The organism is Nocardioides sp. BGA-UO-ETr-FS32, assembly GCF_059567905.1.
The window spans coordinates 1-57,671 of sequence record NZ_JCAQOX010000005.1 but is presented as its reverse complement, the minus strand read 5'-3'; the positions used below and the strand labels follow the sequence as shown (position 1 = coordinate 57,671).

Sequence of the window (57,671 nt, the reverse complement as noted above, 5' to 3'; positions counted from 1 at the left end):
ACCGCTGATTCCCTCGCGACGATGGACATCACGCCCGCGAGTTGTTGAGGTCCCATGACGGCGGTCCTGGAGTTGACCCAGGAGAAGAGGAAACGCGGTCCGAAGGCTCGGCCAGCCATGCCGTAGTTACCCGCTCCGTAGGAGACTCCTATGTTGATGGTGAGATGCGGGACTCGACTATTGGTCACCGCGTTGATCATCTTGGCGCCGTCCTTGATGATCCCGGCTTGCTCGTAGGTCTTGCCGACCATGTATCCCGTGGTGTTCTGGAGGAACAGCAGTGGGGTGTCGATCTGGTTGGCGAGTTGAATGAACTGAGTCGCCTTCTCGGCCTCCTCGTTGAGAAGCACGCCTCTCGCGTTGGCCAGCACACCCAACGGGTATCCGTGGATGGACGCCCATCCCGTGACAAGCGAGGTGCCATAGAGCGGCTTGAACTCATCGAACCTGGAGCCGTCGACGGTCCGGGCGAGGACATCGCGTGGGTCGAACGGCACCTTGGGGTCCGAGGAGGGGATGCCGAGGAGCTGTTCGACCGGGTAGAGGGGCTCGTCGGGCGGCTCGCTAGGACTCGAGCCCAGCCTGCGCCAGTTCAGACGGCGCACGATCTCGCGACCGATGCGGATCGCGTCGAGTTCATCCTCGGCCAGATAGTCGGCGAGTCCGGAGGTCCGGGCATGCATCTCCGCGCCCCCGAGCGACTCGTCGTCCGACTCCTCGCCGGTGGCCATCTTCACCAGGGGCGGTCCCCCGAGGAAGACCTTGGATCTCCCGCGGACCATCACCACGTAGTCGGACATGCCCGGCATGTAGGCACCGCCAGCTGTCGCGTTGCCGAAGACGAGCGCGATCGTGGGTAGCCCGGCGGCGGAGTGATCCGTCAGGTCCCGGAACATCCGCCCGCCTGGAATGGCCACTTCGGCCTGCGTCGGCAGGTCGGCTCCGCCCGACTCCACGAGCGTGATGACCGGCAGCCGGTTCTCCTTCGCGATCTCCATGGCGCGGAAGACCTTCTTGAAGCTATGGGGGTTCAGGGTCCCTCCGCGCACGGTGGGGTCGTGGGCGATGAGCATGACCTCGACGTCCTCGATGACGCCGATGCCGGTGACCACGCTGGCGCCCACCGTGAACTCGGTGCCCCACGCCGCAAAGGGCATCAGCTCCAGGAACGGCGAGTCCTCATCCAACAGCCATTCGATGCGTTCGCGCGCGAGCATCTTCCCGCGAGCGCGTAGGCGCGCGACGGACTTCTCGCCTCCGCCGAGGAGTGTCGCCGAGCGAACCTCTGCGACCTCGTCGAGGCTCAACCGCATCTGGTCCAAGTTTTGCTGAAACTCGATGGAGGAGGTGTCTACTCGATCGGGCAGTACCTGCACGGTTCTCCCTTACTTCTCAGTACGTGTTCGGTCGAATGGGTCTGGTGAGATGCTCGACGAGCGGCCATCGGCAAGAACCCCAGTGAGAAGGATCCCCATGACGTCGTCCACCACGCGCTCCAAAGGGAACTCACCGCTGGGCTGGTACCACTGTGGAACCGAGTTGAGGCCTGCGAAAATGAACTTGACTACGGGACGCACAGGGACGTCCCGGAAATCTCCCGAGGCGATGCCCGACCTCAGGATGGAGGCGAGAACGTCCTCATACCGTCGTCGAGCCGCCGCCAGGTTCGCGGGCGCCGTCTTGGACATGAGCACGTCGCTGTTGTCGGCGAGAGCCTGGCCCTCTACGGTCGTGCAGACACGACTGACGTGTGTGTGCATGAACTCCCGCAGCCGTTCGGCAGGTTCGCCTTCGCTCACCTCGGCTGGTTGGGAGTCGACCGCAGCGATCAAGAGCTCGGCGAGCAGGTCGCTCTTGGACGATACGTAGTAGTACAGGCTGGCCTTCGACAACCCGACCTTGTCGCCGATCCTCTGCAGGCTCGCGTCGTGATAGCCGCGGATCGCGAACTCCTCGGCCGCCGCCTCGAGAATCTCCAAACGCCGCCGGGTCTGACGCAGTTCCCTGCGTCTCTTGGCCGGCGGTTCTGCGCCGGCCGCGTACTCCGGGGCCTCCGACGCGTGTGCATCGGCCTGCTCAGACATCGATCTCCATGAACAGGAGCGCCTCGCCCATGGCTTTGCCCTGAGCGTCCACCCGAAGCGAGGTCGTTCCTCCGCCGCCCAATGCGGAGGTCAGGATGAAATTGAGCGCCCCCAAGTTCGGCAGCTCGTACCGCTTCACCTCGCCGAGGCAGACTCCAGCGAAGTGATGGGCAACCCGTTCTGCGGTTACCTCCTTGACGAGCAAGGGGTAGTCCGAGCGGTCACGTGCAATGAGTCCTATGTTGACGGAGTCGCCTTTGTCCCCGGACCGTGCGTGCGCCACATCGATGAGTCTCATACGCCATCTCTCACAATCACTTGAGGGTCCACCACACTCTTGGGGACCAGGGTCGGCCAGTAGGCCATCACACGGCTCGGCCTCATCCGTCCCCCGGCCAGCAGACCGGTGAAGCCGGGCGGGCCCATCACCAGAGGGGCGATCTCGGCTGCGAACCTGCTCACGGTGTCTGCGTCGTCTGCCCAGATCGAGACCCGCAGGACGACCTCGGACTGGTCCGAGCCCGCCGGCGGAACTACCCGGCCGTGAACGGAGTTGTATCCGACGAGATCGGTGCGGATCGCTCGGAGGGGCAGGCCAAGGTCTTTCAGTCGGGTCCGCAGAACTGAGTCCGCCAGTTCAGCCTTGGCGATCGCGTCAGGCCACGCATACGTGATCATCGCGGCGCCCTGGAACCCGTCCGAGTAGGCCATGGACACCTTCAACGAGTCGGTCGGGGGCCGGCCCCGCGCGCCTGTGACTTCGACTCGGTCCGGGCCGACCTCCTGCACCTGAAGGGCGGTGAAGTCGGCCGTCACCTCGGGCGACAGGTACGTTGCTGGGTCACCGAGCTCGTACAGCAGTTGCTCGGTCACGGTAGCGGTGGTCACCGCGCCCCCGGTCCCCGGGTGCTTGGTGACGACGAAGGTGCCGTCGGCGCTCACCTCGACGATGGGGTACCCGACATGCGCGAGATCGTCCATGGTGCGCCATCCACCCTGGAAATTGCCGCCGCTGGCCTGGGCGCCACACTCGATCGTGTGCCCGGCCACCGTGCCCGCCGCAAGCAGGTTCCAGTCATCCCACTGCCAGCCGAACTCATGCACGAGCGGACCCAGAACCAATCCGGGATCCGTGCAGCGTCCGGTGATCACGACGTTCGCTCCATCGGCCAGAGCGCGTGCGATCGGTTCAGCGCCTAGATAGGCGTTGGCACTGGCGATGCGTTCTCTTACCTCGTCAAAGGACGTGCCGGTGTCCAGGTTCTGCAACGGCACGCCTTCACTCTCCAGGTCGTCCAGCTGCGCCATGATGTCATCGCCGGTGACGACGCCGACCCGCAGCCCGCTGATCCCTTTGCTCGCTGCGACATCGAGCAGAGCCTGGGCACAACCCTGGGGGTTGACTCCCCCGGCATTGGCAACCACCTTGATGTCTCGTTCTAGGCACTCCTGCATGATCTCCGACATGAGATCGACGAAATCCCGCGCGTACCCGGCATCGGGGTCACGCTCGTACTGCTTGCGCAGGACAGACATGGTGATCTCGGCCAGGTAGTCCAAGGTCAGGTAGTCGATGTCACCACCGCGTACCTGGGCCACTGGCGCAGCGGGACTGTCACCCCAGAAGGCCTGTCCGTTCGCAATCCTTACCGTGTTCAACTCAGCACTCCTTCTCGTCGACTGCTCTCCGGCTCAGGGTTGTGCAGGGTGTCGTAGAGCAGCATTCGAAGGGTGGTCACGATGTCGTCGACGCTGCACCCCCGCGATACGTCCGCAAATGGCCTCGCGAGGCCTTGCAGGAAGGCCCGTGCCCGTGCGCCGCCCAGTTGCTCCGCCACTTTGTAGGCAATGTTGGCCGAGTCGAGACTGGGGAAGACAAGAACATTGGCCGCGCCAGCCAGTGCGCCGCTCGCGTGCTTGCGCTCCGCCACAGCCGTGGAGACGGCTGCGTCGAACTGCAGTTCTCCGTCGACGGCCTCCTCGGGAAACCTCCGTCGGAAGAGAGTGACGGCGTCGCGGATGCGCTGGACGTGGGGGGACCCGGAACTGCCCCGCGTGGAGAAGGACAGAAAACCGATACGCGGCTCGGTCCTCATCAAGGCTCGCCAGGATCGGGCCGTGGCGGCCGCGATGTCGGCGAGCTGATCGACGGTGGGCATAGGGGTCACCACAGCATCCGCGAAGGCGAGCGTGCCTCCAGATCCGACGTCCGGTCGCTGAGTGTCGAGAAAGATCGCTCCACTGACGGTGGATCGTTCCGGCGCCAGCCCGATGCACGAGAGACCGGCACGGAGCATGTCCGCACTGGTGGTACGCGTTCCTCCGATGGCTGCGTCCATCCATCCGCACCGGACCAGCGTCGCACCCCAGGCAGCGGGGTTCGACAGCGTCGCGCTGCGAAGGTCGGTCGCCGGGCCCACCTGACGCTCGAAGTCGCGCACCAACTGTTCACGGACGGCGGGGTCGCTGACATCGAGCGTGTCGATTGCACCCACGTCGATGCCCTGGTCCCGGGAAGCACGCTGGATCTCCGACCGCTTCCCGAGGAGCACCGGTCGGCAGAGGCCGGTTTGCGTCGCGAGGGCCGCTGCTCGCAGCATCCGTGGCTCGTCACCTTCGATGAAGGCCACTCGCGACGACGACGAGACGTTCTCGATGTCTCTCCACGCGCCGGTACTCGTACCCGCGCTCGGAGCAAGTTCAGGCCGTGGGACCATAGCCTTTGAGGTCCATGGACTTCGTGTAGGCGTCCTGCAAGATGAACTTCTTCACCTTGCCGGCCGGCGTCAGCGGGTACTCGGTGACGAACTCGACGTATCGAGGAACCTTGAAGCTGGCAAGTTTTCCCCGACAGTAGTCGATGAGTTCGGCCTCCGTCGCCTCGTGATCTGCCTTCAACTGGACGACCGCGAGCCCGACCTCGCCGTACTTCTCGTCCGGGACGCCGACGAGATAGGCGTCCTGAACGGCCGGGTGGGTGCGCATGAATGCCTCGACCTCCGCGGGGGCGACGTTCTCGCCTCCCACGATGTACAAGTCCTTGAGGCGTCCGGTGACGTAGTAGAACCCATCCTCGTCGCACCTGACCATGTCGCCTGTGTGCAGCCAGCCGTCCTCGTCGAGAACCTGAGCGGTCTGTTCGGGCATCTTGTAGTAGCCCTGCATGACGTTGGGGCCCCGGGTGAGCAGCTCGCCGTCGACACCCGGGCCCACCTCTTCTCCAGTGTCCGGGCCGATGATCTTCGCCTCGCAACCTTTCGGGCGGCCCACCGATCCCACTCGCTGTTCGAAGGGGTCTTCCTTGCGCGAGATCGTGATCAGTGGGGAGCTCTCGGTCATGCCCAGACCGATGATGATCGTCATCCCGAAGGCCTTCTCGACAGACCGGCTGACCTCGACCGGGCACGGCGCGCCCGCCATGAACGCCATCTTCATGCTGCTGTAGTCGTACTCCTGGAGGCTGGGATCGTGCAACAGGGCGATGTAGATGGTCGGAACCCCACCGGTGTGCGTGCACTTCTCCTCGGCCAGGATGCGGAGGGCCAGTGCGGGCACGAACCTGTCCATGGAGATGAGGGTCGATCCCCGTTGAAGTGCACTCAGCAGGCCCAGGACACAACCACCATTGTGGAAGAACGGGATGGGAATGAGGTACCTGCTGTCATCGTCGAGCTCCAGAGACTCACTGAAGTGCAAGGAGTTCGTCAGGAGGTTGGCGTGTGACAAGAGGCACCCCTTCGGGTCCCCTGTGGTGCCGGAGGTGTACATGATCATCAGCGCGTCGTCGGGCTTGACGTCCGCCGTGATCCTGAACAGGTCCTCGTCGGTCATCGCTTGCCCGCCATCCACCAGGGCTTGGAGACTCCGGGCTCCCGGCAGGCCCGGTTCCTCCCCGACACACACCACGTCGCGCAGCATGGGGAACCGGTCGAACCTGTGTGCACCGCTGCTTTCCAACTCAGGGGCAAGGTTCCTCAGAGCCTGCTCGTAGTCGAGGTTGAGGAACCGGGGGGTGTACACCAGGACCGCCGCGTCCGACTGGCGCAGCAGGTATTCGAACTCGGCCTCCCGGTAGAAGGAGTTCGCCGGGACGAGAACGGCGCCGAGCATCGCGGTCGCATGCTGGAACAGGACCCACTCGGGTCCGTTCGGGAGCCACAGGGCTACGTGATCTCCGTGGCCGACACCTCGCGCGTTCAACCCCTTGGCGATGGCCAATGCCTGTTGGTAGAGCTCCTCGTAGGTCAGCCTCGTCACGCGCGTGCCGTCGTCCTGATAGCAGACGAGTGCTTCCTGCTCGGGATTGTGAACCCGCGCAACCGCCAGCCGGTCCGCCAGCGTTTCCCCGCCTGGCTCGTAGGTCGCAATGGGCAAGGCACTTTTCCTTCCGTAGTGGAGCTTTCGACGTCGGTTCCGATCCGACCGAGGGTGAGGCTGCAGCTCTTTCGAACGCTGGTCGATGAACCTACCGTCGGTCAGATCGCGAGGTCAACCCCCGGGGCGGTGAGTCGCCACGGGTGGTGAGTTCCCTCTCGTGGGGCCACGACCGCCTCGTGACCGAAGTCGCCGCTCCCGCGGCCGTACTCCTCGTCGAGGGGCGTGTTGCAGCAGCCCGGCGGCTCCGGCGTAGTCGGGAACCGCGTGCTCAGGAATGCGCCTCGGCAAGGGGCGGTCGTGCGGACCCGGGGGCGGCGGACGTAGACGCGCTTGTGCAGCCCTTACGCGGTCCTCGCTCCGAGGTAGACGGCCGTGGTGACGCGGAGCACGAGCTTGTCGTCCTGGTTGCCGAGTGCGCCTGCGAAGGTGACGCGGCCGCGATGCTTGTCGGGCTCGAAACGTACATCGTCGATCACGGTGTGCCCCGTGAGGACGTCCCCGGGGCGAACCGGGCGAAGGAACGCCACGTCACTCATGGTGGCGCCGGCGATGACGCGCCACGGCTGCGTGCGGCTGTCCACCCACAACCGTTGGTAGATCGAGAGGGTGTGCAGCCCGCTGGCGATGAGGCCGCCGAACTGGCTCTCGGCTGCCGCGCGCGCGGGATCGAGGTGGAAGAACTGCGGGTCCCACTGCGTCGCGAAGGCGATGATCTCGCTCTCGCAGACCGTGTGGGAGCCGAGCTGGATCACCTGGCCGGGCGTGAGATCCTCGGCGTGCACGATGTGGCTGTTGTCGTCGGCGGTCGCACCGACGTCCCGGCTCACAGTCCACCGATCCGGGCGACAGAACTCGCGGTGCCTGCGCGGATCATCGAGCTGCCATCCGCATGGACCCGTCGATACGGACGACCTCGCCGTTGAGCATGCGGTTCTCGATGATGTGGCAGACCAGGTCGGCGAACTCCATCGGGTCGCCCAGCCGCGCCGGGAACGGCACCTGCTGGGCGAGCGACTCGCGTGCCGCGTGGGGTAGTACCTCGAGCATCGGGGTGAGGAAGAGCCCGGGCGCGATGGCCATGACGCGGATCCCGTGGGTCGCGAGCTCGCGCGCCATGGGCAGCGTCATGCCGACGACGCCCGCCTTGGAGGCGGAGTACGCCGCTTGGCCGATCTGGCCGTCGTACGCCGCCCCGGAGGCGGTGTTGACGATCACTCCGCGCTCACCGTCAGGGCCGGCCTCGCCCTCGCTGAGCGCCTTGGCTGCCAGCCTGGCGACGTTGAAGGTGCCGGCGAGGTTGACCTGCAACACCTTGAGGAACACGTCGAGCGAGTGCGGCTCGCCCTTGGAGAGGACCTTGGCCGCTCCCGTGATCCCGGCGCAGCTGACGGCTCCGGCGAAGCCGCCCAGCTCCACCGCAGTGTCCACAGCGGCCTGGACCTGGGCCGAGTCGGTGACGTCGGTCGGCGCGAAGATGGCGCCTGCGGGCGCCTCGCCCTTCAGGTCGGCAGCGACTACGTTGGCGCCGCGCTCGAGAAGCGCCCGGGTGGTTGCCCGGCCCAGTCCAGAGGTGCCGCCGGAGACGAGGAAGGTGCGGTCGATGAAGTCCATGATCAGGACATCCTCGCCAGTTCGGCCGCCGCTCGGCGCATCTCGGCGACGGCCTGGTCCTCGTGGGTGGGTAGCGCCGCGGCGAGCTCGTGGACCCGTCGCCAGCGCTCGAGCGTCGAACCGTCACTACGCCCCGCCGCAGCCACAGCCGACCACGTGTCGGCGCATCGCAGCAGCGCGGTGCCGGCCGAGGCCACCTCAGCGCAGTCGGTGAGCCGCGCCACGTCGAAGCAGAACGCCGCCTGCAACCGGCGGAACAGGCCACCCCCGGTCCCGGCCTTCTCCACAAAGGCGTGGAGCGCGCGGAGCGTGCCATCGATTTCTGGTTCCGACATGACCGCCGGCCACCGGTCGACATCCTCGGCGAATGCCGCAACTCCACTGACTCCGGCGGCAGCAACAGCATCCGGCGGCAGCGCCGATGTGTCCGGGATGATCGCGGTCGCCGCTGCTTCCATGTTCTCGACCGAGGCCACGAGGGCCGAAGCCGCGGTCGGGCGCAGATCGGGCAGGATCTGGGGCCAGTTCACGAAGTACGTCGTGTGCCTCGTGGGCACGGGAAACGACCGCGACGCACGCGCCCGCGCAAGAGCGTCGTAGGGAACTTCTTGCACCTCGGCTCGGTCGTTGTCCACCACGAACGCCGTCTCGGTGTCGTCGTCGTAGCCGATCACCACGATGTCGTGCCGGCCCATTTGCAGGCGGACATTGAGGTAGGGCAGCTCGGCGATGTCGGCCCACAACAGGACGGGGCGGCCGTGCTGGAGTTCGCGGCGGACCCAGTACCAACCGATCCCGGGATCGTCGGTCCGACGCACCTCGACCTCTGCACCTAGCCTCGTAGGAAGGTCTATCTCGAATCCATCACTGCGTCCGACGAGGTAGACCGGCGGGGTGAGCCCGGACATCCGGAGATAGGTGAAGCCGAGGCCACCGGCCATCCCGAAGACCAGACCTTCGCTCGGCACCTCCGCCCAGCCCAGACCAGCCCACTCCACCAGATCCCTCAACGCTCCGGATCCGCAGTGCCCTGCCACCCGGTGCGGATAGTCCAGCAGGATCCGGCTCGGTTCTTGTGCGAGGTTGTTCTGAGTCGTCATGTCATCTCCTCCGGGCGGTTCTGGCGCTACTCGACCCGCGCGGCCGCCTGGCGGCGGAGCTCTGACCGGGCGAGCCCGTTCTTGTGGACCTCGTCCGGCCCGTCGGCGAATCGGAGCGTCCGAATCGAGGCGAACATCGAAGCGAGGGGGAAGTCCTGCGACAGGCCACCGGCCCCATGGACCTGGATCGCCTTGTCGAGGATCCACTCGACCGTGGCCGGGGTGGCCACCTTGATGGCTTGGATCTCGGCGTGGGAGCTCTTGACGCCGGCAGTGTCCATGAGCCACGCGGTCTTGAGCACCAGCAGCCGCAGCTGCTCCACCCGCACGCGCGCCTCGGCGATCCAGTCGCGGACCGTACCCTGTTCCGACAGCGGCTTGCCGAAGGCGACGCGGTCGTCCGCGCGGGCGCACATCAGCTCGATCGCGCGCTCGGCGACACCGACCGACCGCATGCAGTGGTGGATCCGGCCGGGCCCCAGGCGCTTCTGAGCGATCGTGAACCCATCGCCCTCATTGCCCACCAGGTTCCCGGCCGGCACTCTGACGTCGTCGAACGAGAGCTCGGCATGGCCGCCGTGCTGGTGGTCGTCGTAGCCCAGGACGGTCAGGCCCCGGTGGATGCCGAAGCCGGGTGTGTCCCGCTCGACGAGGATCATGGACTGCTGCCGGTGCCGCTCGGCGTCCGGGTCGGTCTTGCCCATCACGATGAAAATCTTTGCGTTGGGGTTCATCGCGCCCGTGATCCACCACTTCCGACCGTTGATCACGTAGTGGTCGCCGTCCCGGACAATGCTGGTCGCGATGTTGGTGGCGTCGGAGGAGGCGACCGAGGGCTCCGTCATCGCGAACGACGATCGGATCTCGCCGGCGAGCAGCGGCATCAGCCAGCGCTCCTTCTGCTCCTGGTTGGCACACATCGACAGAAGCTCCATGTTGCCGGTGTCCGGAGCGGCACAGTTCATCGCCGCCGGTGCTAGGTGTGGGCTGCGACCCGAGATCTCGGCCAGCACGGCGTACTGCACATTGGTGAGCCCGGCACCTTCGTCCCCGGGAAGGAACAGGTTCCACAATCCTCGCCTGCGGGCCTCGGCGCGCAGCTCGACCATGACCGGTGCCGAGTCCCACGCCCACCGGTTCTCGGCCTCCTCCAGCTGCTCGTCGAACACGGCCTCGGCCGGATATACGTGCGTCCGCATGAAATCCAGCAGCTCGTTCTGCAGCTCCTCCGTGCGCGAATCAAGCCCGAAATCCATCAGTTCTTCTCCTTGTGTGCGTTGGGGCCTGCGTCCATGAATGGCTCATTTTGCGAATTCTTGCGAGGCCATTTCATGTGTGAGGTCCTCCCGCAACGTAGAGGACCTGTCCTGACACAAAGCCGGCTCGCTCGCTGACGAAGAAGGACACGGCGTTCGCGATGTCGTCGGGCTGGCCCACACGGCCGACAGGGATCTCCTGGGCTGCGGCGGTCTTGAAGTCCTCGAACGGCATGCCGATCCGAGCCGCTGTCGCAGCGGTCATGTCGGTCTGGATGAACCCGGGCGCGATGGCGTTGGCAGTGACACCGAACTTCCCCAGTTCGAGGGCCAGGGTCTTGGTGAACCCCTGGATGCCCGCCTTGGCGGCGGAGTAGTTGACCTGCCCTCGGTTGCCCAGGGCGGATGTGCTGGACAGGTTGACGATGCGTCCCCAGCCGGCCTGGGTCATGAACCCCTGGGCGGCGCGAGCCATGAGGAACGAGCCGCGGAGATGCACGTTGGTCACGGCGTCCCACTCCTCAACGGTCATACGGAAGAGCAGGTTGTCGCGGATGATGCCGGCGTTGTTGACCAGGACGGTCGGCTCACCCAGGTGGGCGACGATCTGCTCGACGCCGTCCTGGACGGCTTTCTCGTCGCTGACGTCGACGCGGACCGCCAAGCCGCGACCGCCTGCCGCCTCTATCTCATCGACGACGGCCTGGCACGCCGACTGGTCGAGGTCGGCCACCGCGACAGCGAGTCCATCGGAGGCCAACCGGCGGGCGATGCTCGCTCCAATACCGCGAGCCGCACCGGTCACGATCGCTATCCGGTTCATGGTGGTGGCTGTGGTCATATGGCACCTTCTGTGACGTTGACGTTGACGGTGACGACGAAGATCTTCGAAGCACGGCTCGGACCGCGCCACGATGAGCAGCTGGAGCGAAGGGCGTCGGCTCTAGCGACGGTATCGTCCATCTCACGGGCGCCCGAGTGCTCGGCTGGCAAGCTCCAAGTACGGTTCCACCGCGTCCCCGGGCGAGTCGTGCGCCTGTCCAGGGTCGCCCGCGGCACGCATCCGGTGGTCGATGCCTGCGGAGACGACGGCGATCTTGTAGTAGGCCAACGCCATGTGGAAGTCCCAGTGGGCGAGGGTGACGCCGCCTGCGGCTTCGTACTGCGCAGCAAGGCTGGGCACGTCCGGCAGCCGCGGGCTCGACCATGCACCCGGGGCGCCGAGAATGAGGTCGAATCCCGGGTCGCGGTAGGCGCACATCATCGCCACGTCGGCGATCGGGTCGCCGAGGGTGGACAGCTCCCAGTCCACGACAGCCGCGACCCGCACCCGGTCGGCAGGGGAGTTGGCGCCCAGGTCCACAATGGTGTTGTCGATGCGGTAGTCGCCGTGAACGATGCTGGCGGCGTTCTGTTCGGGTACCGCGGCGGCGAGCCGACGGCCCACGTCACCTGCCAGCGCGTTCAGCCGATCGACTCCCACGATCTCCCACTGTCCGGACCAGCGCTTGAGTTGACGCTGAGCGTAGCCGCCTGGTCGACCGAGCCCTGACAGTCCCACGGCGTCGTAGTCGACGCGGTGCAGGGCGGCGAGCGTCTGCACCAAGTAATCGGCGACAGCGGAGACCGTCGCGTCGTCCAGTTCGTCCAACTGCTCGCGGGTCTGCACACACAGTCCCGGGACGAACTCCGCGATCGCGAAGGGTGCGCCGATGACGGACTCGTCCTCACACAGGGCCACCGTCGGCGCCACTGGGACGTCGGTATGCAGCAGGCTCGACGTGACGCGATACTCCCTCGCCATGTCATGAGCCGACGGCGTCCGGCCGGCGCGAGGTGGAGTGCGCATCACCCAGCGCCGGTTGCCATCGGTGAGAAAGTACGTCAGGTTGGAGCGTCCGCCGGTGATCAAACGGGCACTGAGTGGACCGGCCACCGGCTCACCGGCTCCCTCGATGATCCGCGCAATGGAAGCGAGCTCGGCACTCCTCAGGACCGTCGAAGTCGCACTCACGCGGCCCCCCGCTCTGCCGGCTCGCCGACCCAGCCGCCGTGCGGAGACACGCGCTCGCGGCGTCCGAGCGGGCAATGGAACGGGTCGAGCTCATCCGCGCTGCTCGGCGGTGCGGGGAGCCGCAGATCAACCATCTACTGACTCTTCCCAGCGTCTGATGCGTCGAACGGCAGATCGACCAGGTCCGCGAGCCGGCGCCGGTGCTCCCCCGGATGTCCGAATGCGAGCTGGTCGGTCTTCGCGCGCTTGAGGTAGAGGTGCACGGGATGCTCCCAGGTCATGCCGATGCCGCCGTGCAGCTGCAGCGCCTCCTCGGCAGCGGTGACGGCGAGATTGCCGCAGTAGGACGCGGCGATGGCGGTCGCTACCTCGCAATCGCTGTCGTCGGCCGCCAACGCGGCAGCGGCATAGCGGGCCACGGCCGTGCCCGACTCCACCCCGACATAAAGATCGGCGAGCCGGTGCTTGAGTGCCTGGAAGCTGCCGACCTGCCGTCCGAACTGGCGACGTTCGCGCAGGTAGTCGACCGTGCCGGCCAGACACCACGACGCGACACCGACCTGCTCCGATGCCAGCATCGCGGCACCCGCACGGAGCGCTGCGCGCACGCTGTCGGCGGCATCGCCCCGCACCCGTGTGCCCGGCGCCGCGTCGAGGCTGACGTCGGCGAGCTGCCGTGACATGTCCAAGGAGGCGACCGCCTGCACCGTCGCTGCGGCGACAGGCACGGCGTAGATCGCCAGCCCGTCGGGCTCCTCGACCGGGGCCAGCAGCACATCCGCTTCCAGCGCTCCGGCGACACTCGACACGGTTCCGGTGAGCGCCCCGTTGGTCGCGACCAGAGCGGGCAGCGGGCCCTCGGGCGCGGTGGTGAAGGGCACTGCGAGTGCCGCTGTGGTCGCACCGGCCGCCAGGTCGGCCACCACCTCGTGGCCCGACCCCGCGACGGCGATGGTCGCGACCACGGCGCTGGTGAGGAAGGGGACCGGTGCCACCGCCCGGCCCAGCTCTTCACAGACGACGGCGACGGCGCGCGCCGACGCACCGACGCCGCCCTCGGCCTCCGGTATGAGCAGCCCGGCGAGTCCGAGGTCCTGGGTGATCGCCTTCCACAGGGGATCGACGACCGTTCGGTCGCCGTCGTACATGGCGATCACTGCCGACGGATCCAGGCGGTCCTCGAGCAGGTCACGGATCGTACGCCGCAGGTCGTCCTCGACATCGGTGTACAGCAGGTTCAACTCGGTCACTTCACCAACTCCTTGAACGGGACATCGCGGTCGACGCGGGGCTCTGGCGGCAGTCCCAAAACGCGTTCGGCAACGATGTTGAGCAGGATCTCCGACGTGCCGCCCTCGATGGAGTTTCCCTTCGCTCGTAGGTAGCGGTACCCGGGACCGCGGCCGAGGAAGTCGACCTCGAGCGGCCGTCGCAACGTCCAGTCGTCGTACCGCAGGCCTACCTCGCCGAGCAGCTCGAGTTCCAGGCCGCTGAGCTGCTGAGCGAGCCGTGCGAAGGTCAGCTTCATCGCCGCGCCCTCCGGGCCGGGCTGACCCACTGCCAGTTTCTGGCGCAGTCGCTGGCCGGTCAGTCGAGCCGCCTCCGACTCGACCCAGAGCTCCATCAATCGGGCGTGCAGGTCGGGCCGCCGGCCGGGGTTGGCCCGCCAAGCCGCCGCGACGACTCCGACCATGCCGCTCTCTCGCGGCACGGGTCCCCCGCCGATGGCGAGGCGCTCGTTGTTGAGCGTGGCGTTGGCGACCTTCCATCCCTCGCCGACGGCGCCGAGACGCTGGGAGTCGGGGATCCGGACGCCGGTGAGGAACACCTCGTTGAACTCGGCTTCCCCGGTGATCTGGCGAAGCGGGCGCACCTCGATCCCGGGGTCGGTCATGTCGCAGATGAAGTAGGTCAGGCCCGCGTGCTTGGGCACGTCGGGATCGGTGCGTGCGAGCAGGATGGCGAGTTGGGCGTTCTGTGCTGACGAGGTCCACACCTTCTGGCCGTCGACCACCCAGTGGTCGCCGTCACGAACGGCTCTCGTGGCAACGGCCGCCAGGTCCGACCCGGCGCCGGGCTCACTGAACAGCTGGCACCAGATCTGCTCCCCGGTCCACAGCGGACGCAGGAACGTGTCGAGCTGGTCCTCGGTTCCGTAGGCCATCAGGGTCGGCGCTGCCATGCCGAGCCCGATCACGTTGATCCGCGGATGGTTGTCGGGGGCGCCCGCCTCGGCGAACCTGGCGTCCACCTGCTGCTGCAAGTCCGGCGCGAGGCCGAGTCCACCGCGACCTATCGGGAAATGGACCCACGCGAGGCCCGCGTCGAAGCGAGCGCGCAGGAACTCGACGCGGTCGGTGGTCACGGGGTCGTGCTCGGCCAAGAAGGTCGTGACCTTCTCGGACAGCTTGTCCGCGACATCGGTCTGGGTGTTCATCGCTCCTCCGGGTCATCAAGGTGGGAGTTCGGGACGTGGTAGGAAGGCACCGTCGTATCCGTGCACCGCTCGAGACGCTGCTGGGCGGCCAAGAGCTTGAGGTGGGCGTCGGTCTCCAGCACGGCAAGCATGGCGTTGAAGACGTCCAGGCTGGACAGAGCGAAGCCGCGGCGGGTCCACGGGATCTCCGCCGCGACCTCCGCCGCGGTGCGGCAGCCACCGGCGACCAGGTCCTCGCACACACGCAGCCGCTCGTCGTGGTGGGCCAGCAGTTCGTCGATGCGCTGGTGCGTACTGGTCGCTGCGGGCCCGTGCGCCGGTAGCAGCATCATGTCCGGCAGTGCGCGCACCTTGGCCAGCGAGCTCAGAAAGTCGCTCAACGGCAGCGGCGACGGCACGGGCTCGAAGCCGATCGACGGCGTGATGGTCGGCAGCACGTGATCGCCGGAGAACAGCAGGCCGGAGGCGGCATCGGCGAAGACGTAGTGACCGCGGGTGTGCCCCGGCGTGGCGAGGGCCGTTAGCGTGCGGCCACCGACGGCGATCTCACCATCGCCGTCCAGCCACTCGTCGGGTCCGTCCCACAGTCGGGTTTCGACGCTGTGGCCGGCCGATTCGGTGCGCCATCCTTCGGCCAACTTGGGCGCACCAGCCTCGATCAGCCGCCGATACTGCGAATCAACGACGCTCTTTCCCGAGTTGAAGTAGTCGATGGCGTCGCGGTCGCCGATGCCAAGCGACACGTGGGTGCCGAACTCCCGCCGTATGGTGACGGCTTGCGTGTAGTGGTCGCGGTGGGCGTGAGTGACGAGAAAGCGGGTGATGTCGCCGACCTCGTGGCCCAGTCCGTGCAGGCCCTCGTCGAGTGCGCGCCTGGACTCCTCCAGTGCCCAGCCGGCATCCACGCACACCGGACCGTCGGGAGTGCGGATGAGATAGACGTTGACCGCCCGGAGGGCGTCGTTGGGCAGTGGCAGCGGAATGCGGAAGACCTCCTCGGCAACCTGCTCTGCGGTCGGCTCGGTCCATGCTGGGGGGATACTCATGCGAGATCTCCCACTTCAGCTGTGCGGAGGCGGTATAACGGCGAACGCCTCATGCCTGCCAAATCTCGCGAGCGTCGACGAGTTGCGGGGTCTTTGCGTCGACCTCAGGGACTATCTCGATCTCGGCGCGCAACTTGATCTCGTCACGCAGGGTGCGCAGCAGGTCCCCCTGCTGTTCGTCGGAGAGGGGTTCGACGATCTCGAGCGTCAGCGTGTCCTGCCCCGCCACGCGTCTGATCACCAAACGTCCGACGCCCAGACCATGACGTTCCAGGGCAGCGCGGACATGGTGCTCGTAGACGAACATCCCCCTGACCTTCACACCGGGACCCACGCGGCCGAGGACGCCTGCGATGCGCGCCGACGTGCGGCCGCACTCGCACATCTCGGTACTGACGACCCGAGTCAGGTCTCCCGTGGTCAGCCGCAGGAAGGGGTAGGTGGGCGAGAAGGTCGTCACAGCCACCTGGCCGATCTCCCCTTCCGGAACCGTTTCGCCGGTGGCCGGGTCCAAGACCTCGATCACCTTGTCCTCGGTGAGGTGCATGCCGGCGCGGGCCTCGCACTCTCCGGCGAGATATCCGAGATCAGCGGTCCCGTAGAGTTGGGACACACGTCCTCCGCGCGACTCCAGCACCGCGCGCTCGTCCTCGGTGAGCTTCTCCGCTGCGACGCAGGCCGTCGTGAAGTGCCAGTCGGCACGTTCGACCAGCATCCGCAGGAACGACGGGGTACCCATATAGCCGGTGACGGGTAGGTCCTTGAGCAACCTGGCCTGCTGTTCAGTGTTGCCCGTGCCCGCCGGGACGACCACGCAGCCGAGCGACAGAGCACCCGATTCGAAGGCGTGGCCGGCCGGCGTGAGGTGGTAGGCGAACGTGTTCAGCACGATGTCACCGCGCGCGAACCCGCCCGCTCTCAGGCCCCGAGCGAAGCCGCCGATGTCGGTGGTGCCGAGCTGCGCGTCGTAGATGGGACCTGGCGACATGAAGACCCGCGAACTCGACGTCAGGTCTCCGATGAAGAACCCGCCGAAGGGCGGGTCCTCCGCCTGCAAGGCCACCAGATCGCTCTTCGCGACCGGCGTCAACCGGGTCAACACGTCCGGTGCGCCGAAGTCGGTCGGCGATACGTTCGACCCTTGCAGCCGCCGCCGCCACGCCGGCGACGCATCCCACAGGTTGGGCAGCAGCGCGGAGATCCGCCGCTGCTGGGCCTCGCTGCGCTCCTCCGGGCGACGGGTCTCGTCGGGATCGTGGACCGTTGAGAGGTCGTTCATCCCAGCCACCTCTTCCGGCGCCGATATGTCTTCACGTCTCGGTAGCTCTTGCGTTCGCCGACCCCGCTCAGGCCGAGGTAGAACTCCGCGACGTCCTGGTTCTGCCGGAGCTTGTCCGCAGGCCCTTCAAGCACGATCCGGCCGTCCTCGAGCACGTATCCATGATGGGCGATCTGCAGGGCGGCCTCGGCGTTCTGCTCGACGAGGACGACCGTCACCCCTTCTTCCCTGTTCAGCCGTTCCACGATCTCGAAGATCTCCGAGACCAGCACCGGCGCGAGCCCGAGGCTCGGCTCGTCGAGCAACATGACGCGAGGGTGCGCCATCAGCGCACGGCCGATGGCGAGCATCTGCTGCTCGCCTCCCGAAAGGAAGCCCGCCCGCTGGCTGCGGCGGTCGGCCAACCGAGGGAAGTAGGTGTAGATCATCTCCAGTTCGCTCCGGCTGCTGCGCATGGAACCCGCGGTGTATCCGCCCGCAAGCAGGTTCGCCTCGACACTCAGGTGCTCGAAGACACGACGTCCCTCGAGCACCTGCACGATGCCTTGACGCACGATGTAGTCGGGCGATCGTTCTCGAAGCGAGTTGTCCCCCCAGGTGATCCGGCCGCGGACCACCTCTCCGCGTTCGTGAGCAAGGAGGCCTGAGATCGCTCGCAGCGTCGTCGTCTTCCCCGCACCGTTGTTGCCCAGCAACGCCACGATCTGACCCGCCGGGACGGTGAGGGACACCCCCTTCAGAACGAGGGCGACACGGTTGTACACGACTTCGACGCCATCCAGCTTCAGCATCCTCAGGCCTCCTGTGCTCGCGTTACGTCAGCTGACGTCGGGCTCGTTGGTCACGGGGGGGCCGGTGACGCAGTCGCCAACCCGGTCCCAACTGCCGTCGCGGATCTCATAGATGTTCACGGCCCTATTGCCCGAGTGGTCCTTCTCGCTCATCGTGATCGGGCACGTGACGCCGTATCCCTCGTAGCCGTCGATGGACTCCAGCGCCTGCTTCATCACCTCGCCGGTCACCTCGCCGTCGTCGCCGACGATCTCGAGAGCCTGACGGATGCCCTCCTCGATCACCGTCGCGATGTAAAGGCCGTTGCCGTACAAGGAGTTCTCCTCGAGCACGGGGTTGGGGTCGGAGCCGCTCTCCTCCCAGTAGTCGCGCAGCATCTGCACGGCCTCAGGTTCGTCGGAGGGCAGCGTGGACATGGACGCGCCGAACTTGCCTTCCATGCACTCCGCTCCGGCGCCGTTGATCTCGTTCTGGGTGATGGCCCAGTGCCAGGCGCCAACCGGCAGGTCCGGAGCCTGGTCGCAGAGACCCTTGAGCAGCAGCACCGCCTGACCGAAGATGGCGGCGTGCAGCACGACGTCGGCGTCGAGAGCGACGGCGCCACGCACCTGGGCGTCGACGTCGGCGGCGGCGGCGGGGATGACCACCTCACCGGCGAACTCGGCGCCGAGGCTCTCGGTCGCGTTCTTCACTCCCTCGCAGTACTCACGGCCCGGCGGAGGCTCCCAGGCAACGCATCCGATGCTGATGTCGCTGCCCAGCTCGTCGACCCGCTGTTGCACTGTTGCCGTCGCCTGGTGTGCGTAGAGTGGACCGGCAGGGAAGGCGTAGGGGAACGCCTCGCCGTCGACCGTGTCGAGGTTTCCCTGGCCGGGGAACATGATCGGGATCTTGGACTGCTCCGACACCGGCGTCAGGGCGTCACTCAGGGCTGTGCCCTCGACCGCCACCATGACTGCGCCGGACTGCTGGAAACGGGCGAACGCCTCAAGTGCTGGGGGCACCTCGTACTTGGTCTCGATCTCCTCGATCTTCACCTTCCGGCCATTGATGCCGCCGTTGGCGTTGACCATCTCGAACCAGTCGTTCACCGCCTCGCCGACGCCCTCCCCCACGTTGGCGATCGCGCCCACGCGAGCTCCGGCGACACCGATCACGATGTCTTCACCCGAGCTTCCCTCGCTGCCCTCGCCGCCGCCGTCGTCCCCACACGCGGTGGCGAACAAGGCCAGCCCGAGTGCGAGCGAAACACCCTTCGTCATTCTTCGCTTCACAGCTTCTCCAATCATCGGTTCGATCGATAGTCCGAGACGTGTTCACACGCAGGCCGCCCATCAGTACGAGAAGGGCCACATTCGGAAGTAGTCCTTGACATTTCGGAACAACCCGTAGAGCCCACGAGGCTCGAGGACCAGGAAGAGCAGGATGGCGACACCGAAGAGCATGGTGAGCAGGTGCACCTCCACGCTCGCCGAGAGCTCGATGCCCACGGCCGGCAACAGGTCACGCAGCCAGATCGGCAGCATCGTGATGAAGGCGGCGCCGAGAATCGAACCCGGGATCGAGCCGAGGCCCCCGACGAGGATCATCGCCAGATACTGCACCGACAGCGCGAGGGTGAAGACCTCGGTCGAGACCAGGCCGGCGTTGTAGCCGTACAGCACCCCGGACAGTCCGGCGATGGCCGAGGAGATGAAGAAGGCCAGCAGCTTGTAGCGCAGCGGGGACACCGCGGAGCCGGCGGCCGCGATGTCCTGGTCACGGACCGCGATCATCGCGCGCCCGGAGCGCGATCGCATGAGATTCTCCACGAACATGACCACCAGTGCCAGGGCGATGAAGACCAGCAGGTACTTGCCCGTCGGCGTCGTGGTGTCGAGGGGCCCGACCTGGATGGGCTCGAAGATCACGATGCCTTGGAACCCGCCGGTGATCCAGGTCCAGGACGACAGGATCCACTGCACGATGTATTGGGCCGCCAGCGTCGCAATGGCCAGGTAGAGGCCCTTCACCCGCAGCGAGGCGAGCCCGAAGATCAGCGAGAACACGCCCGCGGCCACCATCGCCGTCGGAATGGCTACCCAGAACGGCGCATCCGCGCGTGAGACGAGCAGCCCGCTGGTGTAGGCGCCTACGGCGGCGAAGGCAGCGTGACCGAGCGATATCTGGCCCGCGTAGCCCACCAGCACGTTCAGACCGGTGGCGCCCACGGCAGCGATCCCGACCAGCGTCAAGACGACGAGCCAGTACGGCGAGGCGACCAGGGGAACGACCACGAAGGTGACTGCCAGGACCGCCAGGATCCAGACCCTTCGATACGGCGTTCCGTAGACAGCGATCTCCTCGGCGTACTTCTCGTGAAAACGACCGGTCTCCATGGCGATGAGTGCCACTGTCAAACCCTTTCGATCTCGGGCCTGCCGAACAGGCCGTAGGGACGAACGAACAGCACGAGAAGCAGCATGATCAGCGGCGCCACGGTGCTGAATCCAGCACCCAGGTCGTCATTGAGGTAGCCCGCGGAGAAACTTTCGACCAGGCCGACAACGATCCCGCCAATGACGGCGCCGACGATCGACTCAAGGCCACCGAGGATGACCACGGGGAAGATCAGCGCACCGAGCACGACCAGTCGGCTGTCCACACCCAGCAGTGAACCCCACACGTAACCGGCGAGTGCCGCGATCCCCCCGGCCATCGCCCAGGACACGGCATTGACCAGGCGGATGTTGATGCCCAGCGATTGGGCGGCAACCCGATCGTCGGAGACCGCCTGCATCGCGAGTCCGAGACGGCTGCGAGAGAAGAAGAAGCCGAACGCGCCAAGCAGCACCAGCACCATGATCGCGGACCAGAACGTGATCGTGGGAATGGAGATGCCGAACCATTCGTAGCGTCGCTGGTCGATCAAGCTCGGGATCGAGCGGAGACCGTCGCCCCAGATCATCGGCACCAGCCCGCGGATGATGGACCCCAGGGCGATGGTGGCCATCACCAGCGCGAGCATGGACTCGTTCTGCAGCGGTCGCAGCGCGAACCGTTCGATTCCTGCGCCCACCACCATCATCACCACGACGGTTGCCGGAACTCCCAACCAGAACGGAACGCCAACATCGGTGAGCAGCCACGACACCACGAACGCACCCAGGACGACCACCTCGCCCTGCGAGAAGTTGATGACTCCGCTGCCCTTGACGACCACGACGAAACCCAACGCAAGCAGCGCATAGAGCATCCCGGTGAACACGCCCGAGAACGTCAACTGCATGAACTCGCTCATCAGGCCCGCACCCCCTGCACGGATTCGACCGGGACATCGACCAACGTGAGCTGGGTATTGATGCGCGCCTTGCGGCCGTCACGGTACGTGACCTCGGCGTCGACATCGACCTCTGTGCGATCGGAGTAGAGCCCGTCGATGATGAAGGCGTAGTTCTGCTCCACCTGGGCGCGACGCACCTTTCGAGTACGCGTCATCTCAGCGTCGTCGGCATCAAGCTCCTTGTGGAGGATGGCCAATCGGGGCACCCGCATGAAGGTCGGCATCTCAGAGTTCACCCGCGCGGTCTCCTCCCGGATCAGCTCGATGACCTCCGGGCGCTGGGAGAGGTCGGTATAGGTCGTGTAAGGGATCCGTTGGTTCTCGGCCCACTTGCCGACCACTTCCCCGTCGATGTTGATCAACAGAACAGGGAAGTCACGCGCGTCGCCGAAACAGACTGCTTCTCGCACGTACGAGGAGAACTTCACCTTGTTCTCGATGAAGGTGGGGCTGAAACGCTCGTTCGAGGTCAACGTGGCCACGTTCTTGGAGCGGTCGACGACGACCAGGTGACCGTCGTCGTCCAGGTAGCCCTCATCACCCGAGCGCAGCACATCGCCGATGAATGCCTCGTCCGTGGCCGCCTGGTTCTTGTAGTAGCCCACGAAGACGCTCGCGGATCGGTGCGCGATCTCACGATTCTCCGTGATGACGATCTCGACGCCAGGTACCGGACGGCCCATCGTCTCGGGCTTCATCTTGTCCCAGTGAGTCGTGGTGATGCCGACCTCCGTCTGGCCGTAGACCTGCTTCAACGGGATGCCGAGGGAGTGGAAGTACTTCATGACATCGATGCCGAGCGCGGCGCCTCCGGAGTAGATCCGCTCCGCGCGGAGCAGACCCAGATGGTCCCGCAGCGGACGGAACACCAAGAACTCAGCCACGGCGAGCTGGATTCGAGTCCACCCGCCCGCCTTGTGTCCGCGGTACTCGCGTTCGGCGCGTCGCTGCCCCACCTTCATCCCCCAGTGGTAGATAGAGCGCTTCAACCAGGTGGCCTCCCCGATCCGGACCTCGATCCACGAGAGATAGTCCTCCCACATACGTGGTGAGCCGAGCAGCTGATGTGGCCCTATCTCTCGGATGTCGTTGCGCAGCGTTTCCGGCCCTTCGGCGAAGTTGAGCCGGTAACCCTCCATGATGTGGCCCGCGGTGGAGAAGTAGCGTTCGCCCGCCCACGCCAGCGGCAGGAACACCAGCCGTTCGTACTCAGGCTTCATCGGCTCTGCGAGGAAGAAGTTCTTCACGCCTGCGATGACATTGAGATGGGTCATCATCGCGCCCTTCGGCTCTCCCGTGGTCCCCGAGGTGTACATCAGGATCGCGATGTCGGAGTTCTTGCCACGCTCCACGCTCTCGCGATACTCGTGCGGATTCGCCTCGGCCCGTCGAGCACCCATGGCGAGAACCTCGTCGAAGGAGATCGCCACCTTGGAGTCATAGAGCGACATTCCCCGCCCATCGCAGTAGATGATGCGCCGGAGTCCAGGCAGCTCATGCTGCATCTCGAAGAGCTTGTCGGCCTGCTCCTGGTCGCGCACCACCACCACCGGACACTCCGCGTGCCCCACGATGAAGCCCACTTCCTCCGGAGATGACTCCGGATAGAGGACCACGCCGGCACCCTGCAGCGACTGAACAGCGAGGTCGGTGATCAGGTGCTGCGGCCAGTTGTCGCCGATGATCGCCACGTTCTCACCCGGTTCCAGGCCGAGTTCCAGCATGCCAAGAGCCAGGTGCTCGATGCGCTCGCCGTACTGTCGCCAGGTCATGGGCTTCCAGATGCCGCGATCCTTCACTCGGAGCGCGACGGCGTCCGGGGTGTCGACGAGACGCTGCAACAGCAGTTGCGGCATGGTCTGCTCGGGGTAGGTCACCGTCTCGGTCATCGGCCGGTCGCCTCCCCCGTCACGGCCCCAGCGGGCGCACCGATGTAGGCGGCGATCACCGCCGGGTCGGCCCTCACCTGCTCCGGCGGTCCTTGAGCGATGAACCGCCCGAAGTCGAGCACGGAGACCCGATCCGAAATGTCCATCACCACTCCCATGTCGTGCTCGATCAGGATCACGCTGATCGCCGATTCCTGACGCAGCTCGAGGATGTAGCGCGCCATGTCTTCCTTCTCCTCGACGTTCATGCCGGCCATCGGCTCGTCGAGGATCAACAGGCGAGGCTCCTGGGCGAGAGCGCGACCCAGATCGACACGCTTCTGCAGTCCGTAGGGCAGGAGGCCCACCGGCGTGTTCCGGATGTGGGGCATGTCGAGGAAGTCGACGATGTCTTCCACGGCCGCGCGCTGTCGCAGCTCCTCGCGCCTACTACGGCCATAGAAGATGCCGTTCGACAGAGCCCCGCCCTTGAGGTGGCGGTGCCTGCCCAGCATGAGGTTGTCGATGACGCTGAGGCCCTGGAAGAGTTCGATGTGTTGGAAGGTGCGCGCGACCCCGAGACCAGCGACGCGATGCGCGGGCAGCCCCGTGGTCTCTCGACCGAACAGAGAGATGTTTCCCTCCTGGGGCCGGTAGAAGCCGGTGACGCAGTTGACGAGCGAGCTCTTCCCGGCGCCGTTCGGCCCGATGAGCGCGGTGATCTCCCCGGCGGCCGCGCTCATCGACACATGCGAGAGAACAGTGAGCCCGCCGAAGTGAAGTGTCACTCCGGTGATCTCGAGCGTACTTTCCCGACTCGGGTCCACAATCAACTCCCAGGCTGTTTTTTGACTAATGAGTCAGTGATCGCAAGTATCGTGGCGGTCGTCACATTGCGCAAGGGTCTGGCGCCGATCACCGTGTGAGAGACGAACTGATCCGAAGCGTGCCGATGCTCCGGGGCCGGGCGCGTCCCTTCTAGCTCGCGGCAGACCTCGTCGGCGCGATCGATCGACTTCATCGACGAGCTAGAGATCGCTGTCGCCTCGTACAGCGACTGGTCCAGTCCACCCCTGGGCGCGCGGCGACAGTCGTACCGGCACCACCGCTCGTGCCCGTGGGTTCAGGGGCGACGCTGCCAGAATTACGCCCACATACCGGCCGATGCTCCCCACTTGGGCGAGCGACGCAGTTGCTGCGCGACGATCTTGCGCTGGACCTGGGTGGTGCCCCCGCCGATCATGAAGAGGCGCGCATCGCGGTACAGCCGTTCCACTTCGTACTCGCGGCAGTACCCGTAGCCACCGTGGATCTGGACGGCGTTGCTGGTCACCTCGTTCGCCAACCGGCCGGCGACGAGCTTGCCGATCGATCCTTCGGCGATCGACGGCCTGCCGGCGTCGGAGAGGGCGGCCGCGTGCCGGTACAGCAATCGACATTCCAGGAGTGCGGCGCCCATGTCAGCCAACATCTCGCCGACGGGTGCGAGGTCCGCGATCGGGCCACCGAAAGCCGTTCGCTGGCCCGCGTACGCCGAGGAGAGTTCCAGGGCGCGCTGCGCCATGCCGGCGGTCATGGCGGGAATGGCCAGGCGCTCGTAATCGAGCACATCCATCGCAACCTCCCAGCCCTCGCCGACCTCGCCCAGCCGGTCGGTGTCCTCGACCGGCACGTTGTCGAAGACCAGTTCGCACGTCGGGGACGACCGCAGCCCCATCTTCTCCAGGACGCCAGTTACACTGATCCCTGGAGCATCCATCGGGATGACGAAGGTAGTCAACGTCTCTTTGACCCCCGGGCCGCCGGTGCGGCACAGCAGGAGAACGGCGTCGGCGATGCTGGCGTTGGTGATGAACATCTTCGTGCCGCTGATCCGCCAACCGTCGCCATCACGGACCGCCTTCGTGGTGATGTTGGCGACGTCGGAGCCGGTGTCCGGCTCGGTCACGGCCCACGAGGTGATAACCTCCCCTGCCGCGATCTTGGGCAGCCAGCGTGACTTCTGCTCGTCGGTGCCGAACGACATCAGCGCCCGGGCGGTCAGGTAGGTCGGCATGGTCGACATGGCGAGGCCGGCGTTGTGGTAGGCGAAGGCGTCGACAGCCTCGTGCAGGGCCAGGCTGCTCGGGCCCGTGCCGCCGTACTCCGGCGAGATCACCGTTCCGTACAACCCGATGCGACCGACCTCCAGCAGCAGGGACCTGATCAGGTCCATGTCCTGGGGGTGCGCGTCCAACTCACTGCTACGGGGCAGCACCTTGTCTCGACCGAACTTGTGGATGACTGCAGACCAGTCGGACGTCGCCTCGTTGTGGGTATGGGTGGACATCTTTGTCTCCTGGGTTCTAGTTGTCCTGCGCGGTGAAGCGCAGCTCGGTCCACGACTCGCGGTCGAAGTAGGTCGCCGCCACCCGCATCCCGATGCTCACTGCCTCCGGCGGGCCTTCGATGCGAGCGGCGATCCTGGGCCCGTCCTCAAGGTCGACGACGGCGATGGCGAAGGGGAGGTCGGCCTCGAAAGCCGGGTGGAACGTGCGGTGCAGGACGATGAACGAGTACACCGTGCCGACTCCGGACAGCACCTGCTCCTCTCCCCCCGGTTGCCCGCAGTAGGGGCACGAATCGAGCGGAGGAAAGCGAACCTTGCCGCAAGCCGCGCACCCGGGCAACCGTACTTCGCGTTCGGCTAGTCCCTGCCAGTAAGCGGCGCTGTCGGGATCGACCTGGGGAGCTGGCGGTTGGGCGTACTCAGTGGGGTTGGACACGGATTCTCCTGGCTGATCAGCTGGGCTCAGCGCCCAGTGAATTGGGGGGTGCGCTTGGACTCGAACGCGTCGAGACCCTCGGGGGCGTCGGAACTGGTCAGGCAGTAACGGGCGGTGACCTCGCGCTCCAGGCGCATGCCGCCGGGTATTCCCGTGCCTTCCCAGTACGCGGAGTTGAGGACCTGCTTCGCGTTGCGTACGGCCAGCGGCGACTTGGCCGCCACCTGCTCGGCGAATCGGAGACCAGCCGCCACCAGGTCGTCGTCCTCGACGACCTGCGAGACCAGGCCCCACTCCAACGCCTCCTGTGGCTTGAGCATGCGACCGGTGAAGATCAGCTCTCGCGCCCGGGCGGGTCCGACGGCGCGCGGCAGCAGGGTGAGGACCCCTCCGCCCCCCATCTGACCGAACGGGAGGTGGGCGTCACCGATCCGCGCGGACGCCGAGGCGAGCGCCAGGTCGCACGAGAGAACCAGCTCGATACCTCCGGCGACCGCTATCCCGTTGACTAGGGCGATGTAGGGCTTGGGGTACTGGCTGATAGCGGCGAACGTCTCATGGATGTCGGCCAAGAACTGCGGAAAGTCCTGGGGGTCGCGCTGGAGCTGTTGGTACTTCTTCATGTCGCCCCCAGCGCTGAACGCGCGTCCGGCGCCGGTGACCGCCACGACGCGGACCTCGTCGTCGTGTCCGAGCTCGTCGAAGGTGGTTCTCAGGTGCCTGACGGTGTCCCAGTCGAGCGGGTTCATCTCATCGGGGCGGTTGAGGGTCACCAACGCCATCGCTCCGGGCCCGGAACTCAACGCCATCCGTTCCACGAGCAAGGTGGACGTCCGGGTGGTTTCCGAGTGCGTTGCTGTCACTGCTGGCTCCTTCGGTCTGTCGCATCGCATCGTCGATGCTGCGTGCGTCCGCCCTAGCGCGGCCGTCCTGCTGCAGCTAGAGTCTCAACCTGTCGGTCGAACGTCAACCCTATGGTCGTATTAGGAAGGATCGCGCGTGACGCAACCGCTGCACTTCGGGGTAGGGATCAACAACTTCGGGTCGCCCCTGCGAACTGCGAGCGATGTGATCGGCTCTGCAGTGTTCGCCGAGGAGCTCGGGTACTCGTCGGTGTGGTTCGGCGACCACTTGAGCTTCCACGTCCCGGTGTACGAGTGTCTGTCGATGATGGCGGCCACCGCGGTCGTCACCCGCAAGGTGACGGTCGCGTCGGGCGTTCTGCTCGGCGTGCTCCGGCATCCCGCATGGGTCGCCAAGTCCGTATCCACCATCGATGCACTCAGCGAAGGGCGGGTACTCGTCGGTCTCGGCGTGGGGGGAGAGAATCGAGCGGAGTTCGAGCTGGCCGGCGTACCGTTGGCAGAGCGTGGCCGCAGGACCACCGAACTGATGAGGTCGCTGCGCGAGATGTGGCTCGCTGACAACCCGCATGGCCTCCAGCCCCCTCCGGTGCAGAGCCGGATCCCGCTGTGGCACGGCGGACGAGCGGACGCCGCACTCGCCCGCACGGCTCGGTTCGGCGATGGCTGGCTGGGGGCTTTCGTGACGCCGGAGCGCTATGCCGAGCGGTGGTCGGCACTGGGCTCGCTGGCGGCCGACGCCGGTCGCGCGCCGGAAGAGTTGACCCCCGGCCTGCACGTCTACATCCGCGTGGACGACGATGCCGACCGCGCGTGGCGCGAGGCCAGCGCCTTCATCGGCGACGTCTACGCCATAGACCCTGAGCCCATGCGCCGCTACTGCATAGCCGGCAACGCCGATCAGTGCGCTGAGGAGATCGCTGCCTTCGTCGAGGCTGGCGTCACCCACGTGATCTGTCGGATCGCCGGAAGCGACCTGGAAGACCAGATGGCCCGGATCATGGAGGTGGCCGCGCGGGTCCGCGCACGGTTCGAGCCGGCCGTGACAACTGAGGAGATGGCATGAACCGACGCAGCAAGGTGATCGACGTTGCTTCCGCGGCAGACCTGGTGAGTGACGGCGACCTGGTGGCGATCGGCGGCATCCACGCGCACGCGGCGCCCATGCCGATCATCCGCGAGCTCGCGCGCGCTGGACGGCGCAACCTCCGGCTGCTGCCGAACGTGTCGGCCGGGCTCCCCGTGGAGGTTCTCATCGCCGCCGGGACCGTTGCCGAGGTCTACACGGCATACGTCGGGCTGGAGGACTTCGGGCTGGCGCCCGCGTTTCGCGCGGCCGCCGAGAGCTCCACGATCGTCGTGCACGACGTCGACGAGCCGTTCACGATCTATGGGCTCAAGGCGGCGGCGGCGAACCTCCCGTTCATGCCACTACCGCGCGGCCACGGGGCCACCGGCACGCGCTCGTTGTCACCGGAGCTCTTCCGCACCGTGGTGGACCCCTACTCCGGCAACGAGCACGTCGCCATTCCTGCCATGCGACCGGACGTCGGCATCGTGCACGCTCCGCGCTGCGACCGCTTCGGCAACGTCTTCTTCGACGGTCCGATCTATCAGGACGACCTGATCCTGCGGGCGTCGAGGACCGCGATCGTGGTCACGGACGAGATCGTGCCCGACGACTACGCCGCGTCCGGCCGGCACAAGGAGGTCACCGTTCCGAGCTTCATGGTCTCGGCCGTGGTCGCTCTCCCCTTCGCTGCGCATCCCACCTCCTCGGCGGGTCACTACGGGCGCGACGAGCGGATGCTGGAGGAGTACGTGCGCTCGCCGGAACAGTGGATGGCGCGCTACGTGAGCGAAGCACATGATCACCACCAGTACTTGGAGCGCGTGGGAGTGGAGCGCCTCGTCGGCACGCTGCGTGTCGACTACCAGGCGCGCGCGGACAGGAGCCAGGCATGACCGAGACGTGTACGACCAGCGAGTTGATGGCCGTCACCTTGGCGCGCGGTTTGCGCAACGAGGAGTGGGGTGCCTGTGGCGCCAACTCGCAGATTCCGATGGCGGCCTTCCAGCTCGCCCGCCTGATGCACGCCCCCGACCTCAGCTGGCTCAGCGGCGGCGGCGGTGCGATCAACTCGGCGGCGCCACTGGTGAAGTCGACTGCCGACCCGGTGACCCTCGACAGCGCGGAGCACTCCTTTCGGCTCGAGGACATCGTCGACTTCGAGCTCGGTGGATGGCGCAAGGCGCCCACCGTGGGGATCTTCGGCGGCATGCAGGTCGACCGCCATGGGAACGTGAACATGGTCGGTATCGGACGTGACTACCCGAAGCTACGGGTCCGCGGTCCAGGAACGGTCGGGTTGGTCTTCGCGGCCTACTTCACGCGCACCATGATCTTCGTGCAGCGCCACGACGCGCGGATCTTCGTCGACGAGGTGGACCATGTCAGCGCACCCGGGCGCACGGCGGCGCGTCGAGAGTTCTGCGACCCGCATTCCGACGGCCCCCAACTGGTGGTGACTCCGCTGGCGGTCTTGGACTTCGGCGATGACGACACGCTCCGGATCAAGTCGGTGCATCCTGGGCACACCCCCGACGAGGTCCGTGAACGCACGGGGTTCGACCTGCCGTCGTCGACACCCGGCGAGGTTCCGCTGACGCCGTCGCCGACCGACGAGGAACTCACTATGCTCCGCGAACGGGTGGATCCCGGCGGTGTGCTGCGACGCCTGCGCCTGGACTGAGGCGAACGACCTTCTTGCGCAGCGGTCGGCGGCCCGTTCGGGCCGCCGGCCGCTGTCGCGGATCACCGTGCCAGCGCCCCGGCACGGGCCACCCACTACACCTTCAGGCCGAGGCTTCGACCGATCAGCATCTGCTGGACCTCGGATGCACCTTCACCGATGGTCATCACCCGGGCGTCTCCATAGAGTCGCGTCACCGTCGAATCCATCATGAAACCCGCTCCACCATGCAGCTGCGTGGCGTCGTAGGCCACCTTGTTGCAGATCTCGGACGCGACCATCTTACACATCGCCGCCTCCTGCTCGTAGGGGTGGCCATGGTCCATCTTCCAACAGGCGTCGTAGGTGATCGACCGGGCAGCTGCGGTTGCCGCAGCCATCCGAGCGACCTTGAATCCGACGGCCTGGTGGTCGCCGAGTCGCTGGTTGAACGATTCACGCGTCTTGACGAAATCCAGCGTGGCGTCGAGGCACCCCTGGGCGATACCGACCGAGGCCGAGGCGATCGGAAGTCGGGCCCAGGTGAGGAAGCCGAGCGCCTCACGGTATCCGCGACCAACTTCGCCCAGGAGGGCATCTGGCCCCAGGCGGACGTCGTCGAAGTACAACGGGTGCGTGTCGGAGGTACGCCAACCGATCTTGTCGTAGGCGGGACCGACCTCGACTCCCGGCGTATCCAGAGGGACCAGGAATGCCGACACCTCGGGGCGACCGGGCCGGCCGGGACCGGTGGCGGCGAAGAGGATCACGTACTTCGATCGCGGCGTGCCCGGGTTGGTGATGAAGGCCTTCGATCCGTTCAGGCGCCACCCGTCGCCGTCCCTCACGGCGGCGGTACGGATGTTGCCGGCGTCGGAGCCACCGCTGGGCTCGGTGAGACCGAAGGAGATGAAGATCTCCCCACGCGCCGCCCGGGGAAGGATCTCCTTCTTCTGGTCGTCGTTGGCGAGCCGTTCGAACAGCGCGCAGGCGATGCCTTGTACGTGCGCGCTGGCACCGACCCCTCCGTCGACCCGAGAGATCTCCTCGACGGCGAGGCAGAACGAGGTGATGTCGGACCCGGAGCCGCCGTACTCCTCGCTCACGCGTAGCCCGAAGACGCCCAACTCCCCCAACCCGTCGACGATCGATTCGTCGAACACGGCGTCGATGCTCCGCTGCGCGACGGTGGGCGCGAGCACGCTGGTGGTGAAGTCGCGCAGCACGGTTCGCCACGAGCGGTGGTCGTCGGTGAAGCACCAGGGGATGTCGAGCTCGATCCCCTGCTGTGAACTGTCGGGCATGGTCACTCCTTCATGAATCAGTCGGCTAGGGCCCAATGGAAGTCGGTGACGAGCCCAGAACGCTCGTCCCCGAAAACGGCAGTGACGGCGGCACCGATGTGCATCCGCTCCAGCGCCACGTGGTAGTCACTCAGATCTATCCCCAGGAGGAGGTTTCCGATGGCTGTGTCCGCGCCTTCGGGGCGCGCGTAGACCAGGGCGTACGGCGGCTCCGGATAGCCCGGAAAACTCGTGTACCCGATGGTCGCGGCCTCGATGACGGCGCGAGGCCCCACGTCCGGCCAGTCGTCGGAGGTGGGGACGAAGCATTCCTCGCAGAAATCACGGGGAGGCACTCGGATCCGGCCGCAGGAAGGACACGGTGACGCCGTCAACACGCCACGATCCCGCACGGTGGTGAGGAACCGGCTCGCCGCCGGTCCCGCCGCGTGCCGGAAATCGAGGTGCCAGGCCCCCGGGATCACCACATGACTGGTCAGGGCGTCGCTCATGGTCAGCTCCTCTTCACGAAGCCATCGAGTTGCTCGCGGACGTTCGGACTCGTGGTGATGTGGTCGAGAAAGAGCTCTCGTTCACGCGACATGGCGGCTGCTGGCGGCTCATCCTCGGCGCAGCGGGCCATCTCCCGGACCGCGGTCATCGCGACTCTGTCCCGTGAGGCGAGCCGGTTGACGACGCGGTCGAGCTCGGACGCGAATTCTTCCGGCGGCACCGCCAGCGCGGCCAGGCCCCATGCTCGAGCCTGGTCGCCCGAGATCATCTCCCCGCTCTGCAGGAGCCAACGGGCGTATGCCCGAGGCAGGGCACGGACCAGCCGGACCGAGCCGCCGGCACCGGGCAAAAGAGCGTGCTCCAGGTGCCGGTCCCCGATGCGGGCTTCGGTGGAGGCAAGCACCACGTCGCACGCCAGCAGCATCTCGCAGCCGCCGGCGACCGCGTACCCTTCGACGGCCGCCAGACTCGCGAACGGGCCCGCTTCGATCGCATCGAGGACCTCGCTCAGCCGTGTCACGTAGGCCTCCAGTCCCTTCCGGTCGCCGATCAGGCCACGCACGAGGTCGAGGTCGGCGCCTGCGCAGAAGTGCCCGCCGGATCCACGAACGACCAGCACCGACGCGTCTGCACGCGCCATTTCGACTGCGCGCTCGAGCCCCTCGATGATGCCGAAGTCGATGCAGTTGCGCACGTCGGGCCGGTCCAGCCGCGCATGCACGACGCCACCGACGCGATCGATGAGTACCTGTCCTACCCGGGTCACGAGTCCTCCCCTCGAAGTACGGCTACGCCCGCGAACTGGATCGAGCCGCCAGCACCGGTCACAACGGCGGTGCGACACCCGTCAACCTGATGATCCCCGGCGCGCCCGCGGACCTGGAGCGCCCCTTCGGCGAACCGTACGAGGGCGCTGACACTGATGGGAGCCGCGCAGAGCACGCCGCCCGAGGGGCACACAGGGATCTCGCCGCCGCGATCGAACCGGCCCTTCTCCGCATCGGCGATGCCCTGGCCCGGTTCCGAGAACCCGAGCGCCTCGACGGCGATCGGCTCCATCGTGGCGAAGGGGATGTAAGGCTCCGCGACGTCGATCTGACGAGCCGGGTCGGTGATGCCCGCCTGGGCGTAGGCGTCCGCCGCGGCACGCGAGAGCTCGAGGAACGAGCCGTGATCGTTGTCACCGGCGGCACCCATCTTGTCGCCCAGGAAATAGGTGTTGGAGCGGGCCGCGAAACCGTCGATCCACGCCACCGGTCGGGCCATCGTGGCTGCGCACTCGGCCGAAACCATCACCACGGCGGCGCCGCCTGAGGTCTGGGGACAGGCCATGTCGCGCCGGATCGGTGCGAACAGCAGTGGGCTGGAGAGCACCTCGTCGGGGGTGACGGGCTTCCGCAGCTGCGCTAAGGAGTTGAGTGCTCCGTTGTTTCGCAACCTCGAGGCGACCTGTGCCCATGCCTCCTCTCCCCGGCGCAAGCCGATGCTATGGCGATGGAGATAACGCTGGGCCTGTAGCGCGGACATCGAAATTGTGTTCAACGGCAGTCGGGCCTCGTAGGCCGGATCCCAGATGAGGTTGAGGACATGCTGTGCCGACTGTTGGGAGTCGCCCATCTTGTCGGCCCCGACCACCAGAGCGCATTGGGACTCTCCGGCAGCGATGGCCCACCAGGCCATCTGCACCGCAGACGTGCCAGTGGCTCCACCGGTCTGCACCCTCACCACTCGCTTTCCGCGAGCGGCGAGCACGTCGACGAGCTCCTGCTCGGGATGTCCGATGCCGTACAGGGCGTCCGGGCCTTGCGAAAGCACCACCAGATCGACGTCGGCCATGCTCACATCTGCGTCGACCAAGGCAGCGACGGAGGCATCACGAATGAGTCCGAAGAGGTCGGTGTCGGGTCGGCGAGTGCGCATCGGCGTCATTCCGACTCCCACGACGCCGGGTCTGGTGAGGCTCATAACGGCGCCGCCAGCACGGTGAGCGAGTGCCCCTGTCCGGCCCGACCGTACGAACAGTGCGCAAGTGCGCTCACAGCCCCGCGCTCGACTGCCTCGGCGGCGCACACGATCCGTTCGAGTCCGGCAGCATAACCGGCGTTGCGGCGGAACAGCCCGCCTGAGGGCTGCAGGTGCGGCAACCCGCCCTCGATGACGGCGTCGGCGACCTCGCTCGGCTGCCCCAGACCGAGCGCGCTGGCGGCCATCACCAGACGGAACACCGTCCGGTCGGTGGTCTCGATGACCTCGGCATGGGCGGGGTCGCTACCGGTGCGCGCCAGTATCCGCTGCCGCAGCCTGCCCACCGGGTCTGGATGCTGCTCGAGAGGCAGCGCGCTGTCGGTGGCGAAGTCGACAGCCTTGATCTCCACGCGCGCCCCGTCGGCCGAGACCAGCACCGCCACTGCGGCCCCGTCGACGGGGGCGACGTGCGCCGCCCTGAGCGGGGTGAACCAGAGCCGGTCGTCGTCGGCTTTGTCGGGGGCCAGGAACGCCGTGAGGGAGTCGAAGCGGTCGGCGCTGAGTCCGTGGGCTTCCAGCCAGCGAGTGACCGCCAGGGCCTCGGCCGCCAGCGGGTGCGCGCCGACGGGTCTGGAGAACACCGGCTCGGGGTCGGGCGAGACGGCATTGAGGGGATCGGACTCTGCGGGGCTGTGCCAGGAGACGACGAGTACCGCTCGGTCGGCTCCCGAGGAGACGCGCCAAACCGCCGAGGCGAGTGCGACGCTCGGATCGTCGACGACCTTCGTCTCGTCTCTGAGATAACCCCCCGCCGGCCCGGCCATGTGCATCGACGAGATCAGCCGGCCGTCCCAGGCGTCGGAGCCGGCGAGCACCACGCCGGTGACGTCGGCTCTGCTCAGACCTGCGTGGTTCAGGGCGGCCCGCGCCGCGAGGTGGACTCCGAGCGGCACGTCGAGACGCTCCGGCCCACTTCCGCACGCCGCGACCGCCCAGCCGGCGAGCCCCACCACTGTCACGCCGCCCCTCCGGGGGCGAGGAGCTCCATGATGGCTTCGACGTTGCCCTGCAGCTGCGCCGCATCCAAACCGAAACTCGGGGAGTAGAGCAACGTCTGCTCGTACAGTCCGTCGAACCGCTCGTGCAGCTGCTGGGGGACCTCGTCCGGGGTGCCGGCCACCGCGAACAACTCCACTACGTCGTCGGGAACGGCGGCGATCATGGCGTCGATGTCGCGTCGCGACCACGCTGCGCGAGCATCCGCCGCCATCGACTCGAGGCCGTGCACGGCGAACGCGGGCAGATAGGTGCGCACGACGGCGTAGAAGCCGATCTGCGCCTTCGCCCAACGCAGCGCCACGTCGGGATCCTCGTTGATGCTGCAGATGACGTAGCCCGCGATGGGCACCGAGCGGCTTCGGTCAGCGCGAGCTGCGCCGTCGTCGAGGGCCGGACGCACGACGTCCTCCACGTAGCGGCGACTAAAGATCGGATGCCCGACCAGACCGTCGGCCACAGAGCCGGCTGCCCGGACCATCCGCGGGTTGACGCCGGCAAGGTAGACGGGAATGTCGGCTCGCAAGGGCGGGCGCACCGCCGCAGTGGGGGTCAGGGCGAGATGATAGAAATCCCCGTCGTGTGACACGCCGGTGTCGTCCATCGACCACAGTCGGCGCAGCAGCGGAACCAGCTCCTCCACCCTCCGCGCCGGAGCCGTCGGATCGCTGCCGTGCCAATCCCGCTGCATCGTGCGCGTGCCGGTCCCCAGCCCCAGGATCAGGCGCCCCCGGCTGAGCTCATCGAGGTCACGCGCTTCGGCGGACAGCACGAGCGGCGAGCGCCCGACCGCGTAGGCGATCGCGCTGCCGAGGACCACACGAGAGGAGACCATCGACATGGCCGCCAGGGATACGGTCGCCGTGCGCTCGTAGAACTCGGTCGTCCAGACCGAGTCGAAGCCGGCGGCCTCGGCGCGACGGGTCACGTCCTGGACCAGGTCCAGGTCGCCCCCGAGCAGCACCAGGCCTCTGCTGAGCGCTGGGGACGGAGTCGGCACCGATGTGTCTGCCACGGAGAACCGTCATACTCCGACGGTGCTGGTGGGCACGAGGCCGCGTACGAGTTCCTGGAGGACTTCGCTGGCCTCGCGCGCCATCTGCGGGACGAAGGTGGCCGCGTCGACGACGTCCTGGATCCCGCTCGCGACCTGTCCGGCCGCGACCAGGCCCTTCTCGAAGTCGCCGGTGGACTGGGCGAGCTGCAGCGCGTGGTCCTTCCACTCGGTCAGCTCGTCGATCGTCATCTCTCCGTTGGCGACGATCTCCAGCAAGCGGTCAGTGGCGGCGGTGCGAAGGCCGCGCGCCGGACCGTACACGCCAGGGAACACGACGTCGTCGCCCTCTCGCGCGTCGACGATGAACTGCGCGACCGACGGGTGCCAATCGGTGTTGTCGGCCGAGGCGATGAACCGCGTGCCCATAGCGACGCCCGACGCACCGAGGGCCAGTGCGGCGGCCAGGGTGCGCCCGTCACGGGCACCGCCCGACAGGAGGACGGGCACCGACACCGCCGCCGTGACGTTCGGCAGCAACACGAAGGTGTGCACGGGAGAGTGGTGCGTATGGCCGCCCATCTCGTATCCGGAGGCGATGATGACATCGGCCCCTGCCTCCTCGGCCTTGATCGCCTGGCGCGTGCTGCCCACCTTGTGCTGGTGGATCAGGCCCGCGTCCTTGATCCGCGATGCGAAAGCCCCCGGGAAGCCGGCGCTCGTGGTGAGCACCTTCAACTGCTGACCCACCTTGCTGTCGGCTTCACGGGCCGCGATCACGGCGTTGATGTAGGCCTCCGTGATCGGCAGGACCTTGCCGTTGTCGTCAGCGCCGACAGGGACATTGACCGCGAACGGCTTGTCGGTGAGCTCGGCGCACGCGGAGATGTGGCTACGCATGATCGCTGCGCCCTCGCTCGGTTCCTGCGACATGCCCGGCATGCTGATGGTGCCCATACCGCCGGCGTTGCTCACAGCCGCGGCCAAGGCCACGGTCTTGAAGGGGCCCATCCCCTCTTGGATGATCGGGTGCTCGATGCCCACGAGCTCGGTGTAACGGGTAGGGAGAACAGACATTTCGGCTCCTTGAGAAGGTCAGAGGTCTAGCGGTCGGCAGTGAGGATCAGAGCCGATCCGTCGTTGAGGGCGCCGGAGGTGACCACGGCAACCTCGTGACGAGGCGCCTGGCGCTCGCCACATCGGCCCTGCACCTGAAGCACGGCCTCGGTGATCGTGTTCATCCCGTGCAGGTATCCCTCGGCGAGCAACCCGCCGTGGGTGTTCATCGGCAGTGAGCCGTCGATCGCTGTCGCGCCCGAGCGGATGAACTCGCCCGCTCCCCCACGCTCCGCGAGACCGAGCCCCTCGATGGTCATCAGCACCGTGCTGGTGAAGCAGTCATAGATCTCGGCGACGTCGACGTCGCCTGGACCTATCCCCGCTCGCCCGAACAACTCGTCGCGCAGCAGGTAGCCGTAGTTGTGGGTGAAGTCGTCGGTCAGCAGCTGGTCGCCGATGTCGAGGCCAGGACGAGGTCCGGCCGCGTACGCACCCGAAGCGACCCGGACCGGGGGGTGGGCGAGGTCGCGGGCCCGGTCGAGTGTGGTCACGAGGAGCGCGCACGCCCCGTCGACCTCGGTGGTGCAGTCGGCGGCACGGAACGGGTCGGCGATCCACGGGCTGTTGAGGTAGGCATCCATGTCGAGGGGCTTGCGCAGGATCGCACGGTCGTTCAACTCCGCGTAGGCGCGCTGGGCGATGGCTACCGCCGCCAGATCCGCCTCAGTCGCGCCGACCTCGTGCATGTAACGACGTGCCCACATGGCGATGTACATCAGGTAGGCGTTGTAACCGATGGGGTAGCGGAACTGCGCAGCGCCACCGGCGAAGGCGCCGCTGCCGACCCGGATTCCGGAGCGGCCGTTGAGCGCGCGGAAGACCAGGACCGCCTCCGCCTGTCCGGTCGCCACGGCGGTGGCGGCCTGATAGGTGATGATGCTCGGCGACTGACCGCCCTGTTGGAAGTCCAGCACGTAGCGCAGTTGCGGCAGCGCCAGCGCCGTGGCGACCGCCTCGCAACTGACCGAATCGTTGAGCACCGAGAAGCTCGCCACGCCGTCTACGTCGTCCTTGGACATGCCGGCGTCAGCCAACGCGTTCCGGGTGGCTTCGGCAGCCAACGACAAGACGGTGCGGCCCGAGTTGCGGGACAGCGATGTGTACCCGACTCCGGCGATGGCCACCTCACGCATGCGCGTTCCTCTCTTACGTACTCTATTGATTGGTAAATGTTCAACCGAAGAGATAGTTTATGTCCTAACGGTCGAGTTGTCTACGCTCAGCGGCCGTTCGTCCCGGGTTCTCGCCAAGGCAGCGCTCCCAGCGGCACCGGCGCCGCTCCTGGCCGCACCACCACCGCGCTGCCGCCGGCCCCGTCCGAGACCAGTCGCGCGCGGACGGGCTCGCGAACCGCATCTGCTCGCGCCGCGGCGAGGACCGCCGCCGCCTCCGCGTGCTGCTCGCACAGTGACAGGTGATAGCGGGTCGGCGGCAGCAGGCGCGGCGTCCACTCCTCGCTGTGCAGGACCTCGGCCGGGCGGACCCAGGCGGAGTCGACGGCCTCGCCCTGGTCGTGCTCCGAGATCTGTCCCACCGGCGTGGCGGCGTAGTAGAAGGAGGTGTCGAACCGGCGCGGTGCGCCTTCGGGAGTGATCCACCGGTCGTGGTAGACGAGGGACGCGGGATCCACACGCAGCGCCAACTGATCGAACGCCTCGGCGAGCGAGGATCCACTCGCGAGCGCCGCACGCACGGCGCGGGCGTGATCGACGCTCGCAGGAGCGCCGCTGCTGTCGAGGGCCAGCAGGATCAGCGCCTCCTCGCACGTTTCCCGCACCCCGGCGACGAAGACGTCGTCGACGACACCCGCGACCTGTCCGACTCCTTGCGCGGGCGCCACCGCCCGGTCGCGCTCGTCCACCCGCGACCGACCGATCAGCGGCACGCGCCGATCGCTGTCGTCGACGCTGCCTCCCGGGAAGACGAACCGGTCTGGCGCGAACGCCGCCTTCGACGTCCTGCGCAGCAGGAGCACTTCGACGCCTTCGTCGCCGTCGCGGACGACGACCACGCTAGCCGCTCTGCGCGGGTTCACGATCCCACCTTCACTACCCACCATGCCCAGTCTCCCATCCACGTAGACGGATATCGACTTATCGGTCGAAGGATTGTAGAGTCTCGCACAACCCGAAGACAGCCGTGCGAGAGATCGCGCACAGTGAAGGAGTACCCCTGTGAACGAGGTCGTGATTGTCGATGGTGTCCGCAGCCCGATGGGCAGGCGGGGAGGCGGTTTGGCCGGAGTGCATGCGGTGGACCTGTTGGCCCATGTGCTCGGCGCGCTCGTCGACCGCACGGGGATCGACGCGGCGACAGTCGACGACGTGATCGGCGGCTGCGTTGGGCAGGTCGGCGAACAGTCCACCAACGTCACTCGCAACGCGTGGCTGGCGGCGGGGCTTCCCGTATCGGTGCCGGCGGTCACCGTCGATCGCCAGTGTGGCTCGAGCCAGCAGGCGCTGCACTTCGCCGCCCAAGGGATCGCCTCCGGCAGCTACGACGTTGCCGTCGCGTGTGGCGTGGAGTCGATGAGCCGGATTCCGATCGGCTCCGCTGCCACCTTCCAGGGCTCTCCATACAGCGAACAGCTGCTGGCAGCGCATTCCTTGGTCTCGCAGGGCGAGTCGGCCGAGCGGATCGCGGAGAAGTGGGGGTTCTCCCGCTCAGAGCTGGACACGCTGGCTGTGCGTTCCCACCGCACCGCCATCGCGGCACGGGAGGCAGGAGTCTTCGCGCGCGAGATCGCTCCCGTCCAGGTGGGCGAGACACTGATGGACCAAGACGAGGGGATCCGTGAACCCGACCTTGCCAGGATCGCCTCGCTGAAGCCGGTCTTCAGAGAAGACGGCGTGATCACCGCGGCGACCTCCTCCCAGATCACCGACGGCGCTGCCGCGCTGCTGCTGATGAGTGGCGAGCGGGCGCGCGAGCTGGGCCTGACCCCACGTGCGCGGATGGTCTCGATGGCGCTGGCCGGTGACGACCCGGTGATGATGCTGACGGCTCCGGCCCCGGCCACCCGCAAGGCTCTCGACCGAGCCGGCCTCGTGGTGGACGACCTCGACGCGGTCGAGATCAACGAGGCGTTCGCGAGCGTGGTGCTGGCTTGGCGGGACGAACTGGACATCTCCGAACAGTGGTACGACGAGCATGTCAACGTGCATGGCGGGGCGATGGCCCTGGGCCATCCCCTCGGCGGTTCGGGCGCCCGCCTGATGGTCAGCCTGATGTCGGTGCTCGACGAACGTGGCGGTCGCTACGGGCTGCAGACCATGTGCGAGGGTGGCGGTCAGGCCAACGCGACGCTGATCGAGCGCTGGGGCGCCGAGCGATGACAGACACCTTCGTCGCGGGCACCGGCATCGCCGTCTTCGACCGCTCCCCCGATACCCGGTCCGCCGACCAGGTCGAGCACGCCGTCCGTGCCGCCCTCGAGGACGCGGCTATCGGACTGGATCAGATCGACGCCGTCTACGTCGGCAACGCTGCCAGCGGCCTGCTCACCGGGCAGGAGATGATTCGCGGTCAGGTGCTGCTGCGCCAGTTCGACCTGAGCGGTGTGCCCATCGTCAACTGCGAGAACGCCTGCGCGAGCGGCTCCACGGCGCTCCACCTCGCGGACACCGCGCTGCGCGCCGGCAGGGCCGGGACCGTGCTGGTCGTCGGAGCCGAGAAGATGGCCAGCGAGGACAAGCAACGCCCGATGATCGCCTTGGCCGCAGCGGTGGACCAAGAGCGGCTGTTGGAGGAGTCGCCCGAAGTCCGAGGCAGCGGCTCGCTGTTCATGGACATCTATGCGCAGTTGGCACGTGACTATATGAGCGACCACGAGGGCCGCCCTGAGGACTTCGCCGCGCTGGTCGTGAAGAACAGGCGTCACGCCTCCCACAACCCGGTCGCCCAGTTCACGGCTCCCATCACCGTCGAGGAGGTTCTCGAGGCCAGGCTGATCAACGACCCGCTCACCCTGCCGATGTGCTCGCCCATCGGCAACGGCGCGGCAGCGCTCGTCCTCACCGTCGAGCCCGCCCGCGAAGCCACGGCGGTGCGGCTGCTCGCCTCCAGTCTGGTCTCCGGTCGAGGACGGCACTCCGAGCCGGCCGTCGCCCATGCGGCGCGGTTGGCCTTTGACCAGTCGGGGGTCTCACCCGGGGACGTGAACCTGGCCGAGGTGCACGACGCCACCGCGCCTGCCGAGCTCATCGCGCTGGAGGAGCTGGGCCTGCTCGCCCCGGGGGAGGGTGTCTTCGCGGTGCGCAAGGGACGGCTGAGCGTGGGAGGCGACCTGCCCACGAATCCCAGCGGAGGCCTGGTCTGCAAGGGCCACCCGGTGGGTGCCACCGGCGTGGCGCAGGTGGTCGAGGTGGCCGACCAGCTCAGGGGTCGGGCCGGTGGGCGCCAGGTCGAGGGTGCCCGGATCGGGATCACGGAGAACGCCGGTGGTTGGCTGGGCGGCGACGTCGCGGCGGCCACAGTGCACATCCTGGGACGGTGAGCGGTGAGCGACGCCGCCCGGCCGGGCGCCCACGGGATCGCGTTCGAGCGCTCCCCCCGCACCACCCGGTACCTCGACCCGTCCCAGAACTGGGCGCCTGCTCAGATCACCAGCGAGATCCGACGTGACCCGTTGCTGGGCACCACCGGTCGGCTCGCCCACTTCGTGGGATTCAGACCTCAACCGGAGGACTTCGCAGAGCTTGCCGAGACCACCCGCGAGATCTGCCCCTTCTGTCCCGAGCGCCTGAAGGTCGTGACCCCGCAGCTTCCTCCCGATGTCTTCGCCGAGGGACGTCTGAGCCGGGGGGAAGCGACCCTGGTCCCGAACCTGTCCCCCTACGACGCCTTCAGCGCGGTGACGGTGATCTGCGCCCAGCACTTCGTCTCGATCGATGCGTGGTCCCCTGACGTCCTGCGCAACGCCATCAGTCTTGCCGGCGACTATGCGAAGGCGGTACGCGAGGCCGGGAATGACTTCCCTTTCACGTTGCTGAGCTGGAACTACATGCCGCCCGCTGCGTCGACCCAGATCCATCCCCATCTGCAGGTGATCGTCACCGACGAGCCGGGAGAGAACGTCAAAAGGCGGATCCGCGCGCAGCGAGAGTACTTCGAGCGTTGGGGACGCCCCTACTTCGACGACCTGGTCGAGACCGAGCGTGCCCTGGGCGAGCGATGGGTGTACGACAGCGAGCACCTAACGGTGCTAACCGACTTCGTATCACTCTCGGCGCTGTCGGACGTGCGCATCGTCTTCTCGGACCATCAGGTGCTCGACACCCTTGACGACGCGGCCCTGGCGGACTTCTCCACGGTCACCGCCCGGCTGCTGAGTGCACTCGGGGAGACCGGCATCTCGAGCTTCAACATGTCCTTCTTCCCGGCCACCCTGGATGCCGCCGACGGCGGGCGGCTGCACGCGGTCCTTACACCACGGCTGTCCTTCTCCCCCGCACTGCACGCGAACGACATCGGCGCGCTGAACCTGCAACTGGGCGAGCCCTATATGGCTCGTAGCCCGGAGGACCTCGCCGCCTCGCTGCGGCCCGCGTTCAACCAGGCATCCCCGGACGCCCCTTAAAGAGGATCATGATGGACTTCGCCGAATCCGAACTGCACCGCGACATTCGCGCTTCGGTGCGCGCCATCGCTGAGAAGTACGGTCATGCCTACTACCAGCGCACCGCCGCCGAGGGGTCGCACAGTGATGAACTGTGGAACGAGGTCGCAGCGGCGGGGTTCATCGGAGTGAACCTTCCCGAGGAGTACGGCGGCGGCGGGCTCGGGATCAGCGAGCTGGCGGTCGTCGGCGAGGAGCTGGCCGCTCACGGCTGTCCGCTGCTACTGCTGGTCGTGTCGCCCGCGATCTGCGGCACGGTGATCTCTGCCTACGGCACCTCCGAGCAGAAGCAGCGTTGGCTGCCCGACCTGTGCTCGGGGTCGGCCAAGATGGCCTTCGCGATCACCGAACCCGAAGCCGGGAGCAACAGCCACCAGCTCGCCACCCGGGCCAGCCGTGACGGCGAGGAGTGGGTGCTCAACGGCACCAAGCACTACATCTCAGGCGTGGACGAGAGCCGTGAGATCCTGGTCGTGGCCCGCACGGGGCGCACCGCCTCCGGTCGCGGACGGCTGAGCCTCTTCGTCGTTCCCACGGACGCGGCGGGGCTGAGCATGCACCCGATCCCGATGCAGGTCAACGCCCCGGAGAAGCAGTTCACCCTCACCTTCGAGGAGGTGCGGTTGTCCGCCGACCGCTTGCTGGGCGAGGAGGGCGAGGGGCTGCGGCAGATCTTCGTCGGACTCAACCCCGAGCGCATCATGACAGCCGCCCACGCCTGCGGACTGGCTCGCTATGCGCTGGACAAGGCCGCCCGCTATGCGCAGGAGCGGGTGGTGTGGGGCGTGCCCATCGGGGCACACCAAGGCGTGGCGCACCCGCTCGCGGAGGCCTCGATCCACCGCGACCTGGCGTGGCTGATGACCCAGAAGGCGGCCTGGCAGGTTGACGCAGGCACTGATCCACGAGAGACGGGAGTCGCCGCCAACAGCGCGAAGTTCGCCGCGGCGGATGCCGCCGGGGAGGCACTGGACCGCGCGATCCAGGTGCACGGCGGCCACGGCCTGTCCACAGAGTTCGGCCTGGCGGACCTCTGGGGTTTCGTGCGCCTCCACAAGACGGCGCCGGTGAGCCGCGAGATGGTGCTCAACCACGTTGCGCAGCAGGTGCTCCACCTGCCGAGGTCGTACTGATGTGGCAGGCAGCGCTGCCGGTGCTGACCGGGATCCGGGTCCTCGACCTCAGCCTGCAACTGCCGGGACCGTACGCGACCCGACTGCTGGCCGACATGGGTGCCGACGTGCACCGGATAGAGCCGCCGGGCGGTGACCCGGCACGTGCCTTCCCCTCCCTCTACACCGAGGTCAACGTCGGCAAGATGGTGGAGGAGGTGGATCTCAAGTCAGACGCCGGTCTTGACCGCGTCCTCGACCTCGCATGTGACTGCGATGTGTTGGTCGAAGGCTTTCGACCTGGAGTTCTCGCACGGCTGGGCCTGGGCTACGAGGCGGTGGCGCAGACGAACCCAGGAGTGATCTACTGCTCGATCTCTGGATACGGCCAGGTCGGCGAGCGTTCCGACAAGCCCGGTCATGACCTCACCTACCATGCCGACGCCGGCACGCTCGCCCAGGACGGACCCTCCTCCTCAAGCGTGCCACCGCTCCCCATCGCCGACCTGGCCTCCGGGCTGATGGCGGCCACGACGATCAGCGCCGCGCTGGTCGGTCGCGCCACCAGTGGCGAGGGCGCCCACCTCGACGTGAGTATGGCCGACGTGATGGCCTCCTGGACCTTCCCCGTGGCCCTGTCCCGCGCGGCTGGGGAGGTGGACCTGTTCGGTTCCACGCCGCACTACGGCGTCTTCGACACCGCCGACGGGCACCGCATCGCGCTCGGGATCGTGCACGAGCAGCACTTCTGGGAGCGGTTCTGTGACGAGTTCGGCCTCGCCGACGAACGCAGCTCCACCTTCGAAGGACGCCAACAAGACCACCAGCGCCTGCGACTCCGGTTGGAGACGCTCTTCGCCGGCCTTCCAGCCGCAGACGTCATCGCCCGAACGACGCGCGTCGACGTGCCCGCTGCCATGGTGCTCCGCCCGGAGGACGTGCTCGACAGCGCTCCCTTTCAGCATCGAGGACTCATCCGCAACAGCGGATTCGGAGCCAGATACGCTCACCCCGTGCGTTTCACAACTGCCACCGCCGCTGCGTCCCTCGAGAGAGACTCGTCCACCACAGGAGCGACAACATGAGCGGTCCGGCAACCAAGCCCGATGACGAACAGCAGCCCCTGAGCCGAGTCGCCCGCAAGCGAAGCCAGCGCATCGATGCGATCTTGAATGTCGCCGCCCAAGTGGTGGCCGAACACGGCTACCACAACACCTCCCTGGAAATGGTCGCCGACCGGGTCGATCTCACCAAGGCATCGCTGTACCACTACTTCGACAGCAAGGACGATCTCTTCAGCGCCTGCTTCCAGGCGGTCGCGGAGAAGACCATCGCTCGTCTCGCGGCCGTCGCCGACGCGGCGCCGACACCTCTGGACGCGTTGCGCGACCTCATCCTCGAGCAGCTTGAGATCGTCGTGCACGACGACCCCAACATGGCGCGCCTGTTCCTGCAGCACCAGGATTGGCCGGAGTCGATGCGCGAGAAGCATCGCCACTGGCGCAGCCTCCACGAAGACGTCTTCGTCACGGTCGTCGAGAAGGGCGTGGCGTCGGGTCAACTGCATCCGCGCGATCCGCGCGTCGCCCTGCATTGCTTGCACGGCTCGATCAACTTCGTCCCGATCTGGTTCCGTTCGCGGTCGCCGGCCGAGGACAAGAAGGCTCTGTCTCTCGTCACCGAAAGCATCCTCGACATATTCCGATAGCAGCGCGAAAGGCCCTCCTCTATGACCCTCGACCAGTTGTTTGGCCTCGCTGGCCGCACCGCCCTCGTCACCGGAGCAACGCGTGGGATCGGCGAGGCGATGGCCCAGGCGCTCGATGCCGCCGGCGCCCGGGTGATCCTTGCCGGCCGCGACCGGCAACGCCTCGACCAGGTGGCCTCGACCCTCCAACACGACCCCGTCGTTTTCACCGCCGATCTGCAGGACCCCGACGGGCCGAGGAGCCTCGCGCGCGAAGCCCTGGGCTCTGCCGACGCGGTCGACATCCTCATCAACAACGCGGGCGGATCCTGGAACCAGGCACTCAGTGACGTGGACGACGAGAGCTGGGCCCGCACGATCCAGACCAACCTCACCGCTGCCTTCGCGCTCACGCGCGAACTGGCTCCGACGATGGCCGAGCGTGGCTGGGGTCGGGTGGTGAACGTGGCCAGCGTCATAGGCCTGGTAGGCGACACCCACTCCAGTGCCTATGCGGCCAGCAAGGGTGGAATGATCGCCATGACCCGCTCATTGGCCGCTGAGCTCGGCCGCCGGGGGGTCACGGTCAACACCCTGTGCCCGGGATGGGTGGAGACCGACCTCGTCAGCGACCTGCACTCCGACGAGCGGTTCCAGCAGCGCGTCGTGCGGCGTACCCCAGTCCGGCGCTGGGGGGTGCCCGCCGACATGGCCGCCGCCGCGGTCTTCCTGTCCGGCCCCGGATCGGCGTTCATGACCGGACAGACCGTCGTAGTCGACGGCGGCCTCTCAGCGACCTGGTGAGGCAGACCACCCCCTAAACGCCGGAAGGGCTCAGCGGCCCACTGCTTGCTCTCCTCCGCCGTACTGCTGAGGAGCACCGTCTTGAGCACCTTGCCAGTGACGGTGCGGGGCAACTCCGCCACGAACTCGATGCGGGTGGGGCACTTGACGTGGGCGAGCCGGTCCCGGGTGTACGCGATGAGCTCCTCGGCAGTCGCCTCGGCGCCCTCCTGGAGCTTCACCGTGGCCACTGGCGTCTCGCCTCGTTCGACTCCAAGGAGGCCCCCTTCTTCCGGCGGGCGAGGCGTGCGCCCGCATCGAGGCCGCGAACCGGTCCCTTCTGCGGGCCGTGACCCGGCCTCCCGGATCCTGCGTGCTGGACTCCCAGAAGGTGGATCGGCGCGACCTGTCCTGCTTGATGTACACCTCCGGAGCCGCAGAACGATCCAAGGGAGCGATGCTGACCCACGACAACCACCGTGGAACGTCGTGTACGTCCTGCTGCCCGCGTTCGACCCGGTCCAGACGCCGGACGCGATGTTACGGATGCCCGGGAGGGACTTTCGTGGGCTGCGACTGGAGATCCGCGAGTCCTTCCTCCGGCGCGCCATGGTGGAGTCCTACGCCCACCTGTGGCAGGACCCGGTCGAGGGGTTGGACGAGGCGGGGGTCGTCGACGTCCTTACTCGGTTGTGAGCCGGGCGACCGGCCTGGCGCCGCGAGCCTGGCCAGGCGGAGACCGAGCGGGCACGGCGGCCACCGAGGCGCTCCACGAGTAAGCGGCGCACAGTGCCCAGTCAGCGCTGCTCCCAGCGCCACGGAGTCTCGCGACTCCGCGCCACCCGTCCCCTGCTCTCCAGCAGGACCAGGTGCGCCAGGGTCTCCGCGATGGCCGCTCGGCGCATGAACCCGGAGATCTCTGGCCAGGGGCGCGACCAGGTCAGCGACGCGGTGAGCTCCCAGGTCGTCGGTGCCGTGGTGAGGGCGGCGTGAATCTCCTCCAGCCGTGCGTCGTGGTGGCCCAGCAGCGCCGACACGCGCGCCGCGAGGCCGGCGAAGCGGTACTCGTGCGCGGGCAGCACCTCGTCCAACTCGTGGTCCAGTCCGCCGACGCGTGCCAGGGAGTCGACGAAGTCGGCAAGCGGGTTGCCGCTCGACTGCGCGTGCACCCCGATGTTGGGCGTGATGCGAGGAAGGACGTGGTCCCCGGAGAAGAGGACGCGACGCTGGTGCTCGTGGAAGCACAGGTGGCCGGGCGAGTGGCCGGGCGTGTGGACAGCTCGCAGATCCCAGCCGGGCAACGGCAGCCGGTCGCCGTCTCGGATGAGGCGGTCGGGCTCGGTCTGGCGGACGTAGGCCGCGATCGGCAGAGAAGCGCGCGACAGGGTCTGCAACTCGTCGTCGGGTATCCCGCACTTCCGCAACAGCCTGGCCATGTCGTCGAGCAGGTCGGTCATCCCCGCCCCGTACCGGGCGGGAAGCAGGGCCGCGTCGTCGGGGTGGAGTCCCACCCAGGCACCCGATGCCTCGCGGATCCGCCCAGCCAGGCCGTAGTGGTCGGGATGGATGTGCGTCACCATCACGCCGCGGACGTCGCCGATGGCGTGCCCGGCCGTCGCCAACCCGTCAGTCAAGGCCTGCCACGCCTCATCGGTGTCCCACCCGGCGTCGATGAGCGCCAGCCCGTCGTCCAACTCGAGTGAGTAGACCAGGACGTAGCGCAGCGGGTTGTCTGGAATGGGGACGGGGATCGACCACAGCCCGGGCTGCACCTGTTCCACCGGGGGCAGTAGCTTCTCCGCCCACGCCCGCTTCTGCTCGGTGCCGGTGACCCGAAACGGGCGGGCCGTCTCGGCGTTCACAGACCGATCCTCTTGCTGATGACTTCGTTCATGATCTCGTTCGTCCCACCGCCGATGCCCAGGATCCGCGCGTCCCGGTAGTGCCGCTCGACCTCGGACTCGCGCATGTAGCCCATGCCGCCGAAGATCTGCACGGCCTCGTTCACCACGAAGTCGCACGCGTAGACGGCCGTGTTCTTCGCCATCGACACCTCGGTGACGACATCCTCGCCGGCGAGGTACCGCTGCGCGACCGCCCGGGTGTAGCACCGCGCGACGTCGACCTGGCGGGCCATCTCGGCGAGCTTGTGCCGGATGACCTGGCGCGAGGACAGCGGCCGCCCGAACGTCTCCCGGTCGCGCGCCCACCCGACCGCCAGATCCAAGGCTCGGGCCGCGGTGGCGTAGGCCTGGACGGCGAGGCCGATCCGCTCGTTCTGGAACTGTTGCATGATCTGCACGAAGCCGGAGTTCTCCGCGCCCACGAGGTTCGCGGCCGGGACCCGGACGTCCGCGAAGGACAGTTCGGCGGTGTCGCTGCAGCGCCAGCCCATCTTGTCCAGCCGGCGGGACACGGTGAACCCGGGCGTGGCCTTGTCGATGACCAGCAGGGAGACCCCGGAGTGGCTGGGTCCGCCGGTGCGCACCGCGGCGGTGACGAAGTCGGCGCGGACGCCGCTGGTGATGAAGGTCTTCGCACCGTTGACGACGTACTCGTCTGCGTCGAGGACCGCCCGGGTGCGGATGTTGGCGACGTCGGAACCCCCGCCCGGCTCGGACACCGCCAGCGATCCGATCAGCTCCCCGGCAAGCGTGGGGCGGACATAGCGCTCGACCAACTCGGGGCCGCCGTTGGCGGCGATGTGCGGAAGCGCGATGCCCTGGGTGAACAGCGAGGCACACACACCGGTGGATCCGCCGCCGTTCAGGATCTCCTCGGTGATGATCGCGGAGTCGATTGCGTCGCCGCCGCTGCCGCCGACCTCCTCGGCGAACCCGACGCCGAGGAGACCGACGTCGGCGGTCTTACGGTGCAGATCGCGCGGCAGCTCGCCGGACTGTTCCCACTCGTCCATGTGCGGTGCGATCTCCCGGGCGACGAAGTCGCGCGCCAGCCGTCGCAGTGCCACCCTCTCGGGTGTGCGCCACGGGTCGCCGGTGGGTCTGGTGATATCGGCCTGCGTCACAGTCGTCCTCCTCCGCTCGGTGCGTCCGCCGCAGTGAGCCAAGCCGGCGGGCGCTTGTCCAACCGTGCGGCGATGCCCTCCCTCGCCTCGTCCGACGCGAACCTCTCGGCGGAGAGCGCAGCCATCCGCCGGAAGTCCTCCTGCAGGTCCGGGCCGGGGAGGTCTCGCAGCAACTGCTCGGTGATGGCCAGTGCCTGGGGGGCACCCTTGCTCAGCTGCCCGGCCAGCGTGTCGACCGTCAGGTCCAGCTCGTCGTCGTGGACCGCGCGATCCAGGAGGCCGACGTCGCGGGCACGCAGCCCGTCGAAGTTCTCTCCGGTCAGGAACAGCTCTCGGGCGGCGCGGCGGTCCATCCGGCGCAGGCAGGCTACGGCGATGACGGCCGGGGCGACGCCGATGCGGACCTCGCTGAACATGAACGTCGCGCCGGCCAGTCCGACCGTGAGGTCACACGCCGCGATCAGGCCCATCCCGCCCGCGCGCGCAGCTCCGTTGACCCGCGCGACGACAGGCGCGGGGCCCTCGTAGATCAGCGTCAGGATGTCCGGCAGGCCGACCGCCGATGGCGCCGCGCCCGTCCGCTGCTCCTTGAGGTCGGCACCGGAGCAGAACACGGTGCCGGTTGCCGTCAGCACGACCACTCGCGTCCGTTCGTCGACGGTGACGAGCGCCAAGGCCGCGTGCAGCTGTTCGACCAGGGCGCGTGACAGAGCGTTGCGATTGTGCGGGGAGTCCATGGTCACCTCCGCGACCGGCCCGTGGTGGCGGACACGGACCAGCTCCTCATCAGCCACGGAAACGCTCCCTCAGCTCGTGCTTCTGGATCTTGCCGGTCGCCGTCTTGGGCAAGCCGGTCAGGACCTCGATGCGCTTCGGGACCTGGAAGCCCGCCAGTTGCTTGCGGCACAACGCTGTCAACCGATTTGAGAGAGCGCTCGGGTCGACGGCGGGGTCGACGGCGACGACGACCGCTGTCACGGCCTCGCCCCATCTGTCGTCGGGTACGCCGATGACTGCGACCTCGGTGATCTCCGGGGAGCTGAGCAGCACCCGCTCCACCTCGACGGAGGAGACGTTCTCCCCGCCGGTCTTCACGATGTCCTTGAGCCGGTCGGAGAACCAGACCACCCCCTCCTCGTCGAGGTGCCCGATGTCGCCGCTGTGGAACCAGGCGTGGGCGAAGGCAGCGGTGTTCGCTTCGGGGTTGTTCCAGTAGCCGCTCATCACGTGTGGACCGCGGTAGACGATCTCCCCGGTCTCTCCCCGAGGCAGCAGGTCCCCACCCGGTCCCATCATCCGGGTGTCGACGGTCACGACCGAGGGACCCCACGAGGAGCTCTTGGTGTCCTGGTGCGCCGGCCACTGAAGCACCGTGGCCGGCACGCACTCCGTCTGCCCCGAGCCGAGCAGTACGTCGGCTTTGGGGAAGGCGGCGGCTATCTGACCGATCCGCTCCTGCGGCATCGGAGCCATGGCGTACATGCACAGCCGCACCGAGGACAGGTCTCGCTCGTCGAGCCTCGGTGTGGCCAGCACCGCGGCCCACATCATGGGCAGCAGCAGCAGGTGCGTGGCCCGGCTGCCCTCCACGATGTCCAGGTAGGCCTCAGGCTGAAAGCCAGGGGGCAGGATCGCGGTGCCGCCGGTGAGCAGCACAGGCAGCAGCAGCGTGTCCAGTGCCGTGGTGTGGAACAGCGGCAGCACGATCGGGGCCACGGAGAACTCGTGCCCGTGCCGGTGCCCCACCTGCAGCGCGCTGCTGAGTGCCGCCACGTGAACGGCGAGGTGGCTGGTCAGTACGCCCTTGGGACGGGCCGTCGTGCCCGAGGTGTAGAGGCAGTGCAAGGTGTCGCGGTCCTCGACCACCACCTGCAACGGGGTCGGGTCCGCGGCCACATCGTCCCAGCGCAACACGGTGCGCCCGGCCACCGAGTCCGACGTGTCCCCGGTGACGACCACGGTGGTGACCTGCGGCAGATCGGGGAGTATCTGTTCGAGGAGCGGAACGAATGCTGGGTCGGCGACCACAGCACGCACTCCTGCGTCGGCCAGGATCCACGCCACCTCGTCCGGCGGCAGCATCAGATTGACGGGCAGGGCGACGAGTGCGGACTTGGCACACCCGAAGAACGTGGCAACGAACCGCCACGAGTTGCCCAGAAGGAAGGCCACGGGCTCCTGGCGCTCGAGGCCGGTCTCGAGCATGCCCCGCCCGAAGGCCTCGGCGGCGGCATCGAGACGTGCATAGGTGATCTCCTCGCCGTCCTGCACGATGGCGGTGCGGTCGGGGAACTGGAATGCCGAGCGCGTGAGCATGTCGCCCACCGACAGTCTGGTCGCCAGGTTGAACGCGAGGGGATCGACCCCAGACAGATCAGGACGCATCGCTGTTCCCTTCCTCGGTGTCGGCGACGACGGCGAGCGTCGCGCCTGTCTCTACCTGCGCGCCGACGTGAACGTGCAGGGCCTGCACCACTCCGGCGACGGGCGCCACCACGGGGTGCTCCATCTTCATGGCCTCCAGGACCAGCACCAGCTGCCCGGCGTTGATTCGCTCGCCCTCGGTCACGGCCACCCGGCTTACTGTGCCCGGCATCGCAGCGGTGAGCGACCCGGGAGCCACCTTCGCCGTGGGTTCGGGGAAACGCGGCTGCTCGACCAGCGTCGTCGAGCCGTCCGGTCCGTCGACGAACGAACGGTCACCCTCGACGTGCACCTCGTACGTGGCGCGCAGCCCGTCGGCCTCGACCTCCAGTCTGACCCGGCCCGGCCGCAGGACGTCGGTGCCGAGCACCGTCAGCGGCACCGACGCCGCATCCAGGTCGGCGGTGATCCCGCTCCGGTCAAAGCTGTAGCGCACCGTGCCGGCGTCGAAGACCGTCGTGTGCGGCGCTGTCGGGTTGTTGCGCCAGCCCGATGGCAGGCCTGCGAGCGCCGGCGCGGCACTTCGCCGTAGAACGGCGCCGGCCAGCGCCGCCACGACGGCATGCCGGCGACGTCCCTCGTCATCGACCAGCGGTGCGGCGAGCACGTCGAGGCCGTGCCGATCCAGAAACCCGGTGTCGGTCTCGCCAGCGAGGAACGCCTCGCTGCGCAGGACGCGGACGAGGAGGTCACGGTTGGTCGTCAGTCCGTGAAGCCGTGCGCGTTGGAGTGCGCCCGCCAACGCCAGCGCTGCCGAGGTCCGGTCCGGCGCCCAGGCGATCAACTTGGCGAGCATCGGGTCGTAGTGCACCCCGACCTCGACGCCCGAAGCGACGCCGCTGTCCAGCCGAACTCCCGGTCCGGTCGGCAGCCGGAACTCGGTATCGGCGGGGACGTGGAAATCCTCGAGCCGCCCCGACTGGGGCAGCCAGTTGCGGGACGGGTCCTCGGCGTAGAGCCGTACCTCGATCGCGCAGCCGGTCAAGGTGGGCGTCAGTGCCTCCGCGGGCAGCGGGCGGCCCGCCGCGACGTCGAACTGCAACCGAACCAGGTCCAGCCCGGTGACGGCCTCGGTAACGGGGTGCTCCACCTGCAGACGGGTGTTGACCTCGAGGAAAAAGAAGTCGCCCCCGTCGTCGAGCAGGAACTCGACCGTGCCCGCACCGACGTAGTCGATGGCGCGCGCGGCGGCGACGGCCGCCTTCTGCAGCCGCTCACGCAGGTCCGGGTCGACCGCGGGGGACGGTGCCTCCTCGACCACCTTCTGGTGGCGGCGCTGGATGGAGCACTCGCGCTCGAAGAGCGCCACCGTGTGCCCGTGGCTGTCGCCGAAGATCTGAACCTCGACGTGCCGCGGCCGTTCGACCAGGCGCTCCAGGAACACGGTGCCGTTACCGAACGCGGACGCTGCCTCACGGCCGGCACCCGCGACAGCATCCGCGAGGTCGCTCGGGTCGCGTACCTCCCGCATGCCGCGACCGCCGCCACCGAAGGATGCCTTGACCAGGAGCGGGTAGCCGATGTCGGCAGCTGCCTTCTCCAGCTCCACCCCCACGAGGCCGGTGGCGTCCACGCTGGGCAGGGTCGGCACCCCGGCCCGCTGCATGAGCTCCTTGGCGGCAAGCTTGCTGCCCATGGCGTCGATGGCCTCGACGCTGGGGCCCACGAAGACCAGTCCCGCCGCCTGCACCGCCCGGGCGAAATCTGCGTTCTCGGACAGGAACCCGTAGCCCGGGTGGACGCAGTCCGCGCCGGCTCTCACCGCCGCGGCCACCACCAGGTCGGCATCCAGATAGGTCTCGGACGGGGTGTTGCCCGGTAGCCGGACGGCTACGTCGGCGTCGGCGACGTAGGGGGCGTCGGCGTCGGCGTCGGAGTACACCGCGACAGTGCGCAGCCCCATGGCCCGGGCGGTGGCGAACACTCGGCGGGCGATCTCGCCGCGGTTGGCCACCAGGACGCTTCTCAGTGTGCGTTGGTCGGTCACAGGCGGAACACCCCCCATCCGTCGTGCAGTCCACTGACAGGTGCGTTGTGAATCACCGACAGCGCCAGCCCGAGGACCGTGCGGGTGTCGCGCGGGTCGATGATCCCGTCGTCGTAGACCCGGCCGGAGAGGAAGAGCGCTACCGACTCGGCCTCGATCTGCTGCTCCACCGCGGCCCGCATCGCAGCCGCGGCCTCCTCGTCGTAGTCGCGGCCACGGGCCTGCGCGCTGGCTCTCCCGACGATATCGAGCACCCCTGCCAGCTGCGCCGCCCCCATCACCGCGCTCTTGGCATTGGGCCAGGCGAACAGGAAACGAGGATCGTAGGACCGCCCGCACATGCCGTAGTTCCCGGCGCCGTACGAGGCGCCGATGTTCATCGTCAGGTGCGGCACCGTGCTGTTGGAGACAGCGTTGATCATCTGCGAGCCGGCCTTGATGATGCCGTTCTGCTCGTACTCGGTGCCGACCATGTAGCCGGTCGTGTTCTGCAGGAACAGCAGCGGAGTGTCAACCTGGTTGGCCAGCTGGATGAACTGCGCGGCCTTCTGCGCGTCCTCCCGGAACAACACGCCACGGGCGTTGGCCAGCACGCCGATCGGATAGCCGTGGATGCTTGCCCACCCGGTGACCAACGACGTGCCGTAGAGCGGCTTATGCTCGTCGAAGCGGCTGCCATCGACCATCCGGGCCAACACGTCGCGGGGGTCCAGAGGCTGGCGCAGGTCCGCGGGGGCGAGGTCGAGCAGCTCCTCCGGGTCGCACATCGGTGGGTCGGCCGGCTGGGACGGGCCGGGCCCGGCCTTGCGCCAGTTGAGACTGCGTACGATCTGCCGCCCGAGCCGGATCGCGTCGAGCTCGTCGACGGCCAGGCGGTCGGCACTGCCGGAGGTGCGGGCGTGCATCGACGCTCCGCCGAGGGACTCGTCCTCGGCCTCCTCCCCGGTGGCCATCTTCACCAGCGGCGGCCCGGCGAGGAACACCTTGCTGCGGCCCTCGATCATCACGACATGGTCGCTCATGCCGGGCACGTAGGCGCCGCCGGCGGTGCTGTTGCCGAAGACCAGGGCGACGGTAGGAATGCCCTGCGAGGACAGTCGGGTCAGGTTGCGGAACGCGCGCCCGCCGGGGATGAAGATCTCCGACTGGGTGGGCAGGTCCGCCCCCCCGGACTCGACCAGGCTGATGAACGGCAGCCGGTTGGTCTCGGCGATCTCGTGCGCGCGCTGGGTCTTGCGGAAGGTGTAGGGGTTGCTCGTTCCTCCCCGCACCGTCGCGTCGTTTGCCGAGATCATCACTTCGACGCCTTCGACGACACCGATGCCGGTCACGACGCTCGCCCCCACGGGGAAGTCGGTGCCCCACGCCGCGTACGGCGACAGCTCGAGGAACGGGCTGTCCCGGTCCAGCAGCAGCTCGATGCGTTCGCGGACGGTGAGCTTGCCACGGGCCCGGTGGCGGGCCACGGCACTCTCGCCGCCCCCCAGGTTGGCCTGTGCGCGCAGCTCGCCCAGTTCGGCGAGGCGATCGAGGAGCGCGGTACGGTTCTCCGAGGCGCGGTCGGCGAGGATGGTCACGTTCTTGCTTCCGGTAGCAGGGACATCGGGACATCGACCAAGCGAGAACGTAGCCACTCCCCCACGGCCTTGGCCTGGGGATCGAACCGAGTGCTGGCGGCCACGCCCTCGCCGAGCAGGCCAGGCAGCTGGAAGATCAGCGCGCGGAACCCGGGCAGCCGTTCACGGGTCACCGGCAGGCCGGAGGCCTCGGGCAGCAGCTCACGCAGCCGCTCAGCGGTGAGGAAACTCGACAGCCAGGCGTAGCCCTCGTCGCTGCGGGCGTAGACGCCGAGGGTCGCGGCACCGCCCTTGTCGCCACTGCGGGCGCCGACGACGCACCCCAGCGGGACGCGCCGCGTGGGTCCAGCGGCCTCCGGGCCACCGCTGTGGCCCGCCGGCTCCACAGGCCCCGGCGACTCACCCTCCGGCGTCCTGCGCGGCTGCGGCCGCGTCGAAGGGACCCTCTCCGTGCCGCCGTCAGGCAGGCCGACCACGTGAGCGACGTCATCGACCCGCACCCATGCGGGCGCGTAGACGCCGTAGGCCGACGGGCTGGGCGGGGCGCCCGCGGCGAAGAAGCCTGGGACGGTGGCCAGGGCCAACTCGATCACGGGCACGGTGAACTCCTTGCCCACCTTGTTGCGGTCGGGGTCCTTCACGGTTACCTGCAGCACGGCGCTGGCCTCTTCCTCGGCCTCGGCGTCCGGGGAGTCCGTGCGCGCCAGGGTCACCCGCGCCTCGGCCACCTCCGCCAGCACGGGCGCCAACTGTCGACGCAGCAGATCGGCCTTGCGGTCGACGTCCAGCCCGGCCAGCGGCAGGGTCATGGCGTTGCGGAAGCCACCGAGACGGTTCGTCGCCACCTTCAGCCACTCTCCTGGCCGCAGGCCGCGTGCCCCGGTGACCTCGACGCGGTCGCGCGCGACCTGGCGCAACCGCAGGCCGTCGAACCGGGTGACGACGTCAGGTCCACCGTAGCGGCTGCCGGTGAGTTCGTAGAGCAGCTGCTCGGTGACCGTCTCGACGGTCACCGCTCCGCCGGTGCCGGGGTGCTTGCAGATGACCGCCGTGCCGTCCGCGGCGATCTCGGCGAGTGGGAAACCAATGTGGTCCAGGCAGCCGGGGTCAGCATCGAGCAGCTCGGCGAAGAAGCTGAAGTTTCCACCGGTCGCCTGCGTGCCGCATTCGAGCACGTGTCCGGCAACAGTGGCGCCGGCCAGCGCGTCAAGGTCGTCGGCGCTCCAGCCATGGTGCCAGGCGGCCGGGCCGACGACGAGGCTGGCATCGGTGATGCGTCCGGTGACGACGACGTCGGCACCGGCCTCCAATGCTCGCACGACTCCCCAGCAGCCGAGGTAGGCGTTGGCGGTCAGTACGTCAGGGAACTCCCCGTTCACCGGCACCAGGTCGCCGTCCGCCGGTGGCCGCTCGCCGACCCGCAGGCGGCCGGCAGAGCCCAGCTGGGCGAGCCGGGGCATCAGGTCGTCACCGCTGACGGTGGCGACCCGGACCGGGACCCCCAGCCGCGCGCCGAGCTCACCGACCGCGCCGGCCAAGCCCCGCGGGTTGAGCCCGCCGGCGTTGCTGACGATCCGCACCCCGCGGCTGAGTGCGTCAGCGAGGCAGTCCTCCAGCTGGGTCAGGAAGGACCGGGCATAGCCCGCGGCCGGGTCGGTGGAACGTTGGCGGCCGAGGATCAACATGGTGAGCTCGGCGAGGTAGTCACCGGTGAGGACGTCGACGTCCCCGCCGTCGAGCATTTCGCGCATCGCCGACATGCGATCGCCGTAGAAGCCGGAGACGTTGGCCACCCGCAGCGGCGTGCTCACCGCAGCGGCTCCCGCCCGGCCCCGGAGGGGTCTGCGAAGGCCTGAATGATCCCGGCACACTGCCAAGCCGCCGCCACACGCGTGGTAATCACCGAATCGTGTCGGCGCCGCCGTGGGGGGACCAGGAAGTACGAATCTTGCGGCGCACCACTGATGAGGTCCGCCGCCGCAATAAACGGGTCCCATGTCCAGGTCGGACCGCAGGGGCCGAGCAGTAACAGCCGCACCGGCGCTTCCGGCATCCCCCGCCGCCCCCATCCCTTGGGTAAGTTGTCGACCATGCAGTTGGGAAAAGCAGGCTAGTACCGATCGCCATGCGTGTCAACGCTCAAGATCAAGGTGCTGGTGGTTGTACCGACGAACCGACAGATGCAGTAGCCGAACGAAATTCGTGGCCGAGAAGCTCTTTCCCGGCCACGGTTCCCGCGGAACCCGTGAGCAGGTTCGATCAGCCAGGACCTGTGCCGGGACGCGGCCGGGGTAAGTGGTGACGGGTCAGGAACCCTGCCATGGGTCTCGATCCGAGCTGCCACGGGCCCTACCCCCGGATCTTGGACACGGGGTGTGATTACGCAGCGGTTGGCAGCGTAGCGGCCCGGCGGGCCTCGTAGGTGGACGGGGACAGGTAGCCGCACCAGGTGTGACGGCGCCGGGTGTTGTAGCGGACGAGCCACTTGAAGACCTGCCGGCGACAGGTCGGCTCGTCGCTCCAGCAGGCGGCGTCTTGGAGGACCTCGCGCTTCATCGTGGCGTTGAACGACTCCGCCAACGCGTTGTCGGCCGACGAGCCGACGGCGCCCATCGACTGGGTGACGCCGAGTCTCTTGCAGAGCTTGGCGTAGTCCTTCGAGCAGTAGACCGACCCGTGGTCGCTGTGGAAGATCGCGCCCTTGAGGCTGCCGCGGATCGCGGCAGCGGCCTTCAGCGCGTCCTCGACGAGCTCGGTGCGCATGTGGTCGGCGACCGCCCAGCCGGCGAGCCGACGTGAGTAGCAGTCGATGACGGTCGCCAGGTACAGGTTCGTCCCGTCGGCCAACGGCAGGTAGGTGATGTCCTATGCCGACCTCCGGACTATGCCGACGTTCGTCGTGACGGGCTGTGGTGGTGGGGCGTTCGGCGCGGGATGGTCGGCATAGTCAGAGGGCTGCGAGCCAGGCGAGGATGTCGGG

General features: G+C 67.7%; 52 protein-coding genes and 3 pseudogenes (1 of these 55 running past the window's edge). 11 read left to right on the top strand and 44 right to left on the bottom strand.

Annotation, left to right across the window (positions count from 1 at the left end):
• The 26 genes and pseudogenes from AC57BS_RS02065 to AC57BS_RS01940 all read right to left on the bottom strand — a co-directional run.
• On the bottom strand, window positions 1-1,376 hold the 5' portion of the coding sequence (locus AC57BS_RS02065) for an acyl-CoA carboxylase subunit beta (RefSeq protein WP_496409837.1). It extends 223 nt beyond the left edge of the window; the window shows 1,376 of its 1,599 coding nt (coding positions 1-1,376); it begins with the start codon at window positions 1,374-1,376; the stop codon falls past the left edge of the window.
• A 9-nt stretch (window positions 1,377-1,385) separates the two neighbouring features.
• A complete protein-coding gene (locus tag AC57BS_RS02060; RefSeq protein ID WP_496409836.1) occupies window positions 1,386-2,084 on the bottom strand; it encodes a TetR/AcrR family transcriptional regulator in 699 nt (232 codons plus the stop codon).
• Window positions 2,077-2,382 carry an AtuA-related protein gene (locus AC57BS_RS02055; RefSeq protein WP_056681128.1) on the bottom strand — a complete coding sequence of 102 codons (306 nt, stop codon included), beginning with the start codon at window positions 2,380-2,382 and terminating at the stop codon, window positions 2,077-2,079. Before AC57BS_RS02055 ends, AC57BS_RS02060 begins: the two co-directional genes overlap by 8 nt.
• Entirely contained in the window at window positions 2,379-3,743 is a 1,365-nt protein-coding gene (locus tag AC57BS_RS02050; protein WP_496409835.1) for an acyclic terpene utilization AtuA family protein, read from the bottom strand. The genes AC57BS_RS02055 and AC57BS_RS02050 overlap by 4 nt, the downstream gene beginning before the upstream one ends.
• Entirely contained in the window at window positions 3,740-4,801 is a 1,062-nt protein-coding gene (locus AC57BS_RS02045) for a phosphate acyltransferase (protein ID WP_496409834.1), read from the bottom strand. The genes AC57BS_RS02050 and AC57BS_RS02045 overlap by 4 nt, the downstream gene beginning before the upstream one ends.
• Entirely contained in the window at window positions 4,785-6,458 is a 1,674-nt protein-coding gene (locus AC57BS_RS02040) for an AMP-binding protein (protein ID WP_496409833.1), read from the bottom strand. The genes AC57BS_RS02045 and AC57BS_RS02040 overlap by 17 nt, the downstream gene beginning before the upstream one ends.
• A gap of 344 nt (window positions 6,459-6,802) precedes the next feature.
• Window positions 6,803-7,288, bottom strand: a complete 486-nt coding sequence (locus AC57BS_RS02035; RefSeq protein WP_275266192.1) for a MaoC/PaaZ C-terminal domain-containing protein — start codon at window positions 7,286-7,288, stop codon at window positions 6,803-6,805.
• Between the two features lie 43 nt (window positions 7,289-7,331).
• The gene (locus AC57BS_RS02030) at window positions 7,332-8,072 is read right to left on the bottom strand and encodes an SDR family NAD(P)-dependent oxidoreductase (RefSeq protein ID WP_496409832.1); all 741 of its coding nucleotides are present in this window, start codon (window positions 8,070-8,072) and stop codon (window positions 7,332-7,334) included.
• A gap of 2 nt (window positions 8,073-8,074) precedes the next feature.
• Window positions 8,075-9,172: a BtrH N-terminal domain-containing protein gene (locus AC57BS_RS02025; protein WP_496409831.1), complete on the bottom strand. Its 1,098-nt coding sequence runs from the start codon at window positions 9,170-9,172 to the stop codon at window positions 8,075-8,077.
• 26 nt (window positions 9,173-9,198) lie between these two features.
• Window positions 9,199-10,428, bottom strand: coding sequence for an acyl-CoA dehydrogenase family protein (locus AC57BS_RS02020; protein ID WP_496409830.1), 1,230 nt, complete (start codon window positions 10,426-10,428; stop codon window positions 9,199-9,201).
• A 73-nt stretch (window positions 10,429-10,501) separates the two neighbouring features.
• A complete protein-coding gene (gene fabG / locus AC57BS_RS02015) occupies window positions 10,502-11,269 on the bottom strand; it encodes a 3-oxoacyl-ACP reductase FabG (protein WP_496409829.1) in 768 nt (255 codons plus the stop codon).
• Window positions 11,270-11,392: 123 nt separating this feature from the next.
• Window positions 11,393-12,442, bottom strand: coding sequence for a phosphotransferase family protein (locus AC57BS_RS02010; RefSeq protein ID WP_496409828.1), 1,050 nt, complete (start codon window positions 12,440-12,442; stop codon window positions 11,393-11,395).
• Between the two features lie 134 nt (window positions 12,443-12,576).
• Window positions 12,577-13,692, bottom strand: coding sequence for an acyl-CoA dehydrogenase family protein (locus AC57BS_RS02005; RefSeq protein WP_496409827.1), 1,116 nt, complete (start codon window positions 13,690-13,692; stop codon window positions 12,577-12,579).
• Window positions 13,689-14,879 (bottom strand): acyl-CoA dehydrogenase family protein, encoded by a 1,191-nt coding sequence (locus tag AC57BS_RS02000; RefSeq protein WP_496409826.1) that lies wholly within the window; start codon window positions 14,877-14,879, stop codon window positions 13,689-13,691. Before AC57BS_RS02000 ends, AC57BS_RS02005 begins: the two co-directional genes overlap by 4 nt.
• Window positions 14,876-15,925 carry an MBL fold metallo-hydrolase gene (locus AC57BS_RS01995; protein WP_496409825.1) on the bottom strand — a complete coding sequence of 350 codons (1,050 nt, stop codon included), beginning with the start codon at window positions 15,923-15,925 and terminating at the stop codon, window positions 14,876-14,878. Before AC57BS_RS01995 ends, AC57BS_RS02000 begins: the two co-directional genes overlap by 4 nt.
• A gap of 49 nt (window positions 15,926-15,974) precedes the next feature.
• Window positions 15,975-17,204: a phenylacetate--CoA ligase family protein gene (locus AC57BS_RS01990; RefSeq protein ID WP_496409824.1), complete on the bottom strand. Its 1,230-nt coding sequence runs from the start codon at window positions 17,202-17,204 to the stop codon at window positions 15,975-15,977.
• Window positions 17,201-17,995: an ABC transporter ATP-binding protein gene (locus AC57BS_RS01985; RefSeq protein WP_496409823.1), complete on the bottom strand. Its 795-nt coding sequence runs from the start codon at window positions 17,993-17,995 to the stop codon at window positions 17,201-17,203. The genes AC57BS_RS01990 and AC57BS_RS01985 overlap by 4 nt, the downstream gene beginning before the upstream one ends.
• Window positions 17,996-18,022: 27 nt before the next feature.
• Window positions 18,023-19,258 (bottom strand): ABC transporter substrate-binding protein, encoded by a 1,236-nt coding sequence (locus AC57BS_RS01980; protein WP_496409822.1) that lies wholly within the window; start codon window positions 19,256-19,258, stop codon window positions 18,023-18,025.
• A gap of 72 nt (window positions 19,259-19,330) precedes the next feature.
• The gene (locus AC57BS_RS01975) at window positions 19,331-20,389 is read right to left on the bottom strand and encodes a branched-chain amino acid ABC transporter permease (RefSeq protein WP_496409821.1); all 1,059 of its coding nucleotides are present in this window, start codon (window positions 20,387-20,389) and stop codon (window positions 19,331-19,333) included.
• 2 nt (window positions 20,390-20,391) lie between these two features.
• On the bottom strand, window positions 20,392-21,276 hold the full coding sequence (locus AC57BS_RS01970) for a branched-chain amino acid ABC transporter permease (RefSeq protein ID WP_496409820.1): 885 nt from the start codon (window positions 21,274-21,276) through the stop codon (window positions 20,392-20,394).
• Window positions 21,276-23,207 carry an AMP-dependent synthetase/ligase gene (locus tag AC57BS_RS01965; RefSeq protein ID WP_496409819.1) on the bottom strand — a complete coding sequence of 644 codons (1,932 nt, stop codon included), beginning with the start codon at window positions 23,205-23,207 and terminating at the stop codon, window positions 21,276-21,278. Before AC57BS_RS01965 ends, AC57BS_RS01970 begins: the two co-directional genes overlap by 1 nt.
• On the bottom strand, window positions 23,204-23,974 hold the full coding sequence (locus AC57BS_RS01960; protein WP_496409843.1) for an ABC transporter ATP-binding protein: 771 nt from the start codon (window positions 23,972-23,974) through the stop codon (window positions 23,204-23,206). The genes AC57BS_RS01965 and AC57BS_RS01960 overlap by 4 nt, the downstream gene beginning before the upstream one ends.
• A gap of 356 nt (window positions 23,975-24,330) precedes the next feature.
• Complete coding sequence (locus tag AC57BS_RS01955) at window positions 24,331-25,515, bottom strand: acyl-CoA dehydrogenase family protein (RefSeq protein ID WP_496409818.1); 1,185 nt, start codon at window positions 25,513-25,515, stop codon at window positions 24,331-24,333.
• Between the two features lie 16 nt (window positions 25,516-25,531).
• Complete coding sequence (locus AC57BS_RS01950; protein WP_496409842.1) at window positions 25,532-25,768, bottom strand: Zn-ribbon domain-containing OB-fold protein; 237 nt, start codon at window positions 25,766-25,768, stop codon at window positions 25,532-25,534.
• A 33-nt stretch (window positions 25,769-25,801) separates the two neighbouring features.
• Window positions 25,802-25,951, bottom strand: a pseudogene (locus AC57BS_RS01945) (zinc ribbon domain-containing protein); the annotation flags it as partial.
• A gap of 26 nt (window positions 25,952-25,977) precedes the next feature.
• A complete protein-coding gene (locus AC57BS_RS01940; RefSeq protein WP_496409817.1) occupies window positions 25,978-26,724 on the bottom strand; it encodes an enoyl-CoA hydratase/isomerase family protein in 747 nt (248 codons plus the stop codon).
• Window positions 26,725-26,950: 226 nt separating this feature from the next.
• Here AC57BS_RS01940 and AC57BS_RS01935 point away from each other — a divergent pair, with 226 nt between their 5' ends.
• The 3 genes from AC57BS_RS01935 to AC57BS_RS01925 are packed head-to-tail and all read left to right on the top strand — an operon-like array spanning window position 26,951 to window position 29,567.
• Window positions 26,951-27,880, top strand: coding sequence for an LLM class flavin-dependent oxidoreductase (locus tag AC57BS_RS01935; RefSeq protein WP_496409816.1), 930 nt, complete (start codon window positions 26,951-26,953; stop codon window positions 27,878-27,880).
• Window positions 27,877-28,779, top strand: a complete 903-nt coding sequence (locus tag AC57BS_RS01930; RefSeq protein ID WP_496409815.1) for a CoA transferase subunit A — start codon at window positions 27,877-27,879, stop codon at window positions 28,777-28,779. The genes AC57BS_RS01935 and AC57BS_RS01930 overlap by 4 nt, the downstream gene beginning before the upstream one ends.
• Window positions 28,780-28,802: 23 nt before the next feature.
• Window positions 28,803-29,567 carry a hypothetical protein gene (locus AC57BS_RS01925; RefSeq protein ID WP_496409814.1) on the top strand — a complete coding sequence of 255 codons (765 nt, stop codon included), beginning with the start codon at window positions 28,803-28,805 and terminating at the stop codon, window positions 29,565-29,567.
• A 95-nt stretch (window positions 29,568-29,662) separates the two neighbouring features.
• Here AC57BS_RS01925 and AC57BS_RS01920 read toward each other — a convergent pair whose 3' ends face one another.
• The 9 genes from AC57BS_RS01920 to AC57BS_RS01880 form a co-directional block, all read right to left on the bottom strand.
• Window positions 29,663-30,850, bottom strand: a complete 1,188-nt coding sequence (locus AC57BS_RS01920; RefSeq protein WP_496409813.1) for an acyl-CoA dehydrogenase family protein — start codon at window positions 30,848-30,850, stop codon at window positions 29,663-29,665.
• A 17-nt stretch (window positions 30,851-30,867) separates the two neighbouring features.
• On the bottom strand, window positions 30,868-31,341 hold the full coding sequence (locus tag AC57BS_RS01915) for a Zn-ribbon domain-containing OB-fold protein (RefSeq protein WP_496409812.1): 474 nt from the start codon (window positions 31,339-31,341) through the stop codon (window positions 30,868-30,870).
• Window positions 31,342-31,343: 2 nt separating this feature from the next.
• Window positions 31,344-32,108, bottom strand: coding sequence for an enoyl-CoA hydratase/isomerase family protein (locus AC57BS_RS01910; RefSeq protein ID WP_496409811.1), 765 nt, complete (start codon window positions 32,106-32,108; stop codon window positions 31,344-31,346).
• Window positions 32,105-33,307, bottom strand: coding sequence for a thiolase family protein (locus AC57BS_RS01905; protein ID WP_139227540.1), 1,203 nt, complete (start codon window positions 33,305-33,307; stop codon window positions 32,105-32,107). Before AC57BS_RS01905 ends, AC57BS_RS01910 begins: the two co-directional genes overlap by 4 nt.
• On the bottom strand, window positions 33,304-34,260 hold the full coding sequence (locus tag AC57BS_RS01900; RefSeq protein WP_231252389.1) for a beta-ketoacyl-[acyl-carrier-protein] synthase family protein: 957 nt from the start codon (window positions 34,258-34,260) through the stop codon (window positions 33,304-33,306). The genes AC57BS_RS01905 and AC57BS_RS01900 overlap by 4 nt, the downstream gene beginning before the upstream one ends.
• 62 nt (window positions 34,261-34,322) lie before the next feature.
• Window positions 34,323-35,327, bottom strand: coding sequence for an LLM class flavin-dependent oxidoreductase (locus AC57BS_RS01895; protein ID WP_496409810.1), 1,005 nt, complete (start codon window positions 35,325-35,327; stop codon window positions 34,323-34,325).
• Window positions 35,328-35,387: 60 nt separating this feature from the next.
• The gene (locus tag AC57BS_RS01890) at window positions 35,388-36,434 is read right to left on the bottom strand and encodes an NAD(P)H-dependent flavin oxidoreductase (RefSeq protein WP_091193225.1); all 1,047 of its coding nucleotides are present in this window, start codon (window positions 36,432-36,434) and stop codon (window positions 35,388-35,390) included.
• Window positions 36,435-36,460: 26 nt separating this feature from the next.
• The gene (locus AC57BS_RS01885) at window positions 36,461-37,609 is read right to left on the bottom strand and encodes a thiolase C-terminal domain-containing protein (RefSeq protein WP_496409809.1); all 1,149 of its coding nucleotides are present in this window, start codon (window positions 37,607-37,609) and stop codon (window positions 36,461-36,463) included.
• A gap of 86 nt (window positions 37,610-37,695) precedes the next feature.
• The gene (locus tag AC57BS_RS01880; RefSeq protein ID WP_496409808.1) at window positions 37,696-38,511 is read right to left on the bottom strand and encodes an NUDIX hydrolase; all 816 of its coding nucleotides are present in this window, start codon (window positions 38,509-38,511) and stop codon (window positions 37,696-37,698) included.
• Window positions 38,512-38,650: 139 nt separating this feature from the next.
• Between AC57BS_RS01880 and AC57BS_RS01875 the strand changes: the two genes are divergently transcribed.
• The 7 genes from AC57BS_RS01875 to AC57BS_RS01845 are packed head-to-tail and all read left to right on the top strand — an operon-like array spanning window position 38,651 to window position 45,696.
• Window positions 38,651-39,811: a thiolase family protein gene (locus tag AC57BS_RS01875; protein ID WP_496409807.1), complete on the top strand. Its 1,161-nt coding sequence runs from the start codon at window positions 38,651-38,653 to the stop codon at window positions 39,809-39,811.
• Window positions 39,808-40,971 carry a thiolase family protein gene (locus AC57BS_RS01870; protein ID WP_496409806.1) on the top strand — a complete coding sequence of 388 codons (1,164 nt, stop codon included), beginning with the start codon at window positions 39,808-39,810 and terminating at the stop codon, window positions 40,969-40,971. Before AC57BS_RS01875 ends, AC57BS_RS01870 begins: the two co-directional genes overlap by 4 nt.
• 3 nt (window positions 40,972-40,974) lie before the next feature.
• Complete coding sequence (locus AC57BS_RS01865) at window positions 40,975-42,054, top strand: hypothetical protein (RefSeq protein WP_496409805.1); 1,080 nt, start codon at window positions 40,975-40,977, stop codon at window positions 42,052-42,054.
• Between the two features lie 11 nt (window positions 42,055-42,065).
• Window positions 42,066-43,226, top strand: coding sequence for an acyl-CoA dehydrogenase family protein (locus tag AC57BS_RS01860; protein WP_496409804.1), 1,161 nt, complete (start codon window positions 42,066-42,068; stop codon window positions 43,224-43,226).
• Entirely contained in the window at window positions 43,226-44,290 is a 1,065-nt protein-coding gene (locus AC57BS_RS01855; protein WP_496409803.1) for a CaiB/BaiF CoA transferase family protein, read from the top strand. Before AC57BS_RS01860 ends, AC57BS_RS01855 begins: the two co-directional genes overlap by 1 nt.
• Window positions 44,287-44,913 (top strand): TetR/AcrR family transcriptional regulator, encoded by a 627-nt coding sequence (locus AC57BS_RS01850; protein ID WP_496409802.1) that lies wholly within the window; start codon window positions 44,287-44,289, stop codon window positions 44,911-44,913. The genes AC57BS_RS01855 and AC57BS_RS01850 overlap by 4 nt, the downstream gene beginning before the upstream one ends.
• A 21-nt stretch (window positions 44,914-44,934) precedes the next feature.
• Window positions 44,935-45,696, top strand: a complete 762-nt coding sequence (locus AC57BS_RS01845) for an SDR family NAD(P)-dependent oxidoreductase (protein WP_496409801.1) — start codon at window positions 44,935-44,937, stop codon at window positions 45,694-45,696.
• Window positions 45,697-45,797: 101 nt separating this feature from the next.
• Here AC57BS_RS01845 and AC57BS_RS01840 read toward each other — a convergent pair.
• A pseudogene (locus AC57BS_RS01840) lies at window positions 45,798-46,043 on the bottom strand (AMP-binding enzyme); the annotation flags it as partial.
• Window positions 46,044-46,164: 121 nt separating this feature from the next.
• On the opposite strand from AC57BS_RS01840, the gene AC57BS_RS01835 reads away from it, so the two are divergent.
• On the top strand, window positions 46,165-46,371 hold the full coding sequence (locus tag AC57BS_RS01835; protein ID WP_496409800.1) for a hypothetical protein: 207 nt from the start codon (window positions 46,165-46,167) through the stop codon (window positions 46,369-46,371).
• A 101-nt stretch (window positions 46,372-46,472) separates the two neighbouring features.
• Here AC57BS_RS01835 and AC57BS_RS01830 read toward each other — a convergent pair whose 3' ends face one another.
• From AC57BS_RS01830 to AC57BS_RS01795, 8 genes and pseudogenes are all read right to left on the bottom strand, one after another.
• Window positions 46,473-47,537 carry an MBL fold metallo-hydrolase gene (locus AC57BS_RS01830; protein WP_496409799.1) on the bottom strand — a complete coding sequence of 355 codons (1,065 nt, stop codon included), beginning with the start codon at window positions 47,535-47,537 and terminating at the stop codon, window positions 46,473-46,475.
• Entirely contained in the window at window positions 47,534-48,703 is a 1,170-nt protein-coding gene (locus AC57BS_RS01825) for an acyl-CoA dehydrogenase family protein (RefSeq protein ID WP_496409798.1), read from the bottom strand. The genes AC57BS_RS01830 and AC57BS_RS01825 overlap by 4 nt, the downstream gene beginning before the upstream one ends.
• Complete coding sequence (locus AC57BS_RS01820) at window positions 48,700-49,497, bottom strand: enoyl-CoA hydratase-related protein (RefSeq protein ID WP_496409797.1); 798 nt, start codon at window positions 49,495-49,497, stop codon at window positions 48,700-48,702. Before AC57BS_RS01820 ends, AC57BS_RS01825 begins: the two co-directional genes overlap by 4 nt.
• On the bottom strand, window positions 49,490-51,088 hold the full coding sequence (locus AC57BS_RS01815; RefSeq protein ID WP_496409796.1) for a class I adenylate-forming enzyme family protein: 1,599 nt from the start codon (window positions 51,086-51,088) through the stop codon (window positions 49,490-49,492). Before AC57BS_RS01815 ends, AC57BS_RS01820 begins: the two co-directional genes overlap by 8 nt.
• Window positions 51,078-53,132 carry an acetyl-CoA carboxylase biotin carboxylase subunit gene (locus AC57BS_RS01810; RefSeq protein ID WP_496409795.1) on the bottom strand — a complete coding sequence of 685 codons (2,055 nt, stop codon included), beginning with the start codon at window positions 53,130-53,132 and terminating at the stop codon, window positions 51,078-51,080. Before AC57BS_RS01810 ends, AC57BS_RS01815 begins: the two co-directional genes overlap by 11 nt.
• On the bottom strand, window positions 53,111-54,691 hold the full coding sequence (locus tag AC57BS_RS01805) for an acyl-CoA carboxylase subunit beta (protein ID WP_496409794.1): 1,581 nt from the start codon (window positions 54,689-54,691) through the stop codon (window positions 53,111-53,113). The genes AC57BS_RS01810 and AC57BS_RS01805 overlap by 22 nt, the downstream gene beginning before the upstream one ends.
• Window positions 54,688-56,502: an acyclic terpene utilization AtuA family protein gene (locus AC57BS_RS01800; RefSeq protein ID WP_496409793.1), complete on the bottom strand. Its 1,815-nt coding sequence runs from the start codon at window positions 56,500-56,502 to the stop codon at window positions 54,688-54,690. The genes AC57BS_RS01805 and AC57BS_RS01800 overlap by 4 nt, the downstream gene beginning before the upstream one ends.
• Window positions 56,503-57,070: 568 nt before the next feature.
• A pseudogene (locus AC57BS_RS01795) lies at window positions 57,071-57,556 on the bottom strand (IS3 family transposase); the annotation flags it as partial.
• Window positions 57,557-57,671 lie beyond the last annotated feature (115 nt).

Bases quoted from the DNA above. Each gene is read 5' to 3' on its own strand.
- AC57BS_RS01955 (WP_496409818.1), bottom strand. From the start codon at position 25,515: ATGTCCACCCATACCCACAACGAGGCGACGTCCGACTGGTCTGCAGTC.
- AC57BS_RS01970 (WP_496409820.1), bottom strand. From the start codon at position 21,276: ATGAGCGAGTTCATGCAGTTGACGTTCTCGGGCGTGTTCACCGGGATG.
- AC57BS_RS01930 (WP_496409815.1), top strand. From the start codon at position 27,877: ATGAACCGACGCAGCAAGGTGATCGACGTTGCTTCCGCGGCAGACCTG.
- AC57BS_RS01905 (WP_139227540.1), bottom strand. From the start codon at position 33,307: ATGAGCCTCACCAGACCCGGCGTCGTGGGAGTCGGAATGACGCCGATG.
- AC57BS_RS01810 (WP_496409795.1), bottom strand. From the start codon at position 53,132: ATGGGGGGTGTTCCGCCTGTGACCGACCAACGCACACTGAGAAGCGTC.
- AC57BS_RS02025 (WP_496409831.1), bottom strand. From the start codon at position 9,172: ATGACGACTCAGAACAACCTCGCACAAGAACCGAGCCGGATCCTGCTG.
- AC57BS_RS01850 (WP_496409802.1), top strand. From the start codon at position 44,287: ATGAGCGGTCCGGCAACCAAGCCCGATGACGAACAGCAGCCCCTGAGC.
- AC57BS_RS02055 (WP_056681128.1), bottom strand. From the start codon at position 2,382: ATGAGACTCATCGATGTGGCGCACGCACGGTCCGGGGACAAAGGCGAC.
- AC57BS_RS01855 (WP_496409803.1), top strand. From the start codon at position 43,226: ATGTGGCAGGCAGCGCTGCCGGTGCTGACCGGGATCCGGGTCCTCGAC.
- AC57BS_RS02060 (WP_496409836.1), bottom strand. From the start codon at position 2,084: ATGTCTGAGCAGGCCGATGCACACGCGTCGGAGGCCCCGGAGTACGCG.
- AC57BS_RS02030 (WP_496409832.1), bottom strand. From the start codon at position 8,072: ATGGACTTCATCGACCGCACCTTCCTCGTCTCCGGCGGCACCTCTGGA.
- AC57BS_RS01885 (WP_496409809.1), bottom strand. From the start codon at position 37,609: ATGCGTGAGGTGGCCATCGCCGGAGTCGGGTACACATCGCTGTCCCGC.
- AC57BS_RS01920 (WP_496409813.1), bottom strand. From the start codon at position 30,850: ATGCCCGACAGTTCACAGCAGGGGATCGAGCTCGACATCCCCTGGTGC.
- AC57BS_RS01815 (WP_496409796.1), bottom strand. From the start codon at position 51,088: ATGCGTCCTGATCTGTCTGGGGTCGATCCCCTCGCGTTCAACCTGGCG.
- AC57BS_RS02045 (WP_496409834.1), bottom strand. From the start codon at position 4,801: ATGGTCCCACGGCCTGAACTTGCTCCGAGCGCGGGTACGAGTACCGGC.
- AC57BS_RS01990 (WP_496409824.1), bottom strand. From the start codon at position 17,204: ATGAACGACCTCTCAACGGTCCACGATCCCGACGAGACCCGTCGCCCG.
- AC57BS_RS01860 (WP_496409804.1), top strand. From the start codon at position 42,066: ATGGACTTCGCCGAATCCGAACTGCACCGCGACATTCGCGCTTCGGTG.
- AC57BS_RS01915 (WP_496409812.1), bottom strand. From the start codon at position 31,341: ATGAGCGACGCCCTGACCAGTCATGTGGTGATCCCGGGGGCCTGGCAC.
- AC57BS_RS01965 (WP_496409819.1), bottom strand. From the start codon at position 23,207: ATGACCGAGACGGTGACCTACCCCGAGCAGACCATGCCGCAACTGCTG.
- AC57BS_RS02000 (WP_496409826.1), bottom strand. From the start codon at position 14,879: ATGAACACCCAGACCGATGTCGCGGACAAGCTGTCCGAGAAGGTCACG.
- AC57BS_RS01980 (WP_496409822.1), bottom strand. From the start codon at position 19,258: ATGACGAAGGGTGTTTCGCTCGCACTCGGGCTGGCCTTGTTCGCCACC.
- AC57BS_RS02020 (WP_496409830.1), bottom strand. From the start codon at position 10,428: ATGGATTTCGGGCTTGATTCGCGCACGGAGGAGCTGCAGAACGAGCTG.
- fabG (WP_496409829.1), bottom strand. From the start codon at position 11,269: ATGACCACAGCCACCACCATGAACCGGATAGCGATCGTGACCGGTGCG.
- AC57BS_RS01985 (WP_496409823.1), bottom strand. From the start codon at position 17,995: ATGCTGAAGCTGGATGGCGTCGAAGTCGTGTACAACCGTGTCGCCCTC.
- AC57BS_RS01995 (WP_496409825.1), bottom strand. From the start codon at position 15,925: ATGAGTATCCCCCCAGCATGGACCGAGCCGACCGCAGAGCAGGTTGCC.
- AC57BS_RS01890 (WP_091193225.1), bottom strand. From the start codon at position 36,434: ATGTCTGTTCTCCCTACCCGTTACACCGAGCTCGTGGGCATCGAGCAC.
- AC57BS_RS01845 (WP_496409801.1), top strand. From the start codon at position 44,935: ATGACCCTCGACCAGTTGTTTGGCCTCGCTGGCCGCACCGCCCTCGTC.
- AC57BS_RS01870 (WP_496409806.1), top strand. From the start codon at position 39,808: ATGACAGACACCTTCGTCGCGGGCACCGGCATCGCCGTCTTCGACCGC.